Source organism: Pseudoalteromonas sp. S408, from assembly GCF_005886645.1.
GTDB lineage: Bacteria > Pseudomonadota > Gammaproteobacteria > Enterobacterales > Alteromonadaceae > Pseudoalteromonas.
Genome location: NZ_PNDY01000007.1, coordinates 57,672 through 115,342, shown reverse-complemented (window position 1 = coordinate 115,342; position 57,671 = coordinate 57,672). Strand labels below are relative to the sequence as shown.

Annotated in this window: 41 protein-coding genes (2 of these 41 cut by a window edge); 24 read left to right on the top strand and 17 right to left on the bottom strand. The window is 39.6% G+C overall.

Annotated features, from left to right (window positions below):
* From CWB62_RS06990 to udk, 3 genes are all read right to left on the bottom strand, one after another.
* Positions 1-641, bottom strand: partial view of a substrate-binding periplasmic protein gene (locus CWB62_RS06990; protein ID WP_058405432.1) — the 5' portion only. 70 nt of this gene lie to the left of the window's left edge; the window shows 641 of its 711 coding nt (coding positions 1-641); the start codon lies at positions 639-641; its stop codon lies beyond the left edge, outside the window.
* A 261-nt stretch (positions 642-902) separates the two neighbouring features.
* Positions 903-2,129 (bottom strand): NupC/NupG family nucleoside CNT transporter, encoded by a 1,227-nt coding sequence (locus tag CWB62_RS06985; protein ID WP_008132935.1) that lies wholly within the window; start codon positions 2,127-2,129, stop codon positions 903-905.
* Positions 2,130-2,146: 17 nt separating this feature from the next.
* Positions 2,147-2,779, bottom strand: a complete 633-nt coding sequence (gene udk / locus CWB62_RS06980; RefSeq protein WP_006794607.1) for a uridine kinase — start codon at positions 2,777-2,779, stop codon at positions 2,147-2,149.
* A gap of 192 nt (positions 2,780-2,971) precedes the next feature.
* Here udk and CWB62_RS06975 point away from each other — a divergent pair, with 192 nt between their 5' ends.
* From CWB62_RS06975 to CWB62_RS06960, 4 genes are all read left to right on the top strand, one after another.
* The gene (locus CWB62_RS06975) at positions 2,972-4,189 is read left to right on the top strand and encodes a phosphopentomutase (RefSeq protein WP_138528412.1); all 1,218 of its coding nucleotides are present in this window, start codon (positions 2,972-2,974) and stop codon (positions 4,187-4,189) included.
* A gap of 14 nt (positions 4,190-4,203) precedes the next feature.
* Positions 4,204-4,905 carry a purine-nucleoside phosphorylase gene (gene deoD, locus CWB62_RS06970; RefSeq protein WP_006794609.1) on the top strand — a complete coding sequence of 234 codons (702 nt, stop codon included), beginning with the start codon at positions 4,204-4,206 and terminating at the stop codon, positions 4,903-4,905.
* 1,238 nt (positions 4,906-6,143) lie between these two features.
* Positions 6,144-6,812 carry a nuclear transport factor 2 family protein gene (locus tag CWB62_RS06965; protein ID WP_138528414.1) on the top strand — a complete coding sequence of 223 codons (669 nt, stop codon included), beginning with the start codon at positions 6,144-6,146 and terminating at the stop codon, positions 6,810-6,812.
* A gap of 8 nt (positions 6,813-6,820) precedes the next feature.
* On the top strand, positions 6,821-7,141 hold the full coding sequence (locus CWB62_RS06960; RefSeq protein WP_058405219.1) for a hypothetical protein: 321 nt from the start codon (positions 6,821-6,823) through the stop codon (positions 7,139-7,141).
* Positions 7,142-8,095: 954 nt separating this feature from the next.
* Here the strand turns inward: CWB62_RS06960 and CWB62_RS06955 are convergent.
* On the bottom strand, positions 8,096-8,980 hold the full coding sequence (locus CWB62_RS06955; protein WP_138528416.1) for a tetratricopeptide repeat protein: 885 nt from the start codon (positions 8,978-8,980) through the stop codon (positions 8,096-8,098).
* 712 nt (positions 8,981-9,692) lie between these two features.
* Between CWB62_RS06955 and katG the strand changes: the two genes are divergently transcribed.
* Positions 9,693-11,870: a catalase/peroxidase HPI gene (katG, locus tag CWB62_RS06945; RefSeq protein WP_138528418.1), complete on the top strand. Its 2,178-nt coding sequence runs from the start codon at positions 9,693-9,695 to the stop codon at positions 11,868-11,870.
* A gap of 287 nt (positions 11,871-12,157) precedes the next feature.
* Here the strand turns inward: katG and CWB62_RS06940 are convergent, their stop codons facing one another.
* Positions 12,158-12,604: an REP-associated tyrosine transposase gene (locus tag CWB62_RS06940; protein WP_138528420.1), complete on the bottom strand. Its 447-nt coding sequence runs from the start codon at positions 12,602-12,604 to the stop codon at positions 12,158-12,160.
* Between the two features lie 599 nt (positions 12,605-13,203).
* Positions 13,204-14,802, bottom strand: coding sequence for an ABC-F family ATPase (locus CWB62_RS06935; RefSeq protein ID WP_138528422.1), 1,599 nt, complete (start codon positions 14,800-14,802; stop codon positions 13,204-13,206).
* Between the two features lie 241 nt (positions 14,803-15,043).
* Here CWB62_RS06935 and CWB62_RS06930 point away from each other — a divergent pair, with 241 nt between their 5' ends.
* Positions 15,044-15,661, top strand: a complete 618-nt coding sequence (locus CWB62_RS06930; RefSeq protein ID WP_249315590.1) for a hypothetical protein — start codon at positions 15,044-15,046, stop codon at positions 15,659-15,661.
* A 688-nt stretch (positions 15,662-16,349) separates the two neighbouring features.
* Here CWB62_RS06930 and CWB62_RS06925 read toward each other — a convergent pair.
* Together CWB62_RS06925 and CWB62_RS06920 are read right to left on the bottom strand one after the other, a co-directional pair.
* A complete protein-coding gene (locus CWB62_RS06925; RefSeq protein ID WP_138528424.1) occupies positions 16,350-17,084 on the bottom strand; it encodes a substrate-binding periplasmic protein in 735 nt (244 codons plus the stop codon).
* A 39-nt stretch (positions 17,085-17,123) separates the two neighbouring features.
* Positions 17,124-17,867, bottom strand: a complete 744-nt coding sequence (locus tag CWB62_RS06920) for a transporter substrate-binding domain-containing protein (RefSeq protein ID WP_138528426.1) — start codon at positions 17,865-17,867, stop codon at positions 17,124-17,126.
* 332 nt (positions 17,868-18,199) lie between these two features.
* Between CWB62_RS06920 and CWB62_RS06915 the strand changes: the two genes are divergently transcribed.
* The 4 genes from CWB62_RS06915 to CWB62_RS06900 all read left to right on the top strand — a co-directional run bounded on the left by CWB62_RS06915 (position 18,200) and on the right by CWB62_RS06900 (position 25,247).
* Positions 18,200-18,799, top strand: coding sequence for a class I SAM-dependent methyltransferase (locus CWB62_RS06915; protein ID WP_138528428.1), 600 nt, complete (start codon positions 18,200-18,202; stop codon positions 18,797-18,799).
* Positions 18,796-20,334 (top strand): HNH endonuclease signature motif containing protein, encoded by a 1,539-nt coding sequence (locus CWB62_RS06910; RefSeq protein WP_138528430.1) that lies wholly within the window; start codon positions 18,796-18,798, stop codon positions 20,332-20,334. Before CWB62_RS06915 ends, CWB62_RS06910 begins: the two co-directional genes overlap by 4 nt.
* 556 nt (positions 20,335-20,890) lie before the next feature.
* The gene (locus CWB62_RS06905; RefSeq protein WP_138528432.1) at positions 20,891-23,131 is read left to right on the top strand and encodes an AAA family ATPase; all 2,241 of its coding nucleotides are present in this window, start codon (positions 20,891-20,893) and stop codon (positions 23,129-23,131) included.
* Positions 23,118-25,247, top strand: coding sequence for a UvrD-helicase domain-containing protein (locus CWB62_RS06900; protein WP_138528434.1), 2,130 nt, complete (start codon positions 23,118-23,120; stop codon positions 25,245-25,247). The genes CWB62_RS06905 and CWB62_RS06900 overlap by 14 nt, the downstream gene beginning before the upstream one ends.
* A gap of 61 nt (positions 25,248-25,308) precedes the next feature.
* Here the strand turns inward: CWB62_RS06900 and CWB62_RS06895 are convergent, their stop codons facing one another.
* The 3 genes from CWB62_RS06895 to CWB62_RS06885 all read right to left on the bottom strand — a co-directional run bounded on the left by CWB62_RS06895 (position 25,309) and on the right by CWB62_RS06885 (position 31,148).
* Positions 25,309-28,461, bottom strand: a complete 3,153-nt coding sequence (locus CWB62_RS06895; RefSeq protein ID WP_138528436.1) for a DEAD/DEAH box helicase — start codon at positions 28,459-28,461, stop codon at positions 25,309-25,311.
* A 324-nt stretch (positions 28,462-28,785) separates the two neighbouring features.
* Positions 28,786-30,843: a DNA phosphorothioation-associated putative methyltransferase gene (locus CWB62_RS06890; RefSeq protein WP_138528438.1), complete on the bottom strand. Its 2,058-nt coding sequence runs from the start codon at positions 30,841-30,843 to the stop codon at positions 28,786-28,788.
* A 26-nt stretch (positions 30,844-30,869) separates the two neighbouring features.
* Complete coding sequence (locus CWB62_RS06885) at positions 30,870-31,148, bottom strand: helix-turn-helix domain-containing protein (RefSeq protein ID WP_171034600.1); 279 nt, start codon at positions 31,146-31,148, stop codon at positions 30,870-30,872.
* A 252-nt stretch (positions 31,149-31,400) separates the two neighbouring features.
* Between CWB62_RS06885 and CWB62_RS06880 the strand changes: the two genes are divergently transcribed.
* From CWB62_RS06880 to CWB62_RS06870, 3 genes are all read left to right on the top strand, one after another.
* Entirely contained in the window at positions 31,401-32,276 is an 876-nt protein-coding gene (locus tag CWB62_RS06880; protein WP_138528443.1) for a nuclease-related domain-containing protein, read from the top strand.
* Between the two features lie 157 nt (positions 32,277-32,433).
* Entirely contained in the window at positions 32,434-33,501 is a 1,068-nt protein-coding gene (locus CWB62_RS06875; RefSeq protein ID WP_138528446.1) for a DUF1570 domain-containing protein, read from the top strand.
* Between the two features lie 1,186 nt (positions 33,502-34,687).
* Positions 34,688-35,785, top strand: coding sequence for a Fic family protein (locus CWB62_RS06870; protein WP_138528450.1), 1,098 nt, complete (start codon positions 34,688-34,690; stop codon positions 35,783-35,785).
* A gap of 699 nt (positions 35,786-36,484) precedes the next feature.
* Here CWB62_RS06870 and CWB62_RS06865 read toward each other — a convergent pair.
* Positions 36,485-38,089: a cell surface protein gene (locus CWB62_RS06865; RefSeq protein ID WP_138529337.1), complete on the bottom strand. Its 1,605-nt coding sequence runs from the start codon at positions 38,087-38,089 to the stop codon at positions 36,485-36,487.
* Between the two features lie 170 nt (positions 38,090-38,259).
* Positions 38,260-39,726: a dGTPase gene (dgt, locus tag CWB62_RS06860; protein WP_058405269.1), complete on the bottom strand. Its 1,467-nt coding sequence runs from the start codon at positions 39,724-39,726 to the stop codon at positions 38,260-38,262.
* Positions 39,727-39,917: 191 nt separating this feature from the next.
* Here dgt and CWB62_RS06855 point away from each other — a divergent pair, with 191 nt between their 5' ends.
* Complete coding sequence (locus CWB62_RS06855) at positions 39,918-41,141, top strand: alkaline phosphatase family protein (protein WP_138529339.1); 1,224 nt, start codon at positions 39,918-39,920, stop codon at positions 41,139-41,141.
* 150 nt (positions 41,142-41,291) lie between these two features.
* Here CWB62_RS06855 and CWB62_RS06850 read toward each other — a convergent pair whose 3' ends face one another.
* Both CWB62_RS06850 and CWB62_RS06845 read right to left on the bottom strand, forming a co-directional pair.
* A complete protein-coding gene (locus tag CWB62_RS06850) occupies positions 41,292-42,035 on the bottom strand; it encodes a M12 family metallo-peptidase (protein ID WP_006793508.1) in 744 nt (247 codons plus the stop codon).
* A 159-nt stretch (positions 42,036-42,194) separates the two neighbouring features.
* Positions 42,195-42,893 (bottom strand): protease inhibitor BamI-like protein, encoded by a 699-nt coding sequence (locus tag CWB62_RS06845; RefSeq protein WP_138529341.1) that lies wholly within the window; start codon positions 42,891-42,893, stop codon positions 42,195-42,197.
* A gap of 354 nt (positions 42,894-43,247) precedes the next feature.
* Here CWB62_RS06845 and CWB62_RS06840 point away from each other — a divergent pair, with 354 nt between their 5' ends.
* The 3 genes from CWB62_RS06840 to CWB62_RS06830 all read left to right on the top strand — a co-directional run bounded on the left by CWB62_RS06840 (position 43,248) and on the right by CWB62_RS06830 (position 46,712).
* Entirely contained in the window at positions 43,248-44,405 is a 1,158-nt protein-coding gene (locus CWB62_RS06840) for a benzoate/H(+) symporter BenE family transporter (RefSeq protein WP_138529343.1), read from the top strand.
* 812 nt (positions 44,406-45,217) lie between these two features.
* A complete protein-coding gene (locus CWB62_RS06835) occupies positions 45,218-45,517 on the top strand; it encodes a helix-turn-helix domain-containing protein (protein WP_058405273.1) in 300 nt (99 codons plus the stop codon).
* On the top strand, positions 45,507-46,712 hold the full coding sequence (locus tag CWB62_RS06830) for a type II toxin-antitoxin system HipA family toxin (protein WP_138529446.1): 1,206 nt from the start codon (positions 45,507-45,509) through the stop codon (positions 46,710-46,712). Before CWB62_RS06835 ends, CWB62_RS06830 begins: the two co-directional genes overlap by 11 nt.
* Positions 46,713-47,619: 907 nt before the next feature.
* On the opposite strand, the gene hemH is transcribed toward CWB62_RS06830, so the two are convergent.
* Both hemH and nosR read right to left on the bottom strand, forming a co-directional pair.
* The gene (hemH, locus tag CWB62_RS06825) at positions 47,620-48,639 is read right to left on the bottom strand and encodes a ferrochelatase (protein ID WP_138529346.1); all 1,020 of its coding nucleotides are present in this window, start codon (positions 48,637-48,639) and stop codon (positions 47,620-47,622) included.
* A 74-nt stretch (positions 48,640-48,713) separates the two neighbouring features.
* Positions 48,714-50,048, bottom strand: coding sequence for a response regulator c-di-GMP phosphodiesterase, NosR family (gene nosR / locus CWB62_RS06820; RefSeq protein ID WP_058404534.1), 1,335 nt, complete (start codon positions 50,046-50,048; stop codon positions 48,714-48,716).
* 243 nt (positions 50,049-50,291) lie between these two features.
* Here nosR and CWB62_RS06815 point away from each other — a divergent pair, with 243 nt between their 5' ends.
* The 7 genes from CWB62_RS06815 to CWB62_RS06785 all read left to right on the top strand — a co-directional run.
* Complete coding sequence (locus CWB62_RS06815) at positions 50,292-50,657, top strand: response regulator (RefSeq protein WP_058404535.1); 366 nt, start codon at positions 50,292-50,294, stop codon at positions 50,655-50,657.
* Positions 50,654-51,229 (top strand): chemotaxis protein CheX, encoded by a 576-nt coding sequence (locus CWB62_RS06810; RefSeq protein WP_058404536.1) that lies wholly within the window; start codon positions 50,654-50,656, stop codon positions 51,227-51,229. Before CWB62_RS06815 ends, CWB62_RS06810 begins: the two co-directional genes overlap by 4 nt.
* Complete coding sequence (locus CWB62_RS06805) at positions 51,229-52,512, top strand: PAS domain-containing sensor histidine kinase (protein ID WP_138529348.1); 1,284 nt, start codon at positions 51,229-51,231, stop codon at positions 52,510-52,512. The genes CWB62_RS06810 and CWB62_RS06805 overlap by 1 nt, the downstream gene beginning before the upstream one ends.
* A 289-nt stretch (positions 52,513-52,801) precedes the next feature.
* Positions 52,802-54,811, top strand: a complete 2,010-nt coding sequence (locus CWB62_RS06800; RefSeq protein WP_138529350.1) for an EAL domain-containing response regulator — start codon at positions 52,802-52,804, stop codon at positions 54,809-54,811.
* A 5-nt stretch (positions 54,812-54,816) separates the two neighbouring features.
* Positions 54,817-55,935, top strand: a complete 1,119-nt coding sequence (locus tag CWB62_RS06795) for an HDOD domain-containing protein (RefSeq protein WP_249310755.1) — start codon at positions 54,817-54,819, stop codon at positions 55,933-55,935.
* Positions 55,936-56,041: 106 nt separating this feature from the next.
* Positions 56,042-56,953 (top strand): sensor histidine kinase, encoded by a 912-nt coding sequence (locus CWB62_RS06790; RefSeq protein ID WP_058404540.1) that lies wholly within the window; start codon positions 56,042-56,044, stop codon positions 56,951-56,953.
* Positions 56,954-57,201: 248 nt separating this feature from the next.
* On the top strand, positions 57,202-57,671 hold the 5' end (the start) of the coding sequence (locus tag CWB62_RS06785) for a TonB-dependent receptor plug domain-containing protein (protein WP_138529354.1). It continues 2,071 nt past the right edge of the window; 470 of the gene's 2,541 nt are visible here — the first part of the coding sequence; its start codon is at positions 57,202-57,204; the stop codon falls past the right edge of the window.

The following is a 57,671-nucleotide window of genomic DNA, read 5'->3' as shown; positions in this document are numbered from 1 at the left end:
ACTGTATCTGTATCTTTATTTGCAGCTAAATAAGCAACCGTTGTTAGTGCATCTATTTTAAAAATAAACTTTAAGTGGCCAGGTTTAAGTTTGAAGTAATCACTGTATTGGAGCATGTAATGCGGGTCATCTAATATTAGATCTACTTTTTTGGCTAGTAGTAACTGATAAGAATGTTGTATATCTGAAGTTATAACGCCCTCAACCCCCATTTTTGTGAGAGTTTGTGTTGAAAAGTCGTTATATTGCATCGCTATTTTATAATTTTTTGCTTGGTTAGTATTATTGATTACTATATCTGTTCTGTCTGATAGCCCAACAAACCCCATTTCAAAGCGACCAATTTCGCCTACCCACTGAAATTGATTTTCTCGTTCAGCTGTACGAGCAATACTGTATATAAACGTGTTTTTCTCCTCGCTTGCCATTTTATAAGCGCGAGCCCAAGGGTACATTTGTATGTCTGGCGTTAAACCGGCCTGTTTAAATATATCCCTTATGTATTGTGTCCCTTGACCTTGAACAGTGCCGTCTATTAAAACTTGATTAGGCGGTGCTAATTCTGTAACTACCAGTAACGGTTTTTCAGCTAAAGTAGAAAACGATAAAACAAGTATAAAAAGGGTCAGAATGTATTTCACAACAGCGAGTCATTATTGAATTAAAAACACTAACTTAAGTGTGGAACAAAATAGAATAATTACAAAAAAAAGTGATTAAAATAGAGCATTATAATGATTAAGTGGTAGTTAGGATAAGATAAAAAGGCATAAGGTAATTTACGCCTAAAACGATAAAAGGGCCTTGCGGCCCTTGGTGAAGTATCGTTCAAGTCAGATAGCACTTTAACCCCTTAAAGTACTAACTTCTTGTTTTGCAACACCGGTTCATCTCTTAAGTTTCTAAGCTAGCGAGAGGAAAAACCCAGCAATTGCTGCGCTCATAAGGTTAGCCATAGATCCTGCTAACACTGCTCTGAGCCCTAAGCGTGCGATATCCTTCCGCCTGCTAGGCGCCATACCGCCTAACCCACCTAGTAAAATGGCTATCGATGATAAGTTAGCGAATCCACACAGAGCAAACGTAACAATTGCTTGTGTGTGCGCACTTAACGTATCGCGATAATTTATAAAGTCTAAGTAAGCAACAAACTCGTTTACTACTATCTTTTGACCAATAAAGCTGCCGGCTATAATTGCCTCATCCCACGGTACACCGAGTAACCATGCAACAGGAGCAAATACATAACCTAAAATTTCTTGTAGCGTTAATGTTGGATGATCAAACCATCCGCCCACACCACCTAATAAACCGTTTAAAAGCGCAATCAGTGCAACAAAAGCCAGTAGCATTGCACCTACGTTTAGCGCCAAATGCATGCCATTTGCAGCGCCTGATGCTGCCGCATCAATTACATTTACCGGTTTATCGTCATCGTTTAAATCTAAATCAGCTAAGTTATCTTTAGGTGTTTCGGTTTCTGGCACAATCATTTTTGCCATTAAAAAACCACCCGGTGCCGCCATAAAGCTGGCTGCAATTAAGTACTTAAGCTCTACACCAATAATTACGTAACCCGCCATTACAGACCCAGCTACAGTGGCTAAGCCACCTACCATCACAGCAAACAACTCAGACTTGGTCATTGTTGCTATAAAAGGTTTAACAATTAACGGTGCTTCAGTTTGGCCAACAAAAATGTTTGCCGTTGCTGAAAGTGATTCTGTGCGCGAGGTTTTTAAAAGCTTTTGTAAACCACCGCCTAAAATCTTAATAATCCAATCCATAATGCCAATGTGATATAAAACAGCAACTAGCGCTGAGAAAAACACAATAACGGGCAAAACCTGAATTGCAAAAATAAAACCAAGTGTGTCTTGTGAAGCCAGAGGGCCAAACAAAAAGCCAATACCATCGTTGGCATAGCCAATAACCGATGAAACAGCGGCCGACATACTTGCTAATACGTTTTTTCCTGCGTCAAAAAACAGAACAAAGCCACCAATAACAACTTGCATTGCAAATGCTATAGCAACGGTTCTTAAATTAATTGCCTTGCGATTAGTTGACGCGGCAAAGGCAATGCCCAGCAGCACACACATGCCTACTAAGCTCATAAATGTTGTCATACAAATGTTTCCCGTTGTTATTCTTGTAGTAAATATTTAATTTTACTTTTTATAATATCAATCGCAACGCGGTTCATGCCGCCTCGAGTCACAACTAAATCTGCATTATGCTTAGAAGGCTCAATAAATTGATAAAACATCGGTCTTACAGTTGCTTGATACTGTTCAACAACAGATTGTAACGTTCTGCCTCGCTGCTCCATATCACGTTGCATACGACGCATTAAGCAGATATCTAAAGGGGTGTCTATAAACACCTTAATATCAAATTCTTTATTAAGCGCTTTATCGCTCAGTAATAAAATACCTTCCACAATCAAAATTTTTGCAGCAGCTACACGTCGCGTTTTATCGCTGCGAGTATGTTGTGCATAATCATATGTTGGTACTTCTACTGAGTTTCCACTACGAAGTTGAGTTAAATGTTCAAGCATTAACTCATGTTCAAATGCATCAGGATGGTCGTAGTTCGTTTGCGTACGATGAGCCATCGGCAAATGCGACTGATCCTTGTAGTAAGCATCTTCTTCAATAATGGCAATTGCGCCCGGTTCAAGCTCATTAACCAACTCATTGTATATAGTTTGGCTAAACAGAGATTTGCCCGACGCAGACGCGCCAGCAATAGCTATAATAGTTGTTCGTGTCACTAAAGTTCTCACCCACACAGAAGGATATATTGTTGGTAGATCACAATAGCAAAAAAGACACGATTAATCTCTTTTGCTTCGCTTAAGAACGCAAATTTATAATGTTTAGGTTTTATGAAACAGGACTTTTGTCCTGTACGGAAAAATCGTTCAGCAGATAAAGTAACCACCTAGAAACAAAGTGAGGTCAAAATGGCAAGAGCAATTATCTTAATGGCAGATAGCCTAGGAATCGGTGCAGCACCAGATGCAGATAAATTTGGTGATATTGGCGCCAATACATTCGCTCACTTATTAAAAGCATATTACGACGAAACAGGCAGTGCACTTTCGCTTCCTAATCTATCAAAATTAGGTTTAGTAGACGCCTGCGAAGCCGCCGGTGGAGAAACGTGTTTAGTTTCAGACCGCCAAGCACCACAAGGTGCGTGGGGTTACGCTAAAGAACTTTCTAGCGGAAAAGACACCCCATCAGGTCATTGGGAAATGGCCGGTGTACCTGTGTTATTTGATTGGGGTTACTTCCCAAAAACACAGCCAAGTTTCCCGCAAGAATTTGTAGACGAGTTTATAGCTCGTACAGGTATTCCAGGCATTTTAGGCAATTGCCATGCATCAGGAACCACCATTTTAGAACAGCTAGGTGAAGAGCACGTAAAAACAGGTAAACCAATCTGTTACACCTCAGCTGATAGCGTGTTTCAAATAGCCGCGCATGAAGAGTCATTCGGCCTAGAGAAGCTTTATCAAGTTTGCGAAATCGCACGGGCGCTGCTTGATGAAATGAACATAGGACGAGTGATTGCGCGGCCATTTTTGGGTTCAAATAGTCAAGATTTTGCACGAACAGGTAACCGTCGTGACTATTCAGTACTTCCGCCTGCACCTACCTTGTTAGATGTACTAGCAAAAGACGGCGGCGAAGTAATTAGTATTGGTAAAATTTCAGACATATACGCGCATCAAGGCATAACCCAAAAGCACAAAGCACCAGGGCTTATGAACTTGCTTGAAAAAACCAGTGAGGTAATTTCAACAGCACCTGATCGCAGTTTAATATTTACCAACTTAGTTGATTTTGATGAAAAATTTGGTCATCGCCGTAATCCTGTAGGTTACGCCAAAGCATTAAAAGAATTTGATGACTACTTACCAACTATACTAAACCAGTTAAATGCAGATGATGTATTAATGATCACTGCCGACCACGGATGTGACCCAACCTTTCCAGGTTCTGAGCACACACGTGAATACGTACCTGTGATAGCGTACAAGCCTGGTATGGATAATACACCGCTAGGTGAACGAAACAGTTTTGCAGATATTGGTCAAACACTAGCACAGTGGTTTAACTTGTCTGAGCTTGAATATGGCGACAGCTTTTTAACTCAATTAAACGCGCCAAAATAAAAAGGAAACAACGAATGAGTACTCCTCATATAAATGCAAATGTTGGTGATTTCGCCGAAACAGTTTTAATGCCAGGCGATCCGCTACGTGCGCAATATATTGCTGAAAACTTTTTAGATGATGCGGTACAAGTAACGGGTGTACGCAACATGTTTGGCTTTACAGGTACTTACAAAGGTAAGCCAGTAAGCATTATGGGTTCAGGCATGGGTATTCCATCAATGTCTATATACGCACGTGAGCTTATTGTTAGCTTTGGCGTAAAAAACATTATACGCATTGGTACATGTGGCGGTATTGGTACCGACATTAAAATCCGTGACGTAATTTTTGCACAAGGTGCAAGCACAGATTCAAACGTAAACCGTGCACGTGTTCGTGGCTACGATTTTTCTGCAATTGCAGACTTTGACCTACTGTTAAACGGCGTTAACGCAGCAAAAGAACTAGGTATTAAAGCAAAAGTAGGTAACGTATTTACAACCGACACTTTCTACCAAGCAGACGACACTTTCTATAAAGATTTAGACAAGTTAGGCGTACTCGCTGTTGATATGGAAACAGCCGGTTTATATGGCGTTGCAGCTGAATACGGCGCAAACGCAATGGCATTATTCACCGTAAGTGACCACGTGATCACGGGTGAAGCAACACCTGCCGATGAGCGTCAAAGCACGTTTAACGAAATGGTTAAAATTGCATTAGAGTCTATCTAATCGATAAAACAGTTCCTTGGTAACGTATTCACTAAGTTTTGGAGACACGCCCAAAGTGAAGTGAGACTAACCTCCAAAGCCGCATTTTATGCGGCTTTTTTTATGCCCTAATAATTATAAAATCAATATGTACCAAATTCTAAATACGCAGCGCTTTTTGAACTCTTTGTGAAAAAATGGGTTTTAAATCTAAATGCACAAAGAGAAGCGAATGAGAAAAAAATGAGCAGCCCTAAACTAATGTTTAGTTTATTTTTGTAGACGTAGAGCGTGCTCACGTTAGAAGCGTAGCTTCTTGTTACTTATAAAATTATCACCACAGAGCGCACCGAGGCGCTTCGCGCTACACAGAGTTAAAAAATATTGATTAGTCACTACTCCTGTTCTTCTCCTGTACTTCTCGGTGGTAAAACAGTCACTTTAATAACATAGTAAAACGTTGCTAGTAATCGAAAGCAAAGTACGTCTACAGGTTACATTCAGGCACTGTTTTGTGAATAATGGCTTTTAAATCTAAATCCACAAAGAGAAGCGAATGAGAAAAAATGAGCAGCCCTAAAGCAATGTTTAGTTTATTTTTGTAGACGTAGAGCTTGCTCACGTTAGAAGCGTAGCTTCTTGTTACTTATAAAATTATCACCACAGAGCGCACCGAGGCGCTTCGCGCTACACAGAGTTAAAAAATATTGATTAGTCACTACTCCTGGTCTTCTCCTTTACTTCTCGGTGGTGAAATAGTCACTTTTGCAGCATAAGTCATACGTTGCTATTGAACGATAGCAAAGCACGTCTACAGGCTATATTTAGCCACGGCATTGTAAATACGGGGCTTTTTTACTATCTCTAAAAGCGCAGCATCTCTTAGCTTCTTTGTGAAATTGGGCTTTAAAGCAGTATGCAAAAAAAGAACCAAATGAGGAGTAAATGAGAAGAAAAAAGCCAATTAGGTTAACTTATTTACCACAGAGCGCACCGAGGCATTTCGCGCTACACTGAGAAAACAGGAGTAACAATTAATCATGGCTCCTTGCCTTTTCTTTACTACTTGGTGGTGAAGCAATCATTTTTATACCCTCATTAAAAATTATGTGTTTAATAAAATTATTTTAAAAGCTGGGTTAAACTCAAGGTAAACTACGCAATGAAAGCCAAGGTTATTCATTTAATTGCTACCCGAAAACGTTAAAATTTGCTATGTTGCAATACAATACACGCTTAGTGTTTTTATTAGGAAAGTTATGAAATCGTTATCTATTTTTTTTGCTTTATTTACCCTAACGCTAGCTTTAAATAGTTATGCCACAGAGCCCACTAACGAACAGCAAAAAGCTGACGAAAAAGTAAACACACTTGAATATAAAGCCCCTGAGCTTAAAAAACCTGTTATTGACCCAGCAAAACCAGACGACACTAAAGTGTTAGGCGATGAAACACCAAAGCCCGTTGTTAAACTAAAAAATAAAATAGAAAAAGCTGCAGCCGTAGCCGAGGCAGAAAAAGCCGTAGCGCAAGCAAAAGAAGCCTTAACCGCTAAGCAGCAAGCTAAAGCTAAACAATCTCGCGAATCACTAGCCGTGGTTGAACAACTTATAAAAGCATACAACGCACGAAATATTGAAGAGTTCATTCGTGTTTACGATGAAGATGTAGAGTTTTATATTTTTCCCAATGAGCTATTATTTAAAGGAAAAGAAAAACTAATAGCACGTTATGGGTTAATGTTTAAAAAGCTAAAGTGTATTCACTCATCGCCTATTAAACGTATAGTCCATGGCGATATAGTAATAGATCATGAGCTATCAGAAACCTGTTCAACAGACGAAAACGTAATAGATAAACGCTCAGAGCTTGTATCGAGCTACCAAATTAAAAACGGAAAAATAATCCGCGTATTATTTTTTCGTTAAGGATTATTATGCAAATTACTGACGACAAAAAACTTCGCTTAATGTACCGAGTTGAACCTGGTTGTTTAGGCCCTGAAGGCGCAGAATATATTGAAGATTTTTGTCGTTATGCCAATAAGCATATTAAGTCACCGTACTATGCACAATTTGTCTTTTTACCGCGTTACGATAAACAAAAAGACGAACGCCAATACAGCGTAAACAGCCGTAACCTTTCACAATTACAGGTTAAAAAGTACTTTAGCTATTTTGAAATTGATATGGATGGCTTTGAAGAGCAACTCGACGAGTTACTCACCAAAGCAATCGACTTGTACTTTAAGCGTTAACACCTAAAACTTCGAACAAAAGTAAAGCGGCTAAGGTATACTGAGTACGTATGCTTTATACCAAAGCCTGCTCACGTAACCCTTTATCAAATCACTTAGCCTCTACTTCTAAAAGCGCGGCATATCCTAGCCTTGTTTTGTAGACGTAGAGCTTGCTCACGTTAGAAGCGTAGCTTCTTATTACTTAAAAATACATACCACCACAGAGCGCACCGAGGCGCTTTGCGCTACACAGAGTTAAAAATATTGGTTAGTCACTTCTCCAGGTCTTCTCCTTCACTTTTCGGTGGTGAAATAATCACTTTTATAGCATGAGTAAAACGTTGCTATTAAACGAAAGCACAGCGCGTCTTTAGGCTATATTTAGCCAAGGCATTGTAAATGCTGGGCTTTTTCACTAACTCTAAAAGCGCAGCGGCTCTTAAACTCTTTGTGAAATTGGGTTTGAAAGCAGTATGCACAAAGAGAACAAAATGAGGTGTAAATGAGTAGCGAAAGCAAGCTGGGTTAAATTAATTTGTAGACGTAGAGCTTGCTCACGTTAGAAGCGTAGCTTCTTGTTACTTATAAAATTACCACCACAGAGTACACCGAGGCGCTTCGCGCTACATAGAAAAAACTAAAATAAATGTGTTTGAAGCAATGTTGTAAGTTAATGCCGTTTAATCACTACTCCTGTTCTACTCCTTCACTTCTCGGTGGTGAGTTAATTACTTTATAACCCCTAAAACCATAACGCACAAAGAGAACAGAATAAGCTGAAAATGAACTGCCCAAAACCAGTGTGTGGATATTTTTGGTAGACGTAGAGCTTGCTCACGTTAGAAGCGCAGCTTCTTATTTCAGGTCAAATATTAAATTACTTAGTCCCTAACTCTAAAAGCACAGCACTTTATTACAGCCACAAAAAAAGAGCTTTCGCTCTTTTTTAAATACTATATAAACAGGCTAAACTTACTCGCCCGCCACAATAGTATTAAAGCTATTATTATCATGCAGGCTTGCAAATGCACTTTCGTGAAGTAACTCATTACGTAAGTTAGGCGAGTACTCAAGTGCCATTTTTATATCGGCCAATGCATCGGCGTGCTCGTGTATTAGCGCAAATGCACACGCACGTTGCCAATACGCATAACCATAATCGCTATCTATATCAATTGCTTGGTTACATAAATCAATCGCTTTGGCTGTTTGATTAATTTCAAGCAACGCATCAGCCTTATAGGCAATAGCTTCAACATCTTCAGGTTTACGTTTTAAAATTTCATCAAAAATTTCAATTTTGTTAGCGTAATCACTTTCTAAATTTGCGCGCATCCACAACGAGTGAACCTCGTTTGTAATAGAAATACGTTCTTGGTTACTGAGTATTTCTTCAGAACGTACACGCAGTTTTTCTTCTAGAATTTTTAATCGGTCTTCGTATTCGTCGGTAATAACACTCACGCGCGTATTTACAATATCTTCTACTTTGTTTTTAACATCACGAAGCGAATTCCACCCAACAAGCACCAAAATAGATGCCGTGGCGGTAATAATAAAAAACACATTATTTATCGTATCGGTGGTGTAAGTAAGGGCTCTGTCGGCCGTGTCTAATTGCGCGTGCGTAACTTGTTTAGTTACATCTTCACGTAGTTTTTGCTGATCTTGGCGAACCGCTTTTAGCTCATCTAAAATGTAGCGTTCCATAAGCGGTTTATACATAGGCTCTTTAAGTTGCTCGAGCGCTTGCTGTTCTTGTTGCTTTGAGGGGGCTTCTGTTTGTTGCTCAGCGGCATTAGCCGACGCTAAAAATAAAGTAAAAAAAATACATAGTAAAGAAAAGTAATAACGCATCAACATGCCCAAATAAAATAATTAATTGCAAAAATAATATTAACACGCACAACCTAAACTCACTAGGGCAGGTTTTGTTTTGAGGGCGAGTTTACTACGCATTATAAATTATTATTATGAAAACATTGTGTAGTGGTAAATTTCAGGCAAAAAAAACCAGCTCAGGGTGAGCTGGTTGAAACTGCTAAAACATCAAAGGTCGGGAAAACTTAACTACTGTTAGCTAATTATAATCAACTAACAAAAAACTGATAAACTGAGTTTATAAAGTAAAGGTGTATTGGGCTTAGTAATACACCTTTAGCATTATAACTACAATTTCATGGCGAAGGGGGGTATTCCTATGTGCGCTATGGTAAACCAAAGCCACTTTCAAACCCTTCACATACCATTACGCCGCTACTTTTTAATTCGATCATCGTTATTTAAAAAAAAGATCAAAATATTAAAACCCACTTGTTTGCAGCACTAACTCAAGCCTCAATTTACCAGAGCTTGTTTTTTAAGTTCCAACCAAAAATACAAATCAGACCAATCGTTTTAAATACGGTGTATTCATTGGCATAGCTCAAAAAATAAACCTATATTAGTAATTCAAAATAAGTATACTTATATAAGTAGTTGATTAAGCATCATTTGCATTAGTTAAAAATAGTATTACTTAAACAAATTAAATATCGCTTACGTATTTTTTTCACCAAGAGGATTGAAAATGAGCAACTCTAGCGCCGGCAAATGCCCGGTAATGCATGGCAGCAATACACAAACAGCTGGCCAAAACACAGATTGGTGGCCAAACGCACTTAATTTCGACATTCTACATCAACACGATACAAAAAGTTCTCCCTACGGCAGCGACTTTAACTACGCTGAAGCATTTAAAACCCTCGACCTAGAAGCCGTAAAAACCGACTTAAAAAACTTAATGACCCAAAGCCAAGATTGGTGGCCAGCCGACTGGGGCCACTACGGTGGTTTAATGATCCGCATGGCATGGCACTCAGCAGGATCGTACCGTTTATCTGACGGACGTGGCGGCGGTGGCACTGCAAATCAACGTTTTGCGCCTTTAAACTCGTGGCCCGACAACGCCAACCTCGACAAAGCGCGTCGCCTACTTTGGCCAATTAAAAAGAAATACGGTAACAAACTCTCGTGGGCCGATCTCATTATTTTAGCGGGCAACATGGCATACGAATCAATGGGCTTAAAAACCTTTGGGTTTGCCGGTGGCCGTGAAGACATTTGGCACCCAGAAAAAGACGTATACTGGGGCGCCGAAAAAGAATGGTTAGCACCAAGCGACGAACGCTACCAAAATGTAGATAAACCCGACACAATGGAAAACCCCTTAGCGTCTGTTCAAATGGGCCTAATTTACGTAAACCCAGAAGGGGTAAACGGTAAACCCGATCCGCTTAAAACCGCAGCACAAGTGCGCGAAACATTTGCCCGCATGGCAATGGACGACGAAGAAACCGCAGCCCTTACCGTTGGTGGCCACACTGTAGGTAAAACACACGGTAACGGAAAAGAGTCAAACCTTGGCCCAGAGCCAGAGGCGGCTGATATTTCAGAGCAAGGCATGGGGTGGAACAACCACAAAACACGGGGTATTGGTCGCGATACAATGACATCGGGCATTGAAGGTGCATGGACCACGCACCCAACAAAATGGGATAACGGCTACTGTGATCTTCTTTTAAACTACGAATGGGAACTGACAAAAAGCCCAGCAGGCGCTCACCAATGGGAACCTGTAAACATTAAAGAAGAGGACAAACCGGTTGATGTAGAAGACCCATCAATTCGTTTAAACCCAATAATGACCGACGCCGACATGGCCATGAAAATGGACCCAGCGTACCGTAAAATAATTGAGCGTTTTCATAACGATTTTGAGTACTTTTCAGACGTGTTTGCACGTGCATGGTTTAAACTCACGCACCGCGACCTAGGGCCAAAAGCACGTTACTTAGGTGCCGATGTACCAAGTGAAGATTTAATTTGGCAAGATCCAATTCCAAGCGTTGACTACACCTTAACAGATGCGCAAATCAGCGATTTAAAAGCAACATTACTTAATTGTGGTGTAAGTGCCAGCGATTTAATCAACACCGCATGGGACAGTGCACGTACCTACCGAGGGTCTGATCACCGAGGCGGTGCAAACGGGGCACGTATTCGTTTAGCACCACAAAAAGAGTGGCAGGGTAACGAGCCAGAGCGCTTAGCAAGCGTGTTATCAGCGCTTGAAAAAGTGCAAGCAGAGTTAAGCACACCGGTAAGCATGGCCGATTTAATTGTACTTGGCGGCACAGCCGCGGTTGAACAAGCCGCTAAAAATGCAGGGGTAGAGGTTAACGTTCCGTTTGCGCCAGGGCGCGGCGACGCAACCGACGACATGACCGACGCCGAATCGTTCGACGTACTTGAACCGATCCACGATGGCTTTAGAAATTGGCTGAAAAAAGATTACGTGGTATCTGCTGAAGAGTTATTACTTGAGCGTAGCCAACTAATGGGTTTAACCGCCCCTGAAATGTCGGTGCTTATTGGTGGTATGCGAATGCTGGGTACCAACCATGGCGGCACACAGCACGGTGTATTTACAAATAACGTAGGCGCGTTAAGCAATGACTTTTTTGTAAACCTAACTGACATGGAAAACCGCTGGGAACCAACCGGCAATGGCCTTTACAATATTGTAGACCGCGCAAGCGGCGCAACTAAATGGACCGCAACACGCGTAGATTTAGTATTTGGGTCAAACTCAATTTTACGCGCATTGGCAGAGTTTTATGCTCAAGACGATAATAAAAAACGTTTTGTTCACGACTTTGTAAATGCATGGGTAAAAGTAATGAACGCCGATAGGTTTGATATTTAATAAACCTGAGCAACAGTTAAAAAGGAGCAGCAATGCTCCTTTTTTGTTTTTAAAAACAAGGCTGAACAGATGCACAAAGAGAAGCCATAGTAAGCAGGATTAACTTATTTTGTAGACGTAGAGCTTGCTCACGTTAGAAGCGCAGCTTCTTAGCGGTTTAACAATATTTGTAAAAGCGTTGCTTTTAAACGCCAGCAAGCTGCGCGTCTACAAGTTAATTTAAACACTGCTTTGTAGACGAAGAGCTTGCTCACGTTATTAGCGTAGCTTCTAGCTTTATAAATCATTTAACTTAAATAAATACAATCCCAATATGGATATTGTCCGACATTTTTTGCAACGCCTGCTCTGAGTGGGTTAGCAACAATATAACGAGCTTGATTGATTAAATCTTTTTCAGAACGAAGCTGATGTTCAAAATAATTTTGCTGCCAAATTTTGCCTGTTGTTCCATTTAGCTTATTTATCTTTAAAGTCGTTACACTTTTAAAGATTTTTATTACGTTGGCTAGTGAGCACTCTTTAAGCTGAAATAACCAATGTAGATGATCAGGCATTAATACATAGCAAATTGTATTAACTTTATTTTGCATATCCACAATAGCCTTTGCTGCAATACATGCATTGCCAAATTCTTTAAATAGAGATGCTCTATTTATGCAGCATATAGTCACAGAGTAGAACTCATTATTATTTGAAAAACGATGTGCTAATAATTTTGAGGAGTCATGCATCGGAGAGTCATATATTTTGGCTTTGTATAAACATAGATAAGAATTGACCTAAAACAAGTTTTAAAACGCGTTGCTTTTTCACGCCAGCAAGCTGTGCGTCTACAGGTTAATTTAAACATTGCTTTGTAGACGTAGAGCTTGCTCACGTTAGAAGCGTAGCTTCTTGTTTTTTTAATAAGTTACCACCACAGAGCGCACCGAGGCGCTTCGCGCTACACAGAAAAAAACCGAGCAATAATTAGTCACTGCTCCTGCTTTTCTCCGTCACTTCTCGGTGGTAAAACAATCACTTTATAACCCTTAAAAGCGTATTACACAAAGAGAAGTGAATGAGGAGTAAATGAGTAGGAAAAGCAAAAGGGGTTAGTTTAGTTTGTTTTTGTAGACGTAGAGCTTGCTCACGTTAGAAGCGTAGCTTCATATTACTTATAAAATTATCACCACAGAGTACACCGAGGCGCTTCGCGCTACACACAAAAAACACGAGCAATAGTTAATTACCTCTTGGTGATGATCTAATTACTTGTTTACTAATGCATTTAACCACGCACAAAAAAGGCGCTAACTAAGCGCCTTTTAAAACTAAACACCCAGCGGGCTTATGCTTTTTTCTCTTCGCAGCTTGCAAGGTATTCATCAAACGTACCCTGAAAATCAATAACCTGCTTATCTTTAATATCAATAATGCGCGTAGCCAACGACGACACAAACTCACGGTCGTGGCTTACAAAAATAAGCGTCCCTTCAAAGTCTTTAAGCGCATTATTTAATGCCTCAATGGCTTCCATATCCATGTGGTTTGTTGGCTCGTCCATTACAAGTACGTTCACGTCTTGCATCATTAACTTACCAAATAACAAACGGTTTTTTTCACCACCTGAACAGTTACGCGCTTTTTTGTTTGAATCGTCTGCGGTAAACAACAAACGGCCCAACATACCACGAACCATTAAATCGTTATGCTTAGCTGTACGCCATTGCGACATCCAATCAAATAACGTCAAATCGTTATCAAAGTCTTTAGTGCTGTCTTGCGGGCAATAACCAAAGCTCGCATTTTCAGACCACTTAATTTCGCCTTCGTTACTTTTAAGCTCGTTAACTAAACAGCGTAAAAAAGTAGTTTTACCCACCCCGTTTTCGCCAATTACCGCAAGCTTTGCACCGGCTTCTAGTAAAAACTCACCGCCACTAAACAGTGTTTCACCATCAAACCCATGGCCAAGTTTGTTAACTTCAAGTGCTTGGCGGTACATTTTTTTGCCTTCGTCAAAGTTTAACGACGGGCTCATACGGCTCGATGCTTTAACTTCATCAAGCTTAATTTTATCCATTTTTTTAGCACGCGAACTAGCTTGTTTAGCTTTAGAGGCATTAGCACCAAAGCGGTTAACAAAGTCTTGTAGCTCGTCAATCTCAGCACTTTTTTTAGCGTTTTCAGCTAAAAGTTGCTCGCGTTGCAGGCCTGCCGCTTCTAAAAACTTTTCGTAGTTACCCGGGTAAATACGCAGCTCGCCGTAATCAATGTCGGCCATGTGTGTACAAACCGAGTTTAAAAAGTGACGGTCATGCGAAATAATAATCATCGTACATTTACGTTTGTTCAGCTCGTTTGCAAGCCACGTAATGGTATGAATATCCAAGTTATTGGTAGGCTCATCGAGTAGCAGTATGTCTGGGTTTGCAAACAACGCTTGCGCCAAAAGCACACGTAGTTTCCAGCCCGGTGCAACATTTGCCATTAACCCGTAATGAAACTCTTTATCTATACCCGCTTCTAGCAAAATTTCTTCAGCGCGGCTTTCGGCAGTGTACCCGTCCATTTCGGCAAATACACTTTCAAGGTCGGCCACTTTCATGCCGTCTTCTTCGCTCATTTCAGGTAACGAATAAATACGTTCGCGCTCTTGCTTAACTTTCCAAAGCTCAACGTCGCCCATAATTACCGCATCTACCACTGTGTATTGCTCAAATGCAAACTGGTCTTGGCTTAGGTTACCTACTTTTAAACCTGGCGTAATCGACACATTACCCGCACTAGGTACCAGTGCACCGCTTAAAATTTTCATGAAAGTCGACTTGCCGCAGCCGTTAGCGCCAATTAAACCGTAACGGTTACCGTTACCAAATTTAGCTGAAATGTTTTCAAACAACGGCTCTGCGCCAAACTGCATCGTAATATTTGCGGTGGAGATCAAAAAAGGTGTCCTAGAAAAATACTGACAGGGTTATGGGCGCAGCAGGTGCGAAAATAGACCAGGCAATAGGAGTAAATAAGGCGGCAAATTATACAGGCCAAGCATATTAAAGGCTAGCCTATTTAAACGTTAATTCACTTGATTGCTTTTGAACACGGCTTTATTGTATTAAAAATATCAAAAAAAGAGTGAGTTATGTCGCCAGCTAAAATTTGCAGCTGGTAAAATCATTGACGACGAAGTGATTGATCAGTTAATGGAAGCAATTCTTAGTAACTTTACCCCAAGCGCGTTTGAACCGATAGAAGCGTTACTTGAACTGTTCGAGGGTTTGATAACAGAGCAATTCATAGCACAAAACCAAGGCCATTTTTGGCTGATCCACGAAACACGGCCTTATATGATGTTACGGGCGCACCGCGCACAAATCAACGCGTTACAGGGCAATATACAACTTGCCATTGATGAGTTAGAAACGCTGTGGCAACTAAACCCTATGGATAATCAAGCGAATCGCCATTGGCTAATGAACTGCTATATAATTAAAGGTCAGTGGCAAAAGCTAGATGTATTTTTAGCCGACTTTGACAGCGAAGAGCTCCATGCCACAGCAAGCCGCGCCTTGAGTGAGTTTCATAAAAATGGTGATTCTAGACAAGCCAAGCAATATAAAAATCAACTTAAACAGCTTAATAAACATTTTATAAAAATACTCACCGGGCAAGAAAAACTAAAAATTAACCAAATTGAGTTTTATAGCCCAGGGAGTAAAGAAGAAGTAGGCGTGTACTTAGAGTCACTTGGCAAACAAGCGTGGATAGCCACCGAAGGCAGTTTGTTTTGGCTGAGAAAAAAGTAAATTAAAAAAAGTTAGAGATTGAAGGTTAAAGGTAAAAGTTCACGGGCTACGGTTTTTGGGCTTCCCAGCGCTTTTATATTGAGCCTTAGGCCTTCTATTTTCAGCACAGCGCATCATAACCTCTTTGTGATAATTGGCTTAACTTGTTTTTCACAACAGAGGGCATTGAGAAAACAATGGGTATTGGCGAATCACTTCTCCTTCACTTTTCGGTGGTGTCATAATCACTTTTTAAACGCGTCAACAGGGAATGAGCATTGCACGTAGCAGGAACTTACCTCGCGTTTGTATTAAATTTTTTCGCGGCATAAAGCCGCTGCTACTGACTAATTTCACCACAGAGGGGACAGAAGTGCTTCGCCTACACGGAGAAAACACAGGAATAAATAAGTCACTTCTTCTGCTCTTCTCCTTCACTTCTCGGTGGTGACATAATCACTTTTAAACAAAATCAGTGCGGGGTTACCACTAAATATCTAATTCTTATTTATGTGATCATTTATTAAATCACGTACTCTCTACCTCTAAAAGCGCAGCGTCTCTTAACCTCTTTGTGAATAATTGGCTTAACTTGTTTTTCACCACACAGGCGCTTCGCGCTACACAGAGAAAGAAAAGTCAATGAGCAGTGAAAGTTGTAGGCTTAGAGCTTGCTCGCGCGAAAACACTAAATGAGTAAAACCCCAGGTTAATAGGGTTTGTAAATGCGCTCTATGACCGCCTTATTATTTTTAATCAGGCGATTAATAACCGCTATATCGTCAGTGGTTACCGTTTTTTTACTCAGCATAAAATGCACATTATTTACATTTATAGGCTTAACCAACGCCGCAGGCATAATGTTTGAGTACTGTTTAGTAAAGTGCTGCGCCACTAACGAATCATCAAGTAAATAATTAATACGCTGCTTGTTAAGCATACCAAAACGTTTTTTAGACTCGCTCGTAAGTACAACCTGCTCAGCATACTGTAAGCGCAATTGCTCAAACGCCTCACCAAAAACACTTCCCCTGTTAACCCCCACCGTTAGCGACTGACTAAATAGCTGGTTAATACTGTGTACGTTGGGCGAGTCGGCATGTTTGTACAGCAGCATTTTTTCAACACGATAAGGCAACGTAAAGTGAGCATACTCTGCACGCTCAGTAGTTTTGCTAGCAGCAAAAATTAAATCAACACGGCCCTGTTTTAGCTCTTCAAATGCACGTAACGAGTTAGGCAGCACACTAAAATTTAAACAATAAGGTGAGCCTTCAAAAATAGCGTTAAGTACGTCTATTTCAGTACCACCCAGCGTATTGTTTTTTAATATTACGTAAGGCGGCCAGTAACTTTCGTTGGTAGCCACCGTTAACGTTTTAGTGCATCCCCAAGCATTAAATGCACTAAAAGTAAAAAGGGTTATAAACAGTAATATTTTCAAACTACAGCCTTTTGTGAGCGGTTTTTAGTGTATGTATAGTTATAATTTTTCAAACAGTTCTTCTAATTGTGCTTTTCTGCTTTGTATTAATTTATTAACTTCAACTACATCTTGCAAGGTAGACGTATTTTTACTCAGCATTAAATGAATAGAGCCTTTGTTAACATAGGTTGTGGTATTTACCCGCTTAATATTGTTCGACTGGCTTATAAAATACTCGCCCACTAATTGGTCTTCAATTATAAAATCGACCCGCTGTTTAGCTAATAAAGCAAAACGCCTTTTTGCCGCACCGGTAAAAATAATTTGTTTTGGGTAAATACTTTTTAAACGCTCAAATTGCTCGCCGTAATAACTACCCGCATGGGCGGCCACGGTGTAGCCTTGTGCAAACGCGTCTTGCAGGTTTTTAACGTTGTATTGTTTACTTTTATGCTGATACAGCCACATAACCTCGTTGCGGTAACTATCCGAAAAATAAACATGCTCTGCGCGTTTTTCAGTAAAGCTTGCAGCCCACCCTAAATCCATTCGGCCTTTAGTTTGTTCAACAAATGCGCGCTCTGTATTGGGTAAAAACTCAACCTGAACGCAATAAGGCGACCCTGCAAAAATAAGCCAAAGCGCCGTTACTTCTTTACCTTGTGCGTGGCCGTTAACATCAATAACGTAAGGCGGCCAATAGGTATCGTGCGACGCGACAAAAAACTTTTTTTCGCAAGCCCCACTCCCAAAAGAGAGGGCTACTAACAAATACAAACCGTATTTTTTTAATCTATGCATTATATCCCTCATGCTAGCGACGCAATACATACAGTATAAACCAGCCTTAAAATTTAGTCGTAAATTTTGTATAAGCATGTAAATAGCATCACTGGGTTTATAAAGTTATGTATTTATAATCAACGTGTTGGGAGGGCTAAGCTAACATGTTCGTTTTTGTAATCGTTAAACTTGCAATGTGCGCGGGCGATTAATAAAAAGGGCGTATTAATTTAAAATATTCTACTACTAAGTCTATATTTTATTTATGTGTTCCTGTAGATTAAACACCAATGAATTTAATATTAACAGCGGCTTAGCTGTTAAACGATTAGCCAAGGAGCGGGTGTATCGTGCCAAGTACCACACTCACTTACTACAATAACAACGCGCAAACCTTTAGCGACTCAACGCTTAATGTTGATATGTCGGCGCTTTACGCTGAGTTTTTACCGCTTATCCCTAAACACGGCCATATTTTAGATGCTGGTTGTGGCAGTGCCCGCGATGCTATGTATTTTAAACAGCAAGGTTTTACGGTTAGCGCGTTTGACGCAAGCTCAGCGATTGCAAAGTTAGCCAGTAATTACTTACAGCAACCTGTAGCGGTTAAAACCTTTCAACAGCTTGAATGTGTAAATAAATACGATGGCATTTGGTGCTGCGCTAGTTTATTGCACGTACCAAAAGTAGAGTTACCTCAAGTGTTTTTAAAACTACAAAATGCGCTAAAACTAAATGGTGTTTTGTATGTATCGTTTAAATATGGCACGCAGGAACGCGTGCATAATGGCCGTGAATTTACCGATTTAAATGAAGACGGCTTAACTGCGCTAATTAACCACCACACCGAGCTTAAAATACTAAAACAATGGCAAACGGTAGACCAACGACCAGAGCGCGAAAGCGAAGTGTGGCTCAATGCGTTAATTAAAGTTGTGCCTGTTTTATGATTGGCGCAATGCAGCAACAGCTCGACTTTATTGCATACATTCAACGTATGCTGGTTGAGGGCGATTTTAGCGCTACCTATAAGTTTGCGCTTTTACACGCCATTGCCGATGTATGCGTTGAGCAACCGTTGTTGTCAGAGCAAAGCCAATTAGTAATTGAGTTGCCAACTCTTGCCGATAAACTCATTACCTTATACTGGCATCATGCAATGCCGTTTTCATCAGACCACACCGGCGAAAGCGCCTTACTTAAGCAAAATACAGGTGCACAATCAAAAGTAATTAGCGTACTGTTTGAATGCCAGCAAAATAACATACGTAACTTTCGCCAGCTTAAGCAAAGCCCCTTTTATAAACCCACGTTTAACGCAGCCATGGCAACACTAAAAACAGGGCCGCTTTGGCGCTTACAAATACTCGCCAAACAAGAAGATTGCTTTTTATACCCACATACAAACAGCACTCAATTTATTACGTTAAATGCAGGTATCGCGAGCTGCTTTAGGCGCTTTTACGATTTAGTTGTGTACTTAGCTAAAAATGCATGGCTTCAAAAAATTCAGAGTATAAAGCACAACCAAGCGTTGATTGGCCCGCAAAGCCAACTGCAAGAGTTTTTATTTGGGGTAGACCGTAATGCACTCACTAAAGCAAAGCCCGTTTTAGTAGAGCTGCAATCAAACACGTGTTTTTATTGCCAAAAGCCAATGAAAAACGATGTGGAGATTGATCACTTTATACCGTTTGCCCGCTACGCTAACGACCTAGGTCATAACTTTGTGGCAGCGCACCGTGCATGTAATAACAACAAACGCGACTTTTTAGCGGCGCAACAACACCGCGAACGCTGGCAAAATCAAAACTTGGTTGTTAACAGCCAAATTATTAGTAACGAACTAAATGCGTATTTTCATTGCGATGCCGATAAATCTCTCGCTGTAAGTAATTGGGCGTATCAAGTGGCACAAGCCAATAACGCAAAGTTATGGCTTGCAAATAAAGACCATTTTGAAGAAGCAAAACTAACTGCCGACATAGTGGCTTTCCCGCAAGCAAAACAACCTGAGTTAAATCAAGTTGCTAAATCAGCCGTTAGTTTAAAATCGAGTGATAACGCATTAAAACTGCCGTACTTCCCTAATATTAAAATTGCCTGCGGGCATTTTAAAACAGGGGATGAAAGCGATATGGAATTAATGGACGCACCATTTGGCGCAGGCAAGCTTGATCCAAACGTGCACTTTTTAGCACACGCATCGGGTAACTCAATGAATGGCGGTAAACACCCAATACTTGATGGTGATTTACTGCTGCTTGAGCTTATAACTTCCGATAAAGCGGGTTCGCTTCGCGACCAAATAGTTGTTATAGAGCGAGACGATATAAGCGGAGACGGGCAGTATTTACTGCGTAAAGTTAATAAATTACCCAATGGGCAATATGAGCTAATCGCTCAAAACCCCAATTATGAGGTAATGATTGCAGATGAAAGCATGCGAACGTTCGCACGGTTTAAACAAGTGGTTGCAGAGTAGTCGCGCTTTAACTTGTAGGCGCAGAGCTTGCTCGTGTTTTGTAGACGCGCAGCTTGCTGGCGTGCAAAGCGAAGCTTTGAATGTGTTAATGGAATTATACAGCGCTTATAAATGATGCTTCTGTGTGCACTTTAAGGGGGTTAATAACCTCTATTCGAGGTTTTATCGCGTTGGCGATGGCAACCAAAGGGCGGCTGCCGCCGACCGCCCTTTGGAATCCCACGGCGCACCCGAGGATCACACTGTGTCCTCAAGTTAAAAATGGATGTGAACGTAAGCACCGTGTATTCGCCATCCATGGCGAAGCCACGACTTAACTTGCATCCTTGCAAGTGATTACTCATCAATTTATAACTTTCGGGTGTGATCACGGGGAGTTGGAGTGTATTGATAGATTGGTGGTTATGAATGTAGGCGGGAGTTTATCTCGTGTTTTATATTTTTTAATCATTTAATACTCATGCAAGTGGCAAATAAGATCGAAAAATGGCCGGTCAAAAATTATGATTTGGCCTATTAGTTATAAAAATAATAATTAGAGATAAGGAAATTCAATATGTATCTAGAAAGTTTTACAATTAAAAATTTTCGTAAATTTAGTAGTACTAATAATACAGTTTACTTTGTAGAACCTACTTCAATTCAAAGTGACGACAGTAGGACAAATAATGCCGTTATATCTCCTTCATCCACTTTGATAATTGGTAAAAATAATGCTGGAAAAACAACTATTGCAAACGCTTTGACACTTTTATGTGATAACGCTCAACCTAAAGCCGCTGATTTTAATATTACCTATTTAAGAAAGTTGTTTGAGCAATATGCTAAAGCTCATGAGGAAGGAAAAGATTTTGATACTTTGTCATCTCCTGAGCTTGAATTTACTATTAGAGTAACGGTTGATACTCTTCAAAATGACTTAATGGTTAATTTAAGCCCATTTATTGCCATAAGTGATGCATCAGCTGAGTCAGGTGACGATGAAGCTAATGTAAATATTATCGCTCGAGTTGAGGTAACTGAAGTTGCTGCGTTCAAAGAAGTTGTTAAATCTATCTTTACAACTGTCGGCGAACTAAAAGGAAAATTTATTAAATTTTATGAACTGTTAAATAATAAGCTAGAGGATATTGAGACAGAGAAAAGATTATTTAAAACTAATTACTACACAATATATGGAGCAGAGGTTAAAGGCTTTCTTCTTAAAAATATCATACAAATTAAAGAGATAAAAGCAAATAGGCACCTTAAGAAAAATGTATTATCAGAAGTGTACAATAAAATAGTAGCTTTTCAATTTGATAATGATAGCTCACAAAAACAAAAGCTTGAGACACAGATAAAAAAAATAAATACAGGACTTACAGATGTTATCGATGGAAAAAAGGAAGATATATGTAGCGTATTAACAGAAGTCGAAACCAATAATCAGGTGGATTTGGACTTAACTGGTAACGTAACTTATGACTCTATTTTAAAAAACTTAATTAAATATAGCTTTAATGATAATGGTAATTTTATTCCTGAAGATCAATTTGGTTTAGGGTATATAAACCTATTAAATATAATAGGTGAAATAATCCATTATGTAGATACTTATGAGAATAAAAGCCATAACAGCCATATAAATCTGTTATTTATTGAAGAACCAGAAGCATTTATGCACCCTCAGATGCAAGAGTTTTTCATTAACCGAATTGATGCTGCTGTCAGTAAAGCCTTAGAAGTTGCTAACCAGTCAACGAAAGAGGGAGAAGAGAAAAAAGTTTTAAACTGTCAAATTGCTATAACTACACACTCATCCCATATAGTGAATAGTAAAATTCATAGTAGCAACTCATTTAATAATATTAATTACCTAAATGATATAAATAAGCAAGCAACGGTTGTGAAGCTAACAGATCAAGTTGTAGTGGGTGTAGAAGCAAAACCTGAAACTCTTCAATTCATAAAAAAACATATTAAGTATAAAGTTTCGGAGCTTTTTTTCTCTGATGCAGTTTTATTTGTTGAAGGTGTCACAGAAGAATTATTACTTAAATTGTATATTGAGAATGATGTGATATTGAAAAATTACTACATATCAGTTTTTAATATCAATGGCGCTCATGGAAAACTATATCAGCCATTAACTAAAGCACTTAAAATCCCATGTCTAATTATTACAGACATTGATATTAAGCGAGAAAAATGCGAAAAAAATCAAAAGCACGAAGCTAGCGAAAATTGCGATCGCTGTGGCCAGAAAGCGAAAACAGATGAAAGTGAATTTGTATCTGGTAGTCATCCTGAATATAAGCAAATAACGGATTTAAAAAATAGAGAAACAACTAATCAAACACTGATTAGCTTAAACAAAGGCTCGAAAATTTTAGATGGTATTAAATATTTTTCAGAAGATAATCTTCATGTGGTTTTTCAAAAAGAATCTATCGAAGAACAATTTGCGACTAGCCTAGAAGAGGCTCTGATCTTAACTAACTATAGTAATAATATTATCAATAATGTTATTAAAGAATGCAAATCCAACATCTATACAGATCTTGTTGGTCAAGGGGAGGGACAAAATAATAAAAACCTAATAAGTAACTCTTTCAAACTTCAAAGGAAGCTTGCAAGCAATAAAAGTGAGTTTTCAAATAAACTAATCTTTGAATGTTTAGTCAGTGAAAAAGAGCACCGGCCTAAGTTACCAAAATATATTAATGATGGATTTGATTGGTTAAAAGAACAACTTCAATCAAAAAAGGAAAATATCACTTCAATTGTTCAAGGAGGAGAGCATGACTCCGAATGAAAAAAATGAATTTCTAGTACAGCAGCAAATTTACACCTGCATTGATAACTTTGATTGCTTTCGCTTTAATGCTGGAGCTGGTGCAGGCAAAACTTATGCTCTAATTGAATCTATTAGGTACATATTAAAAAATAACGCTAAATCTTTACAAAAAAGCAATCAAAAAATTACCTGTGTTACCTACACAAATGTAGCAGTTGAAGAAATTAAAAAGCGCCTAGGAAACTCAGAAATAGTAAATGTTTCAACTATACATGAAAGATTGTGGGAGCTGGTGAAGCCGTATCAAAAAGAGCTTGTGCAGTGCCACAAAGAGAAGATAGAGGTAGAGCTGAAAAGTATTATTGATGACTTAAAAAACAAGAGTGATGATAAGTTTAAAGTATTTGCAAACTTGTTCCAAGAGGAAAAAATAGCATTTATAAAATTCGCATTTGAAACTAAAGACGTGTTCTACAGAGTTCAAAATGCTAAATCTGGAGCATTTAAGAAAGCATATGCAGAAGTTGCTGATGAGATTAAACCATCTAGCTTAGATGCCATGATAAAAAACTTTTCTAACTTCAAGAGTACAATTCGATACATCTATAAAAAAGCTAGATATTCAGATTGCTTAGAAAAAATTAACAGCGGTACAAATAACTCCGTTGTTTACGATCATCGATTTAATAATGATCGTCTTGCTTCGATGATGTTCAGCCATGATACACTTCTGGAATACTGTTTAATGCTTGTTGAGCGTCATCCTATGTTATGCCGGATCATTATTGATCAAAGCCCATATTTTTTCATAGATGAGTACCAAGATGCAGATGAGAAAGTAATTAAGCTTGTTAAATGCCTCGATAATTATAAAGCAACCCAAGGTAAACGTTGGATGGTAGGTTACTTCGGAGATGTTGCTCAGAACATCTATGATAAAGGAATTGGTTCTAGAATATATACTATTCACCCTGAAATAACTAATATCAATAAAGAATATAACAGGCGTTCACATACACAAATAATTGACCTTATCAATTTGATTAGAAATGATAAAATTTTACAAAAACCGATATATGAAGATAGAGCTAGTGGTGATATCCAACTTCATCATTCGGGCATATATAATAGTACAGATGAAAAAGTTGAAGCTACTATTAAATTTTTAGAAGGTTTCAAAACAGACTTATCTGAAAAGACACAAATTCATTGCCTAGTATTGACTAACAAGCTAATGGCGCAGTTAAATGGGTTTGGTGATATTTATAATTGTTTTGCTAATGCCGATAGCATTTTCCATGAAGATCTGAAAACCCAATTATTATCAAACGAATTAGAAAAGCTAAACCCCGTTATCCTACAAGTTTATAAGTTTCTTGACCTTTACCAACTTATTAATAGCCCACGGACCACTTATGAAAACCTTTTTGGCTCACTCGCTAATGGTGTAACTTTCGCCGATGCAAAAAAAGTAGTTTGTGACCTAAAAGCCATAAATAGCGGCGATTTAAATGAATTTATAGGCAATATTTCTCAGTTACTTGAAAAGGAAAATAAAAATAAAGCGTTAGATTGTTGTATATCCCACACATTAAATATCGATCGTCGTTTACTTACGAATATTAATAATATTAACGCTCTCATAATTTTAAAACTTACAGAACTTATGTCACGTACTGGAGAGTTAACGGATGAAGAAGCTGATATTGCTCGGGGAAAAGTAGATACAGTTTTGAGTATACCTATAAACCAATGGATATCATGGAAAAAATTTATAGATGAAGTTCATGATAGTGATATTAGTTATCACACATATCATGGTACAAAAGGCGAGGAGTATCAAAATGTGGCTATTATTATGGAGCATAGCTTTGGCGGTACGTATAAAGGAAGAGATAAACTAAAAAATTTCTTTAACCATTTACAGCTTGAAGGCCAAGAAAAAAAACAAAAGCTAGAAGATAGTAAATATAAAGATGACTTTGAGAACACGAAAAACTTAATCTATGTAGCTTGTTCACGTGCTATTAAAAGCCTTAGGATTTTGTATTTAGATGATATTAGTTCTATTCAAAAAGGTATCGAGCAAATTTTTACAAACCCTATAGAGTTTAAAGTGGGTGATAAAAAATAACATATGAGCACCATTTTATTTAAACAAGTATAAAAAATAGACTCAATCAATCTATTAATTATTAACCAACCGCTAATTTCCCTGCCTCCTGCCACATTTCACTTGGCATGGGGTTGGTTAATTCCCACGTTATATTCATCGGCTGGCTGCCGTTGTGGCTTTGGTATTTAACCTCGCCGTAGTTTACAAACCCCATAGTTCGGCCGTTTTCGTCTTTGCCTTGTTCGCGCACAAATAACAGGATGGTTTTGCCTGTTTGTTGGTGCTGAATATAACTTAGGCCGCGGCCGTGTTCTGGGCGTGCGCTGTTTTGTGTTTGCCAGTGGAACAGGGTAGGGCTGATTGCGTAGTCGTGGTATAGCGTGGTGGGCGAGTAGGTTTTTTCGCACTTATTGAGCGTTACAAATAGCAGCTCTAGGTTTTGGTTTTTAAATTCTAAAACGCCTTCACGGGCGGTCGATTTTTTATCAAACGAGTGCGCCCCAAACGCAGCGAGTATTTGCTGGCGAGTATAGCGGCTGTGTAATTTTATTGCATGATTAGGTAGGCATGTTAAATCGCTTTCTTGTTGGTGAATGCGGTTTATTAATAGCGTAATTACTTGTGCAAGTTCGTGTTGTAGCTCTTTGTGTTTAAGTGCTTGTAAGCTTTGCTCAAGCGTTTTAAACCCTAAACTTGCGCCAGTGGTGTCCCAAAAGTTGTAATGCGCCATAAGCGCGTACTGTTGATTTTGCGCTGTTGGGGTAAAGCTAAAGTCGTTGTTACATAAATCACGTAAAAAGCATAGGTAACTGAGCGAGTCGCAGCCGAGTAATTGGGTGTTTATAGCGCGGTAATACGCGGCGTAAATATCGGCTTGGTCTGCGGGTATTTCATCACCTTTTAACCAGTGCCAGCCACCGAGTTTTTTATCTTTTGGTTTGTATATATCTTCAAGCGTGACTTGTGGGTTTATGCGTAAAAAATTACTGAGCGTAAGCGTATCATTGGTGTGTTGCGAGTAACTATTTATCAGCTGCTGTAAACGGCGTTTAGAATTTATAGCTTGCTGTATATTTTTTAATATTGTTTGTTGTGTGCGCTTTTGTAGCTCAATACGGCAACCCAGTGGTAAATGCGGGAAGTTGTTTTCGATCTCGGTTTTTATTGGTTGATTACTTTTTCCAATGAGTGCGCGAAACTTACTAGCAAAGTCGTATTCTGGGCGGGCGTTGCCTACAAAGTCGAGTACGGTACAGCACTGCTTTTGACTGTTGTCGGGCAAGCGAAGGCCACGGCCGAGTTGCTGTAAAAACAGCGTTAGGCTTTCGGTGGGGCGTAAAAATAAAAGAGTATCGACCTCTGGAATATCGACCCCTTCGTTAAAAATATCAACTACACACAGTATTTGTATTTCACCTTGGCGCAGCGCTTGTTGTTTGGCCGCGCGCTCATTAGTATTTTTGCTAGTAAGCACATCGGCGTTTATGCCTGCTAAGTTAAACTTAGATGCCATAAACTCTGCGTGTTTTTGACTTACGCAAAATGCCAGTGCTTTAATAGTTTGAACGTTAGTCACTATATCAACAAGGCTGGATATAATTTTGTTTGCGCGGCTGTTCTCCCCTGTATAAAGGTTACTTAGCTCGCTTATATCGTAACGCCCGCCTCGCCATGTTATTTGGCTTAGGTCGGTGTCGTCATCTAATCCAAAGTACTGAAATGGGCATAAATGGCGTTGGTTTATTGCCTCTGGCAAGCGTATTTCGGCGGCTATTACCCCACAAAAATCATCAAGTATATTTGCGCCATCTTGTCGCTCTGGTGTGGCGGTGAGGCCAAGTAATATTGTGGGCGTAAAGTGATTTAATATAGCGCGATAACTTGCAGCGCTTACGTGATGTACTTCGTCAATAACTATGTAGTCGTAGTAATCATGCGTTAATTTGAGCGATTCAATTTGACTGTTTAATGTTTGGATTGACGCAAATAATTGGTTATAGCGCTGCGGTTTGTAGTTACCCACCCACAGTTCACCAAAGTCGTTATTTTTAAGTACACCACGGTAAGCACTTTGCGCTTGTTTAAGTATTTCTTCGCGGTGGGCTACAAACAAAAAGTGTGCGTTTGGGTTTTTGTCGTAAACGGTTTTAAAGTCGAACGCCGATATAATGGTTTTACCCGTGCCCGTTGCGGCAACCACTAAATTTTTGAAGCGATCATGAACGCTACGTTCAACGCTTAGCTTTTCTAAAATAGCGAGTTGATGCGTTTTTGGCGTGATATCAAAATAAAACTGGCTGCTTGATTGCCCAACACCGCGTTGCTCGTTAAGTGAATTTATGAGCTTTTCTTTACATTCAGCTTTGCCTGTAAACAGTTCGAAATCTGGCGATTGCCAGTAAGTTTCAAAGGTACTTTTGGTTTTGGATATAATGTGCGGGATTTCTTGTGCGGTAATTTTTAAGTTCCATTCAAGGCCGCTGGTAAGCGCTGAATGCGATAAATTAGACGAACCAATATAACCGGTATGAAAACCTGTATTACGCATAAACAAGTATGACTTTGCGTGTAAGCGATCTTGCTGGTTGTTGTAACTAAGTTTTACTTCGGTATTTGGTAGGTTTGCCAAAAACTCAACCGCTTTAGCATCCGTTGCGCCCATGTACGAAGTGGTAATAACTTTGAGCTTATTACCGCTTTTAGTAAACGCTTCAAGTTCATTTTTAAAAATGCGCAGCCCTGTCCATTTTATAAATGAGACAAGCCAGTAAATAGTGTCGGACGATTTAATCTCGCGTTTTAGCTCGGTTTCGAGCGATATGCCCGCATTCGCACCGCTAAACAATTCGCTTTGAGTAAGCCCTGTTAGTGGAAAAATATCGTGAGAGTAATCTTTAAGGTTTGCCGCAATAGGGTTTTGGGTATTAAACAGCGCGGTAAGTATTCGGCCTTGGCTGTCGATAAGGTTTTCGTTGATTAGCTCGTCATCGCGAATATGATCTTTAAGCCAAAGCACAAGGCTGTTTGCGAGGTTTATTTGCTCTTGCAAACGCTCGTTCGAATTGGGAATAGCATTTATCGCATGTTCAACTAGCTTGCCCAAAAAGCGCGAAAGCCATGTTGCCGCTTCGGCTGTTTCAAGTTGTCGCTCGCCCACATAAAACTGATCACGATTTAAATTTTGCTCAATTACTTGCGTAATTAACTGCTCGTAAATACCAATTTGCTGCATTGAAACCACTCCCTGTTTGCGAGTAGTTAGTTTACTAAAAAATGTAATGCAAACAAGCATTAACTCATTATTGAATTAAAGACCAATGCTAAGACAATTCCCCCGTGATCACACCCGAAATTGAATTAATGATGAGTAATAGCAGCGCATGGATGCGCGTTAAGCGATGCTTACACACGGACATGTTTCATCGCGTTTACGTTCATATCATTAATTTAAATTGAGGAAATAGTGCGATCCTCGGGGCGCCGTGGGGTTCCAAGGGGCGGTCGGCGGCATCCGCCCTTTGGTTGCCGCCAGCAAACGGGCATTTTAAAAAGGCTTTTATTTCTTAAAAAATTTATCTCCCTTCAACTCAACAGCCCAATATTCAAACACCTTGAGTAAAATAGGCCAATTGGGCCACTCTGCTTTGGGTACGCCTTTGAGCATGTCAGCTAGTTTTTTATCAAAGCGTTGTTGGCTTTTGTATTCGCTACTGCCTTTTTGTAAATAATCTATTTTGTTATAAAAGGGCTGGTAGGGGTAAATATCGCCGTAGTAAAAATAGTCGATATCTTGCTCTAGCATTTTGACTTTTATTCGCTCAGTGAGCAGTGGTAGCTTTTTATTAAAGTCATCGTATTTTAAGAATGTCACTTTACCTGATCGCATATGTATTTTTACTAAATCTACGTCGTCAATATCGCCATACAATTGCACCGCACAGCCTATGTAAACACGTAGTATTGTGGGGAGCTGGTTTAAATAGCGAGTGGGTAAAATATACGAGTGATTGTCATGTAATTCACCCAGCTGAATTTCCTCGTATGCTTGATAACAAGCATTACCAATATTAGCAGGCTCTGCTATTGAGAATAGTAGTTGTTTTGCTTGCTCTAATGCTTGGTTGTAATCGCTAAAATGTACTTTTAAATCTCGCGTTAACCTTGCAGGCATGTGGCTTTTAGCTTGGCGTTTACCAAATAGGCTAAGTGCAAAGTAAACCAATAAATCGTGTTTTCGTTTTTTTTGCGCTTGCTCAAACGCATTTTGTTCATAGTAATTTTGCAGCAAGCTAAATGCTTTGTTGTGGCTGGCGAAATATTTACGCAATGTTGTACTTTGCTCAAACTCATCGTTTGCAGGTAATCGGCCAAAGTGCAGGCAGTGTTGCCAAAAATCATCAAGCAGGGTTTGGTGTTTTTCAAACAATGTTTTTTGCTGGGCTTTGGGTAAAGCTTTTGGCTGCGGCCTTTGCGTTATGTGTTGCCAATTATAATTTTGAAATTGCAGCTCTAAGTGATGAGCCTCTTCTAACTGAGCGCATTTAAATATAGCGATAATGCCTTGCCCAAACACCATGGTTTTAACGTTTAGGGTTTGCTCTATGTAGGCTCTTATTTGGGCTTGGCTATAGTATTTTTGAAAGGTATTCCATTTTGTAATTACACCGTCTTTGTATTGCTTAAAGTGTTCTTGTTTGGCTTCATTGGCGAGCATTACCGATACTAAAAGCAATTTTTTAGTGTGCTGGTAAGCAGCGGTTAAAGTGTCTTTTCGCTCTTGTTGCTCTTCAATTACATTAAGTACAAAGCCCAAATTAACAATATCACTGGTTTGTTTATTACCGTTTGGCCTGTGTACTGGGTCCCATGCGTTAATATTGAGGCCGTGGGCTTCTAGCTCAGTTGCGTCATCAGCTAAGCCGCAGCCGTAATCAAGTATTGAATAATCACCATTTAAATAACCGTACTTTGCCAGTTTTTGAAAAGGCGCTGAAAGCCTATCACGATTTATTGCGGTTAAATGGCGCTGTATTGTTTGTGGTTTATTTTCAATTATAGGTTCTGGTAGCTCAGCTATTTTGTTTAGCCTGCCTTTTTCATCTAGTTCGTAGCCTTTGCGTTTAATTAAGTTTTGCCATTGCTGTTTAAAACCAATACTTTTGGTGTTTTGGTACAGGCCTATTTGCTCGCCTTCTTTCGTAATAGCTTTAAATAATGCGTAATGAGGGTAATTAGGCAGTACAAAGGTTTCTTTACGATGCAATATTGGCGGGTTATTTGAGTTACTGTAGTTTGTTGTTTTTATTGTTTGCTCGTCACCATCAATTGTATAGCTGGTGTGTAGTGCGGGGTATGCGTATTCATCAAAGTGAGGGTAGTTAAGTAACGTAAATTTTAAGTCGCGTTTATAGAGTTTAATTAGGTTCCAAGCTTCATTTATGTTTAATTTGCTTATGGTGCTTTGAATAAAACTTAGTAACTCAGGCGGTAGCGCTTGATGTAATGAGCTTTTGTGCAAATAAATAGCTGTTGGTAGTGATTTACCATGTTTGAGCTTTTTTACTAGATCACGGTATTGAGTGAAGTTTAGCGTTGAAGGTAAGTTAGCAGCCATTTAAGTTACTCAAATTACGTATAAATTTAATCGATGTTTAATTTTTTTGCGGCGTATGCTTTTTTTTGAGCTTCTAAGTTGAAGAGTGTTTCTATATCAAAGTCATAATGCTGGCTCAATTTAGCCGCTAAGCTAATGCTTAAGTCAGAACCATTAAAAAAACGACTTAGCGTTGATTGATTAACACCAATTTTATTGGCGGCGGTGCTTGAGTTTATGCCTTGCTTTTCAAGTTTGCGTTTAACAAGCGAAGCGGCTCCTGTTGGTGCAGAAATTACGCCTATTAAATCTTTATTTATGTTCATGTAACGATGCCTTTCTAAAAATATCGGAAAATTAATCAGCTGGGGGCAACCCATGTCATTATTCTTTTTGCTACTAGATATAAATCATACTAAATAGAGAGGTGCAAACAAAAGCTCTTTTCGCGCAAGCAAGCTTTGCGCCTACAGGTGTTTAGGTGAAATTTGTAGCATTAATTGTACTTGAGTTTGAACAATACGACATGTACCTGTTTTTAACGTATAAAGTAAACATTGTTATTATAGGAACTCGTCATGGATGATTTATTAAACCAAGGCCTTAGCCTTTTAGTTATTATTGGTAGTGTTTATTTATTACTAGGTGTTTTGTTTGTTAAAATATGGCTTCATCAAAAAAATGCAAAACTACCTGTTGATCGCAAAAAGCTTAAACGTGTTGCTGCGCAAACATTAAATGAACAAGTAAATGACAAGGTTTTTGATGTAATAGGGCTTATCTTTTTATCTGCTTTAATAGTTACAATGCCTTTTGCTATTAAAGGCATTGCTGAAATGTTTGCCAGCGTTAAGGTTAATTACTTCCTAATTATTTTGATTATTTTAGGTTTAGCTTATGTAGCAAGAAAGCTTTGGGTTAAATCAAACCTTTTGATCAAGCTAAAACTTGGGCGTGATGCCGAACTTGCTGTTGCCTCGGAGCTTATAGAATTACAGTCGCATGGTTATCAGGTATTTCATGATGTGCAAGCAGATGGTTTTAATATTGATCATTTGGTTGTTGGGCCAAATGGTATTTTTGCCGTTGAAACCAAAGGTAGGCATAAGCGAATAAAAGACGACATAAATTACAAAGTTAAATTTGAAAATAATCATTTAGCATTTCCCTCTTGGTTTGAAAGTAAGCCGCTAGAACAAGCTCAAAATCAGGCTAATTGGGTGAATAAATGGCTACAAGAATCAACGGGTTTTAATACCCAGGTATTGCCAGTGCTGTGTTTTCCTGGTTGGTTTATAGAGCTTAAACAGCGCCCACTCTTTCCTATTGTTTCGCATAAACAAATAGTTAAAACGCTCCTTACTATGCGACAAGTAAGTTTAAGCCAAGAGCAGCAACGTGCTATTTGCTATCAAGTAGTTCAGCGTTCATCACATGAAAGTAAAGCAATTTAAACGCTGCGCTTTTCGCGCAAGCAATCCTTGCGTCCGCAAATTAATTATTATGTTTATAATCTAATAACCATGACACTTTAGTTATTTTTAGCGTTAGCTCTGGTGTGAGTTTTATTTTTTAAGTATTGTGGTTTAACTATTATGCCGGGCTAATTTAATGAAAATAAAAACACGTCATGTAGTGTTGTTAGCTGTAATACTGCTGATTTTACACTTTTTTTATAAACCTAATACTGCTGTGGTTGTAGTAAATAATGACACGCATAAAGCCCAAAGTGCTGAGAGTTATACGCATGTGTATACTACTGAAACTGTTAATAACAAGCGTGTTGGTAATGTAGCCAATAAAGCTAAAGCCCAGCCAAAAGCTGCTCCAGTGCAACAAAATAGTTGCGAGTTGGTGCACGATCCAGAAGAACTTGAATACGCGCAAAGTGAGTTGTCGCAATTAAACGATAATCTCGATTTCACTAGCGAAACGTTTGATATTGGGCCATATACGTCGGTTAAATTAATTACCCCTAATGTAAATAGCGATTACCATAAAACGCTGCGTATTCGTTTATTTGAAGCATACGAAAAGTATCAAAACTTATTTGGTTTATACCCCGACAAACCCATTTTAATGAACTTGGTTGTATTACCTAATCATTATTACGACGATTATGTGTCGCGCTTTGGGGCTTTACCAAGCAACAATGCGGGGATTTACTTTGGTAAAAATAATACGGCGTTGGTGAGGTTTGACCCAGCCGATCCGCAAGGTAGTTTGCGCGTAGCCATACACGAGGCAATGCATGTTATTAATTTTAATTTAATTGGCAGTACCCCTAGGTGGTTAAATGAGGGAATAGCTGAGGTTTTTGAAAATACGCTGATTTATAAAACCAAACGGGCTATTGCTATTCCTACTGACCGTGTGCGCCGAAGGTATATGGAGTTTAGGTCGTTAATTGATTCAGAGGCGTTGTGGGAGCAGCAGTCTTACCGTGGCGATTTATACGCAAATGCGAATAATTGGGTGGCGTTTTTTATTCAGCATAAGCATGGTAGAAGGCTGTTAAAGGCGATTGTGCAGGGTGAGGCTAAAAATCCGTGCAATACGCTTGAGAATGAGGTGATTTTAAATGCGCTTTCTACCTATTTTATAGATTACGAGCAGGCGTATTTGGTGTGGTTTAAGGCGTCGCAGCAGGTTAAGGGCGAGTTTATTCCTGTTTATTAAGTTGTGTTGTTGATTTAAAAGCGCGGGGCAAATTTTAATGCACAAAGAGAAGCGAATGAGAAGCCAGAGTGAATTTAGCTTGGTTTTGTAGACGTAGAGCTTGCTCACGTTAGAAGCGGCAGCTTCTTGTTATTATTTAAAATAAATATTACCACAGAGTACACCGAGGCGCTTTGCGCTACACAGAGTTAAAAAGATTGGTTTGGTCACTTTTACTGGTTTTCTCCTTCACTTCTCGGTGGTGAAACAATTACTTTATAACCCCGTAAAAGCGTTGCTTTTAAACGCCAGCAAGCTGCGCGTCTACAGGTAAATTCAGCCACGGCATTGTAAATGATGGGCTTTTCACTACCTCTAAAGCGCAGCGTCTCTTAACTTTTTGTGAATCATTTGCTTTAAGACCGTAATGCACAAAGAGAAGCGAATGAGGAGTAAACGAGCAGGGCAAAACTAATGTTCAATTTATGTTTATACACGCCGAGTTTGCGCACGCAGCCATTTATCAAATCGCTTAATCCCTACCTCTAAAGCGCAGCGTCTCTTAAACTCTTTGTGAGTCATTGGCTTTTAAAATCTTAATGCACAAATAGAACAAAATGAGGAGTAAATGAGCAGCCAACGTGACAGGGCTAAGTGATCTTTTTATTATCACAGAGTACACCGAGGCGCTTTGCGCTACACAGAGTTAAAAAATATTGGTTTGGTCACTTTTACTGGTTTTCTCCTTCACTTCTCGGTGGTGAAACAATTACTTTATAACCCCGTAAAAGCGTTGCTTTTAAACGCCAGCAAGCTGCACGTCTACCAGTAAATTTAACCCCTTTGTGAATCATTGGCTTTTAAAATCTTAATGCACAAAGAGAAGTGAATGAGGAGTAAATGGCAACTAAAGTGACAGGCGGTATTTTAGCTTGGTTTTGTAGACGTAGAGCTTGCTCACGTTAGAAGCGGCAGCTTCTTGTTAAAGGCGCGACTTCGCCATGGACGGCGAATACACGGCACTTACGGTTAAAAATCAAAGCGCGAAGTAAAATTGCATCTACAAATATTTAAATTACGGTTGCCTATAATTTAAAAAGTGGTGGTGCTTGCAAAACAATGAGGCAATTAATGTCATTAATCGCCTCATTGAATGAGGCGATTAAATCATATAGACTGAAGCTAACTAACTTAAGGGCTAACGACTATGTGGATATGGCAACAACAAAACTGGCCAAACTTTACGTGGGATGATGCGGCGCTTGCTCCCTTACTAAGGGAGCTTTCATATAATCATGGCTTATTAGTGGGCCGTATGGGCGTGCAAAGTGCCCATCAAAAGCAGCAAGCTCTTGATACTTTATTAGCAAATATTATTCACTCCAGTGCCATTGAGGGCGAAAAGCTTAATGCATTTTCGGTTCGCTCTTCGCTCGCTAAAAAGCTCAATATTAACGAGAAGCCTTATCCCACAACAGTGCAAAGCGACAATCTTGCAGAAATTATGCTTGATGCAATAACTAACACAGATTCAGTGCTTGGTTTAGAAAGGGTGCTTAACTGGCATCGTTTACTATTTGCTGATGAGCAAAGCTTATTTACTAAGATTGAGGGCGGGCAGTTGCGAGGTGACGAGCCAATGCAGGTGGTATCAGGGCGTTTAGATAAACCGGTATTACATTTTACAGCGCCACCTAAAAAGTTAATAAACAAAGAGCTGTCGCTATTTTTTGATTGGTTCAACAACACGCAAAGCGATCCACAAATAGACCCTTTTATTCGTGCTGCTATCGCACACTTATGGTTTGTAACAATACACCCGCTTGAAGATGGTAACGGGCGAATAACACGGCTCATAACAGATCTGGCTTTAGCACAAAAGTATGCTCAGTCTATCCGGTTATATGCTATGTCGGTGGCTATTTTAGGCGATAGAAAAAGCTACTACGAGGTGTTAGAAGCCACACAGCGGGGGGGGCTTTGTATAACACAGTGGATTAAATGGTTTTTAAATACGCTTAATAATGCGATACACCATACGCTTAAAAACATTGAGCAAACAGTTTTTAAAACCAATTACTGGGCAAGTAAAGAGCAAACAAAACTAAGTGAGCAACAAGTAAAAGTAATTAATAAATTACTCGATGGCCAATTTGAGCACGGAATTAGTGCCAGTCAGTATCAAAAGGTAGCGAAAGTCAGTCGTGCGACTGCAACACGGCATTTAGCCGATTTACAAACATTAGGTTTCATAACAAAAACAGCTGCCGGTGGGCGCAGTACACGTTATAAAGTTGCTCAATGAGGCAATTAAATGGCTATTTGACTCATTGGTTGAGGCAAATAGGGGTATTTAAGTTAAACAAGTAGTGCTGAATGCTTTAACTAAAGCGTAAGGTAAACTTTGTTTCATAATTAAAAGCTTCGCTTTTCGCGCAAGCAAGCTTTGCGCCTACGGTGTTTATTGAAAGCGCTGGTATTTAATTACAGATCTTGAGCTTGCTGATGTTAGAAGTAAAGTTTCCCGTTTTCAAGCACAAACACAATCACTTTATTAACCACCGTAAAAGCGTTGCTTTTAAACCCCAGCAAGCTGCGCGTCTACCAGTAAATTTAACCTCTTTGTGAATCATTGGCTTTAAAACCGTAATGCACAAATAGAGTGAATGAAGAGTAAATGAGAAGCCAAAGTGACAGGGTTAAGTGATTTTTATGTCACCACAGGGCACACCGAGGCGCTTTGCGCTACACAGAGTTAAAAAGATTGGTTTGGTCACTTCTCCGGATCTTTTTTTTTAATTTTTTGGTGGCAACACAATCACTTTATTAACCACCGTAAAAGCGTTGCTTTTAAACGCCAGCAAGCTGCGCGTCTACAGGTGAGTTCAGCCACGGCATTTTAAATGATGGGCTTTTCACTAACTCTAAATCGCAGCGGCTCTTAAACTCTTTGTGGATCATTGGCTTTTAAACCGTGATGTACAAAGGGAAGTGAGTGAGGTTGCTACTCTTTTGTTTGTAACTTTTTGGCGCGTTCTTCTGCGTCTATTAATGCTTGTGATTTAGGGGCGCGTTGTTTTTCTTCTATTTTAGGTTTTTCGGCTGAGTTTGGATCCCAGCTTGCATCAAGCGATAGGTTGGCAAACGGGTTGCTGTTGTCTGCTTTTTTAGGCTCAGGTGCCGCCTCTGTAAGGTCGGGTTTTGTTTCAGGTGTTTTTTCTGGCGCTGGTGGCTTGGGCATTGTTTGTGCCGGCTCTATATTGCGTGGTTTTTTCTTTTTACCGGGTAGTGGTGCATTAGGGTCGAACGTACGTACTTCGGGCTCTTTAAAGTCGTGTTCGGTTTTAATTGCAGGCGCATCTGATTCGGGTTTATCTAAAGTAGTAGGTTTACTTGTTGGCAGTGGCTCAGGTGTTTGCTCTGCTGGTTTTTCTGTGTGTGTTATGGGCTCTTTATTGTTTTCGACCGGCGTTACTGGTGCCGGCTCTGGTTTTACAGGCTCTGGTTTCACTGGGCTGTGCTTGCGTTGTTTTTTGACAGGTTTAGCATCTGGATCAAAGTCGCGCACTTGGGGTTCGTTAAAGCTGCTGGCGTTTTTAATACGCGCTAATGTGGTTTTGGCTGCGGCTTCAAACTCGGCGGTATTAGGTTGTGGTTTTTCTTCGCTTGGTGTTTCATTTTTAATTGGGTCATTAACGGGCGCTGTTGGTTCGGCTGTTTCGGTTTCGGTGGCTAATTGCTCTGTAGGTGCCGGTGTATTATGTGTGGTTTTTGGTTGCTGTAGCGCTGGTGTTACTTCGGTTGGTTGTTTTTCAACGGTTTGTGTATTTTGCATTTGCGTATTTGCTGTTGTAACGGCGGCGTTAGCATTGCTTTGCTTTGCGCGGCGCAAACGAATAATCACCATTGCGCCAATAAGCACAACCAGTACTAATACAAAACTTGGTAATAATAACGAACTAGGTTGCTCGCGCGCTGGTTGCGGGGCAATCACTGGCGCAGGCTTTATCACCGGCGCGACTGTTGGTTCTGGGTTTTGTATAACGGGTGCAGCTTGCTCTGTTGTTTTAATTGGCGCTGCTTCTTGTGTTTTTTTTGATGCTTGTTCAGGTTTTAGCGTGGCAACTGGCTCTGCAAGCGTTTGGTCGTTAGCTGTGTTTTTAGGCTCGTTTGCTTCAACGGGGGTTGTTTGTGTAGGCTCTATATCAATGGTTACTTCGCTTGCATTAGCATCAATCATGTCGCTAATTTGCTGCTTTTGTTCATCAGTTAAGTTAAGCGTTTTTTCGTCTATTAGCCCATCGGTTGTTTGACTTTCAGGTTCAATAACCGGAGCGGGTTGCACACTGTTTGGTTGTGGCTGACTTACTATTACACTGGGTTCTGGCTCTTTTACTATAGGTTTAGCTTGAGTAAGTACTTGCTTAGGTTTGTTGCAATTTTTTTTGTAATCACGCGCCGCTTTACGGTATTTTTCGCTTGTTTTGTTATTACTGTATTGCTGTACTTCTTGCTTTATAAGTATGCACATTGCTTCGTTATAAGCAGCGCTGTTAACACTATAAAATAAGGCAAAACAAAGCGTCAGGCGTGTGAGTAAAGTGGTCATAAGGGTGGTTAGCGTTTAATCATTAATAAGTTGATTTTAAGCGTAAAATTAAAAATTATCTAGGGGAGCCTTACGCTTAATAGCGAGCCAATAAGGCAAAGCTCAATTCGTTTTAATGTTATCGCTTAAACAGCGGTTGTTAAGTGGCGCTAAGTAGGCGCCATTTTGTATTAGCTTATTACCATAAGGCTGCGGTATTCGTCGTAAGCAAATTGGTCGGTCATACCGCTAATATAATCTTGAATTAGCCGGCATCGGTAATAAAACTCGTAGGCTGCAAAGTGGTCGGGCTCTTCTTGCATGGCGTCTATGGCATGTTGATAGCTATTTAAATGCTTTTTAGAGAGCTTTTTAACGAGTCTTGATTCTATGAGTAGGCGTTTGTCGCCATTCAGGGCGCGTTTAAAGTCGTCGCTTGTTAGTTGCAGTAGCGGTTTGTAGCTGTCGAGTAGGCCGTTAATGATTCTGTAGCCTTGTAGCTCAAGTTTTTCTACTTCTTTATCTGAAAACACATGCGCCAGGGCAACTTGTTTAAGCGTTTGTGTTACGGCGTGCAAGTGGCTTCGGTCTTCTAGTAGGGCGTGGTTAAAGTCGCCGTGATAAATGGGTTCTATGTTTTCTATAAACCGTTTGGCTGCATGGTTAACTAACGGGTGCAGTAGGGCAACACGCAGGTATATAAAAAATTCACTATTAAAGTTATACGGTTGTGCTTTGCCACGCTCGAGTGCGTAGTCTACTGCTTTGCTAACAAAGTCTTGGTGGTCTGTGTCGTCAATGGTTAGATTTATAAGTACTTTTTGATAGTGATTTTTAAGTACAGTGCACAGTAGCTCAATGGTTATTATGCCTTTTTCTACGGCGTCTTCTATGTCGGCTAGGCAGTACGATATATCGTCAGCGGCTTCCATTATGTAACTGGCCGGATGGCGGCAGTATGGCTCTATGGTTAATTCGTTTTGTAATGCTTCTATAAAGGCTTTTTCGCTGTAGTAGTAGCCTACTTTTTTCATTAAGTAGTTTTTATTTTGGGGTATGTCTTTTATATCAAGCCCTGCTGGGCGGGTGTATTTTAAAATACCAGCACTTTGGCTGTAAGTTAGGTTTAGGGTTTGCAATGAATGAATAATACGAATGCCTTGGGCATTGCCTTCAAAGTTGCAAATGTCTTGCGCTAAGTGCTTAAAAATAACACCAATGCCGGTATTTGGCTCGCGGCATCGCTCGGGGGTAACACTGGCTAAATTAGTATTAAACCAGTGGTTTATTGCGGCTTCGCCAAAGTGCCCAAAAGGTGGATTGCCAATGTCGTGCATTAGGCAGGCCATTTCTACTAGGCTTTCGAGCGGGCGCTCTAGGTCGGTTAAACCAAAGTCTGTTTGTTGTTGGTAGCTTAAGTTGGCAAAAATACGCTGTACAATAAAGCGGCCAACTTGTTGAACTTCAAGCGAGTGAGTTAGCCTTGAACGCACTGCGGCATTTCGCTCTAGCGGAAATACTTGTGTTTTTTGTTGTAAGCGACGAATAGCGGCGCTGTTCATTATGCGACCACGGTCGCTTTCAAGCGCCATTTGTAAATTAGAGGTGGTTCGGTACATGCGCGCGGGGGTTATTTTTTTACTAAAGTCGATAGTCATCGGTGTCCTTATTTGGTGTTGACGACTGGCAAAGTAAGTGCGCGGTGTCATTCTTTTTTAATACTTACTTGTTAATATATACACCTAGACGAGTTAGGTACAGGTGCTTGTATCATTTAAGGCCTTGCAATTGTATTATAAAGCTATATTTTTCAGTATTTAACGCATTTTAATGTAGGCGAGTATTTATAATGAAGTATGTGTTTTTAAAGGTAATGATATTGGCATCTTTGGTGCTTACTAGTCATTTAGCGTTTGCGGCAAAAGAGCAAACCGTAGTGCTTGTGTCGATTGACGGTTTTAGATGGGATTACATTGAAAAACACGGGGCACCTAATTTAAAAGCCATGGCAGAAAAAGGCGTAAGGGCACAAAAGTTAATACCGGTTTACCCCACTAAAACGTTTCCTAATCATATTTCTATTGTGACTGGGTTATTGCCCGTAAATCACGGCATTGTTGATAACAAATTTTGCGACAAAGCGCGTAATAACGAATGTTACAGTATGGGCAAAGCATTAGGCGACAGCACGTGGGTAAAGGGTATTCCGTTATGGAATTTAGCTAAAATGCAGGGGCTTAAGTCGGCGGCGTATTTTTGGCCTGAGTCGGATGCACGTTTTAATGGTATGACCCCCGACTATTTTTATCATTATTCTAAACACAGTGAATACCAAGGCCGTGTTGATCAAATTATTCAGTGGTTAAGCTTACCCAAAGCGCAGCGCCCTCGCTTTGTTGCGAGTTATTTTTCGTTAGTAGATAGCATGGGGCACGAATTTGGCCCCGACGCACCGCAAACACGCGATGCAGTTAAACAGCTCGATACGTTAATGGGGCAGTTGCAAGCGCGTTTAAATAAATTAGAACAAGATGTGAATTTAGTGATTGTGTCGGACCATGGTATGGCGGTTGTTGACCCTAATAAAAGCATTTTACTAAACACGTTACCTAGCGATGACGGTTTTATAGTTAAAAACACGGGGCCTCGCTTACTTATATATGCAAAGCCTGAAACCAGTGCAGCCGACATAGCCAATTATAAAGCGCGTTTGCGCGATGCGGCTAATGGCCGCTATACAGTGTTAACCGATGAGCAGTTGGCTGGGTATCATTATAATAAAGGGAGCCGTGTGGGCGATATTATTGCACAAACTAACGCGCCGGCTGTGTTTACAAGTAAGGGTAAATCGACGTATGTTGGCACACATGGTTATGCTTACACAGACGACATGGCGGCCACGTTTATTGCCACTGGGCCTGCGTTTAAACAAGGTGTTAGCCTTGAAAAAGTAAATAACCTCGACATTTACCCGGTGCTTGCAAAAGTGATGGGCTTAAAGCTATTAAATAAAGTAGATGGCGATGGTAAAACGTTAATGCCGGCTATTAGGCAAAAGGTGGTTGTGCATTAAAAAGAGCGCATAACGCGCTCCAAAGGGACTAATACCAATCCGCAATAATACTTGATTATTTTTAGGGGCTAAAATAGATCACTTAATTAAACGGATTGGAATAACAAAATAACGTAAGCGGGCTAATAAATCGGTCCGCTTTTTACTAACTTACTTAAAGTTAGCAATACTTGTTTTTGTTGCCGTTACAGTACGAATTGCGTATGCCTGGTTTGTAATACCGTAAGGAATACCGTTTACGCTCCAATTTGGGTTAGAGAAGTAATCGTACTGAGTTGCACTACCAAATACTTGTGGGTACGCCATGATACTTGCAAATTCATTTTGTACACCGTGGCCCATGCCGTCTGTGTAAACACCACCCGACGTATCACCTTGCTTACGTGAATGCGCTAAACCTTGGTTATGGCCTAGCTCGTGTACAAATGTGCTTGCGCCACAGTCAATCGCCGTGATTGAGTACATACGATCGCTCATTGAGCTGTAAAGGTTGCCGTTTGTACCTTGTCCAACCCATGCTAAACCACATGAAATTAAGCCAGCCCCTGCACTTTGACCCATACCCAGTACTGCAACCATATCGGCTTTCCAGCCTGTACGTAGGTTATCTACGTAGCTGCTGTTTGTTACTGCATTAAGCCAATCTTCAGACGGTGTAATTGCGTAGTCGCCTAAGTTTTGCGAACCTACTAAACGTAATGTGATATCTACACCATTTTGGCTGTAAACTTGATTACTAAACGCAATAAGCTGGTTAATTTTTGTATTAATATTGCTGGTTGCTGCAGCCGATTGGTCGGTATATAAAATACCAATATCGATTGTTTCTGCTTGTGCTGTGCTTGCAGCGCACAATGCAGCGGCTACTGCCGTTTTAATGATTACATTCTTCATTGTTGTATTTCCTTACTCTTGTAGTGGTTAATATAGTTATTATTAAATTTTGCTTAAGCATAACGAGCACACTTAAGCAGCCATTTAATGGGGCTTAATATAAAAAATTAGGTACTAGTAATCCGCGATAGCTCTTAATTAAGCGGGCGGAATAGGTGGTTAGCCGTCGGTTTTAGGGGCAAACATATCGGCAGCGCTATCGGTTTTTGGTTGTGGGGCACTCACGTTGTGCTCAATATGACTTTTATATAAATCGCGTTTAGCTGCTATCCAGCCGTACTGGCCTTTGCTTTCAAATACGTAGTTACCAGAAGGCGCGGTAAATTGGCCGTAAATAGCGTCTTTTCCAACAGTAAGTACCGTGTTGTGCATACGTCCGTCAGCGCCAAGTACTTTTCCAAAAATGCTTTTGTCGCCATTGGCCGACTCAATAACGTTAGTGACTTCGGCGGTGTAAGTTTCGGTTGTTTGTGGAATAGCTAGGTCAAAATTTTCGCCTGTTTTAAGTGCTTGTAAACTGGCTAGATCAAACTCTATGTAGGCTTCGTTATTAAGATCGGTAGGCAGCACCTTGGCATCGGTAAGTACTGCTTTTGCACGATCAGACAAGCGGTTCACCGCGTCAAAGCTTTCAAAAGGGGCTGTTTGCTCTATTTTTGGCGTTGCTTTTATCGGATCTTTGCTCATATCAATAGGCGCTGGTGCTTTGGTTGTGCGTGTTTTTTGCAGATCAATAGGTACAAAATCGATTGCGATTGGGGCAATAGGCTCCTCGGCTTTATTGGTCTCAATTACTACTTTGTAAATGGCGAATGCGAGTACCGCAGTAGCAACGGCAGCAATGATTAAACGCTTCATTTGTTTCTCTTTTGGTGTTTTTGGTTAACTATTTGTTACTTTTTATACTAAGTGAGTGATTAGATCAAGTTTGCTTGTGTAGTATTAATGTATTGGTTTTTTGTTTTTTAAGTTATTGTTAAGTAATGCTTAGGTTGTTTTTAGTACATTTTAGGTATTGCTTTTTGTAGGTTTTATGGGGCCTGTGGCGCTTTTATAGGTACTTGTTTGTTTTTTAAAGTGCAATAATTTGAAGGTGTAAAATTTTTTAAAATAAAAATGAAAATAATTCACGATTCTTACACTAATAGCCAATTGCAATGTGAAATTGAGCAACGTATGTTGTTTGCATAAAAATAAATGCAAGAGGGACTTATGACGTTTTCAGATCAATTACTTAACCGAGTAACAGCTGGATTAGTGGCAGTGATTATTGGTTTTGCAAGTTCTATTGCATTAATTTATCAGGTTGTGATCACCCTTGGCGGAACGCCCGATTTAGTAGCGAGCTGGATTTTAATGCTAGGTTTAGTAATGGGAACAACCTCAATTGGATTATCGTACTATTACAAAGTTCCTGTTTTAATTGCATGGTCGACCACCGGAGCCGCATTACTTATATCAAGCGCACAGGGGTATAACTTGAATGAAGCCATTGGGGCATTTATGTTTGCCGCGTTGTTGGTTTTTTTGTCGGGGATTACGGGTTGGTTTGAAAAAATAATGAACCGAATACCCAGTGAGCTTGCCTGTGCTATGTTGGCCGGTGTGCTGGTTACTTTTGGTATAGATGTATTTAATTTTATGAACGATATGCCCTTAGTTATAGGGCTAATGGTGTTGGTTTATTTTGTGGGTAAGCGCTTTTTTGCGCGCTTTGCGATGTTAAGTGTATTAATTGTTGGTGTGTTATTAGCGTGGCAATTTGGCTACATAGATACCAGCGTGTTACAGTGGAAAATGAGCCACTTTACCTATATTGCCCCTTCGTTTAATGTACAAGCCTGTATAAGCATTGGTTTACCTTTATATATTGTGACCATGACGTCTCAAAATTTGCCTGGTATTGCGGTATTAAAGGCACACAATTATGAGGCGCCTATTTCGTCATCGCTTAATGTTACGGGGCTGGTGAATGTGCTTTGTGCGCCGTTTGGGGCGTATTCAATTAATTTAGCCGCGATTACGGCGGCTATTTGTATGAGTGATGAGGCCGATATAAACCCGGATAAACGCTATTGGGCAAGTATTGCGGGCGGTGTGTTTTATATTTTAATGGCGTTGTGTGCTGCAACTTTAGTGGGGTTGGTGGCAAGTTTACCGCAAGCACTTATTTTAGCTTTGGCGGGCATAGCTTTGTTTGGCACTATTGCTAATAGTTTGCAGCAGGCGTTAACGGGTTCGCAATATACTGAGGCTGCAATAGTGACGTTTTTGGTGACGGCGTCTGATTTAACGCTGTTTTCAGTAGGTTCTGCTTTTTGGGGAATTATTGCAGGAGTGTGTACCGTGATGATCACTCGTAAGGGTTAATGATGTTGGGGTTTAGGTAAAATAGCAGCGCCTCTAATCTTTTTTTGAGTAATGGGCTTTTAAGACCGTAATGCACAAAGAGAAGTGAATGAGGAGTAAATGAGCAGCCAAAGTGACAGGGTAAGTGATCTTTTATCACCACAGAGCACACCGAGGCGCTTCGCGCTACACAGAGTTAAAAAATATTGGTTTGGTCACTTCTCGGTGGTAAGTTAGTTACTTTTATAACCCTTAAAGGCATTGCTTTTAAACGAAAGCAAAGCACTTCTACAGGTAAATTTAGCCTATTTGTGATTAATTCGCTTTAAGACCGTAATGCACAAAGAGAAGCGAATGAGGAGTAAATGAGCAACCAAAGTGACAGGATTAAGTGATCTTTTATTACCACAGAGCACACCGAGGCGCTTCGCGCTACACAGAGTTAAAAAGATTGGTTTGGTCACTTCTCCTGGTCTTCTCCTTCACTTCTTGGTGGTGAAACAATCACTTTTATACCCCTTAAAAGCGTTGCTTTTAAACGCAAGCAAGCTGCGTGTCTACCAGTAAATTTAACCTCTTTGTGAGTCATTGGCTTTTAAAATCTTAATGCACAAATAGAACAAAATGAGGAGTAAATGAGTAACAAAAGTAAGTGGGCTTAAGTTATTTGCTTTCGCGTTAGTAAGTTTAAGGTCTGGCCAATGAAAGGTACGAGGCTGTTTCGTTGAGCGTTGTTTTAAACCTGCTTTGAATCAATTTAAAGCATCTTGCAAACAATTTAAATACTGCTAAAGTAATCATTATCATGTTAATGACTGACTAAGTGTGCATATATGAGATCTGAGCAAGCGTTAAAATTGGCGAATCGATTGGGTGATTTAATTCGTCAGCACCGCACTTTGCATTATACCCAAAGTACGTTTGCTAAAATGATAGGTGTATCTCGCTCAACGGTGCAAAAACTTGAGCAAGGTGAGGTGGTAAAAAGCGATATATTGTTTGAGGCTTTAGTTGCGCTTCAGTTACAAGGTTCGTTGTTAGACGAGGTTAATGAGTTAGTTGCAGATGCGGGTGGTTATAATGCAAGGCAACGCAAAGGCCGTAAAACTCAGGAGGTTAATGATGACTTCTGAGGCTTATGTTTTTATTGATGGTTTGGAAGACCCCCCTATTATTTGTGGTTTTTTTAAGCTAAATACACAAACAGGTCGAGGTGAGTTTAATTACGGTAAAAGTTACCTTGCACGGCCAGATGCGTTTGCTCTTGATCCGGTGCACTTACCGTTAAAGCCTGGCATTGTTAGTTATTCGGCGAATAAAGGTATATTTGGCGTCTTAAGTGACGCCGGCGCGGACTCTTGGGGCCGTAAGCTTATATTATCATTACATAATACTAGGCCAAAAAATGAGCTTGAGTTTTTACTAGCTGGGTCTGGGTATGGTGTGGGCGCTTTGGTTTTTAGTTTGTCGCGCAGTGCATCAAAGCATAAAACTAATAAAAATACGTTAGCCGATTTAGCGTTTTTAGATCAAGCTAAAGACGATTTACTCGCTGATAAGGCTATCTCACTCGAGGCAAAAAAAGCCTTTGAGTTTGGTCAAAGTATGGGTGGTGCAAGGCCTAAAACATCAGTAAAAATTGGTGATAAACTTTACTTGGCAAAATTTAATCGTCAAGATGATTTGTTCAATTTAGTTAGGGCTGAGCATGGGGCTATGTGTATGGCTAATGAATTGGGTATTCGTACTGCAAATACCTGTATTCATGAAACAGAAAATGGTGACGTGTTGTTAGTTGAACGTTTTGATGTAAGTGATGGCTTGCAAACTCATCATTTTTTGAGCGCTAATAGCTTGCTACAAACACCTAAAGTCGCGTTAAGCGATTTAGCAACTTACTATAGTTACGCTGAATTGGCTGAGTTTATTCGCCACCACACAGGTGAATTTGCTGATGATGCTACTGAGCTGTTTAGGCGAATGGTATTTAACGTATTTATAGGTAATGCAGATGACCACAGCCGTAACCATGCATTTTTGTATAATTTTCTTGAGCAAGCGTGGCGCATGAGCCCTGCTTACGATATTACTCCAATTAATAACTCAAAGCAGCATGGCTTAGGGCTTGGTGATGATGGCCGCTATGCGAGTATCGATAATATTCTGTCGCAAGCTAAACGCTTTGGTTTAAATAATGCTCAGGCAAAAAAGATTATTACTGAGATTGAGTGTTATGTTCGCCAATGGCCGGCTCATTTCAAGCGCTTCGCTAATATTAGTGAGGCTGATATAAAGCGCTTAGAAAGTGTAATACCTTCTATAACCTAATAAGGAATGATTGAAAGAGCGAAGCTAGTGTTTAGTTTTTCATGTGCGTTGAGCTTGCTGATGTTAGAAGTAAAGTTTTCCGTTATTAAACACAATCACTTCTCTAAAAGCGCAGCGGCTCTTGACCTCTTTGTGATTAATTCGCTTTAAGACCGTAATGCACAAAGAGAAGCGAATGAGGAGTAAATAGCAACTAAAGTAACAGGCGGTATTTTAGTTTGTTTTTGTAGACGTAGAGCTTGCTCACGTTAGAAGCGGCAGCTTCTTGTTATTTAAAATAAATATCACCACAGAGTACACCGAGGCGCTTTGCGCTACACAGAGTTAAAAAATATTGGTTAGTCACTTCTCCTGGTTTTCTTCTTCACTTTTCGGTGGTGAAACAATTACTTTATAACCCCTTAAAAGCGTTGCTTTTAAACGCCAGCAAGCTGCGCGTCTACCAGTAAATTTAACCCCTTTGTGAATCATTGGCTTTTAAAATCTTAATGCACAAAGAGAAGCGAATGAGGAGTAAATGAGCAGCTAAAGTGACAGGCGTATTTTAGTTTATTTTTGTAGACGTAGAGCTTGCTCACGTTAGAAGCGGCAGCTTCTTGTTATTTAAAATAAATATCACCACAGAGTACACCGAGGCGCTTTGCGCTACACAGAGTTAAAAAGATTGGTTTTGTTGCTTCTCCTGGTTTTCTCCTTCACCTCTCGGTGGTAAGTTAGTTACTTTTATAACCCTTAAAGGCATTTTTAAACAAAAGCAAAGCACGTCTATAGGTAAATTCAGCCATGGCATTGTAAATGATGGGCTTTTTCACTAACTCCAAAAGCGCAGCGTCTCTTAACCTCTTGGTGAAGAGTGGGCATAAAAAAAGGCGTTAATATTAACGCCTTGTTTATTATATTGAGCTGATTACAACATCGGTTTTAACACATCAAATATGGCTTCAATGTGGTCGTCTCTGTCGTTTAAAGCAGGGATGTATCGGTATTTTTCGCCGCCGGCTTCTTCAAAAATCTCACGGTTTTCACCTTCTAACTCTTCAAGAGTTTCGAGGCAATCGGCGCTGAACGCTGGGCTTATAATTGCAACGTCTTTAATTCCCTCAGCTGGCAGGCTTTCAAGCGTAGCATCGGTGTAAGGCTTTAACCATTCAGCTTTACCAAATCGGCTTTGGAAAGTGCTAATAACGTTATCTTTATCAAGGCCAAGTTTTTCAACAACAAGTCGTGTTGTTTGTAAACACAGGCAATGGTACGGATCGCCATTGTCTAAAAATAGCTTTGGCATACCATGGTATGAAAACACTATTTTTTGCGGCATGCCATTGGCTGCTAGGTCTTCACTTATGCTGTTAGCCAATGACTCAATATACGTGGTGTTTTTATGATAGCCATTTATAAAATGAAGCTCAGGAACCCAGCGCCATTTGCGTAGTACGCTTGATACGGCGTCAAATGTAGAACCCGTTGTTGGACTTGAATATTGTGGGTACATTGGCATGATAACAATGCGCGTAAGGCCTTTGTCTCTTAGCTCCTCAAGGCCTGCTTCTATTGAAGGATTGCCATAACGCATAGCCATAACAACTTCGGTGTTTGTGTAGCCTTTTTGCTTTAATAATGTGTTGAGCTTTTCGCTTTGTTGACGCGTAATGTGTGTGAGGGGCGACCCGTTTTCTGTCCAAATGCTTTTGTATAGCTTTGCTGAACGTTTTGGGCGTACTCGTAAAATGATGCCATGTAGTATGATCATCCATACAAGGCGCGGTATTTCGACTATACGTGGGTCAGACAAAAACTCGCGTAAGTAAATACGAAGTGCCGCGGCCGTTGGAGCATCTGGGCTCCCTAAATTAGTAAGTAGTATTCCCGTTTTTTGATTAAAACGCCCGTCGTGGGGATTGTCGGTTACGGCAGAAAATCGCGACACGTTGTGCTCCTTCAAGCAAAGTTATATTGATATTTTAGGCTTATTGTAACGAAAAAAAGCCTGCTTTAGATCAATCATTTAGCGCTTTTAATCATAATTCTAAAGGGGGTTGGTTTTTTAGCTTCAAGTTGTTGTAATTTTTCAATTGATTTACGGCTAAATACATGGCCTTTTGGTAGTAACATAATGCCGGTATGGCTCTGAAGCGTATTGCCCAGTACCATGTTCTCTTTGAGCTCTTGTGCGTTGCAAATATTAACTGAGCCTGCTGTGCTTTTCTTTTCTTTCATCTTATTGTGGCTGGCTTCAAGTGCTCGCACAATTTTAGGGTGATAAAATGTACCGCTGTATAGCTTTATAGTGTCGAGCGCGTGCTGGTGGTGCTCAGCTTCGTTATCGCCCACACTTTGCTCATATGCGTCCCAGTAATCACGTGCAACACTAAGTACCATGGCGCCAATGGGTATTTCGTTACCCGAAAGCCCTTTGGGTAACCCGTTGCCGTTATAGCGTTCAAATTGATAGTAAATAGCGTCAGACACGTCGTGTAAATGCAGTGCAGGCATAAGCATTAGTTGCGCGGTGCTGGGGTGAGTGTAAAAGGCTTTGCGTTGTGCTTCGGTAAGTTTGTTCACTGGCTTTTTATAAAGATCGGGGTCCATTGCAAGTAGCCCAATTTGCGCTAGATAACCAGCCGTTGGAGCAAGCTCTATACTTTTTTGTGATGCATTTAAATACAAGGCTATATGAGTACAGGTATTGGCAATGTTTTGCGCTTTATTACCGTCGAGATAGGGGTTAGCGTTAATAAAATTATAGAGTAGCTCTACGGTAGACTTATGCTCGTTTTTTTCTCGCTCATTGGCTTTTTCAAGCTGCCTGAGAACTTGTTTTATTTGTTTTGTGCGTTTTTCTACTCTGAGTTCTAACGACTGATTCAGTTCGGTTAACTGCGCATTTTGTTTTTTGACATGGGCTTGCAGTAACTCGTTGTGTTTTTTTAAACGAAACTTTTCTACGGCTGATTTTATAACGCTGATTAAGTGATCGTTTTGCCAAGGCTTTTGAATATAGGCGTTGATCCCCCCATCATTGACAGCACTGACCGTTGACTCTAAATCAGAGAAACCCGTTAATAAAATACGTTGAGTATCAGGAGCTAGCTTTTTTGCCTTTGCTAAAAATTCTGCGCCACTCATTTTTGGCATACGCATATCACTTATAACCACGTCAAACTGTGTGGCTGACATTTTTTGAAGCGCGTCGTGCCCGTCTGTCGATACAACCACATTAAATTTGTTCATGCGCAACAATCGTACAAGTGACTTTAAAACACTTGCTTCGTCATCTAGGCATAAAATATGCGCAGGTCGATTGTTAAATTCTTCTAGTTCAGAGGTTTTTTGCATTAAATAAGGCCAGCCAATTCTGATATATAGTTAAATTTAGTCTAACCTGGGCGTATAAACAACTGAATTGATAGATTTTAATAATTATGATGTATTTTACTAATGCGTGAATTTAAGGCCTTTGAAAAATAACAAAAACTCAGCATGAAAGGCTAATTTGTAGGATAATTTTTTGCAGAAATCACTAATTACTTCTACTCTAAAACAGAGGGTTACGTACTAATATTGTATAGTGAGGACTGTATGCCAATACCGGTTACGATAGCTGATGACTCAGCACTTTCAAGAAAAACAATTAAACGCGCACTCCCTGAAGATTGGGATATAACTATTCATGAAGCTAAAAATGGCGTAGAGGCATTAGAAGCTGTGCATACTGGGTTAGCAGAGGTACTTTTTTTAGACTTACAAATGCCACAAATGGATGGTTTTGAAGTATTAAAAGAGCTACAGCAGGAACACCAAAAAACCATAGTGATAGTAATTAGTGCTGATATTCAACCAGCAGCACAGGCGCTTGTTAGCTCAATGGGCGCTTTTAGGTTTTTACAAAAGCCTTTAAAGGCTGATCAATTACGCGAAACCTTGCTGGATGTTGGTTTGTTATGATTGAAATAAATGAAGATGAGCGCGATGCGCTTCAAGAAATAATGAACATTTCTATGGGGCAGGCGGCCGATGCACTTGCACGCCTTATTCAAACTAAGGTGTCGTTGTCTATTCCTGCTATTCAAGCAATGTCTCCTGAAGACTTTCAGGGGATGATTAATAGCCTCTCTGATAATTGGTTTGCACGGCAGTCTTTCACGGGCACCATTCGTGGCGAAGTGATAATGAGCATGCATAAAGATGGCTGTAATGCGTTAGCAGAGGTTATGGACTTTGATTTACCACTTGATGATGCCGCTACAGAAGAGCTTGTTTTAGAAGTTACCAATATTTTATCTGCTGCTTGCTTGCAGGGATTTACAAGCCAGCTTGAGTTATCGACGCAATTGAATATGCCTGCGTTTTATTACCCATTACAATCGGTGCATAGCAACGAGTGGTCGTCTATTTTAATTATAGAAGTAGAGTTTTTTATAGAGCAAATGCAATTTGATGCGCGCATACTCATTGGCTTAAGCGAAGGCTCAATTGAACAACTGTTAATACCCATAAAAGCTTTATTGGAGGATTAATGGAGAAAAGTGAGTTTGAGCGGGTCATTGAACAGCTTCCTATTGGTGCATGCATTATAAACCAAGATATGACCATCACATTCGCTAACCCTACATTTTTAGGTGGTTTAACTATTCGCCAGCCCGACCTAGTTGGTCAGCACTTATTAAGCGTATTTGAAGAGCAAGCACGTTTTTTAAAACGTAAAATTGACAGTGTACTTATTTTAAAAAATCCTAGCTTTAGTTATTGGCAACAACGCCCCCATGTATTCCCTATGCGCAGTAGTCGCCCTATTACAGGAGACGAGTCGCAAATGTACCAAAATGTGCAGTTTATGCCGCTTTCGAACGATAATGCCGAGGTTACGCATGTCAGCATTTTTGTGACCGATGTGACTGCAGAAGCCAGTTATTTTATTCAGCAATCTGACTTAAAAAATGTACTTGAAGAAGAGCATCAACAATTAAAAGCACTGCATCAAGAGTTAAAAGTAGCGCAAAAGCAAATGCTCCAGTCAGAAAAAATGGCGTCTATAGGTCAATTAGCTGCAGGGGTTGCACACGAAATAAATAACCCAATAGGGTTTGTAAGCTCAAACCTAGAAACGCTAAAGGATTATGCGTTAAAGCTGATAAAAACAACGCAGACACAAAAAAAAATCATTGTAAAACAAGCAGAAGAAAGATTTATAAAATTACTCGAGGATGTATACGAACGTCACGGTGTTGACTTTATTGTAGAAGATTTACCAGAGTTACTTGATGAGTCGCTAAATGGTGCTGAGCGAGTTAAAAAAATTGTGAATAGTTTACGAGATTTTGCACTAAACGATGAAGAAGGCTGGGCAGAAGTAGACCTATGCGCCGAAATTGAATCTACGTTAGTTGTGCTTAAAAATGAGCTTAATTATAAAGTGCAGGTTGAAAAAGACTTACCCCAGGAGCCGGTATTTATAGATGGTAAAGCTGGAAAAATAAGGCAGCTTTTATTTAATGTGATTTTAAATTCGCTGCAGGCAATGAGCTCTGGAGGAACGCTTACCATTGACTGCAAGAAAAATGGCGACAAAATAACATTAATAATTAAAGATACTGGTGCCGGTATTGCTGAGTCTGACTTGGAACGCATTTTTGATCCGTTTTTTACAACTAAAGAAATTGGACAAGGAACGGGGTTAGGTTTGTCTGAGGTGTATACAATTATTGAAGAGCATGAGGCTGGTATAGACGTGTTGAGCAAAGAGGGGGAAGGCACTTGCTTTACGTTTGTATTTAACACTTTTAAAGCGCCTTTAAATTAATCTATTTAATGGCAATTTTAGCCGTGTACATTAAGACCCTATACGTATTGTAGTTATTAATATAAGTTAGTCTATTCCTAGTTGTATTGTATTGCTTTTTGTTGCGCTGTGTGGTTTTTTAGGATTGTTTTTTGAGTAATAAATAGCAGGCGCTATTTTTACAATGGGGCTATGAACTAAAACATGTTAACTATAGCCATATCAGTTTAAATGACGATAGGTGCATTATGCGCTGTCGTATTAGCCGTTTTAATCTTTATTTAGGATTAAATAACAATGGGAGCCAATAGTGGAACCTAGTATCCTTTTGGTTGATGATGAAGAAAATGTATTACGGTCTTTAAAGCGCGTGCTAAAGCGTGCCGGCTTTAAAAAAGTAGCGTTAGCGGCTAGTGGCCCAGAAGCATTGGCTTACTTAAAAGTGCATGATGTATCGGTGATTCTTACCGATTACAGAATGCCTAATATGACAGGGGCCGACTTACTCAGAGAAACCAAAAAACATTGGCCAGATATAATAAACATAGTGCTTAGTGGTCATGCCGATTTTAATTCGGTTGTTGAGCTTCTTAATCAAGGGCTTGCGATTAAGTTTTTACAAAAGCCATGGGACGAAAACGAGCTGGTTGACACAATTAAACAAGCACAAAAGCTTTATTGCAGACGCATTGCACAGCACGAGCGTGATCAACTACTCCTTGGGAGCGTAACGGCACTTATTGAAATAAATGACCAAGGTAAAATAACTCGCTTTAATGCCCCCGCCCAGACTATTTTCCCTGGGTTATACAGCTATGTTGATGATTACATAACCAGTATAGATTCACAGCAAAACAAAACTGACTTAACGGCTTTTTTAAATAACAAAACCGACATGCTATTTATTGCTCGTAAATGTCCCGATAGCGACAAAGAATACGAGTTTATTTTGGAGCGATATTGGTCTGATGATTTTTGTCAGTTACTGAAGCTGTCGGTTAACCCGAGTAAATCGAGTAACAAAATTTTAATAGAAAGCTTTGGCGAGTTTCTTATTAAAGAGCCCGCTTTTTATCAACAGCTAAATGATTATGAAAGTGAAAATACCAGTTACACGGTTATTTTTATCGGTATTGCTAAATTTGAACTTATAGCTGATTTATTAGATTACCAAAGCGCTTACGAATTTACACATTTGCTTGCAAAAGTACTGCACAATACCCTTGGTGAAAAGGTAAGAATGTGTCAAAAGCACTCTAACCAGTTTATGTTATCTGTGCCTCACGCAAGTAACGATGCCACATTACTTGCCGCACTTAATAAAACAATGACCTTATTTACCGATGCTATCCCCCAACGTTACAAAGGAATGAGTTTAGAGCTTTATGGCGTGTATGGCATTTTTCCTGACGATGTTTTAACGGGCAAAGAGTTAGTTAACCACCTTAGTTTGAATATGAACTACTTGGCTAAAAAACAGCAACGATTTTTTACCCGCTTTGATGCAGAGCTTGTGAATGACTACCGAAAAAACTTTGAGTTAAGCCGGTTATTATTTAAAGCGATTGATAATGAAGAATTTAGTTTGTGTTTTCAGCCTAAAATAGATTTAAAAACAAATAAAGTAAGTGGCGCCGAAGTGCTTATTCGTTGGTACGAACCAACAAAGTATGGGTGGGTGTCTCCTGGTTTATTTATACCTATTTCAGAATGCGATGGCCAAATTATTGCTATTAGCCGATTTGTCATTTCTCAAAGTTTTAATCAGCTTAAAACTTGGCAAGAGCAAAAAATAGAGGTTGGGAAATTAGCTATTAATTTATCAGCTCGGCAAATAAAAGAAGATCCGCAGTGGATTGATTTTATGCTAGCGCGCCTAAAAGAAAATGGCCTGAGTGCATCGAGTATTCAGTTTGAACTTACAGAGACGTATTTAATGGATGATTTACACGAATGTCAGCTACAAATAACAAGGCTCCGCGACTTGGGTTTTGAAGTGCAAATTGACGATTTTGGCATTGGTTATTCATCGCTTGCGTATCTTTCTAAGTTATCTATTGATGCGATTAAATTAGATAAAGAGCTTATTAGTGGTTTGGACTCATCACTTGAAATGCAAAGCATGATCAGAAACATTGTGCGCATGTCGCATGATTTAAACCTTAAAGTCATTGCAGAAGGTGTTGAAACTGTGCACGAGTGTAAGTTAGTTGGAAAGCTGGGCTGTGATTATATACAAGGCTTTTACTTTTCTAAACCTTTGCATGCTGATGAGTTTTGTCGCTATTTAACGATTAAAAATAAGTGCGATACTCAATGAACACAATGACCATCGTTTTATTTGACGACGAGCGTTTTATTTTAAAGGCTCTACAAAGAACAATTAATCGAATTTACCCTGTTGCAGACGTAATTACGGTTACTGAATTAAATGAGTTTTGGTCGATCCTTAATAAAAATAAAACCATTGATTTAGTCATAAGCGATTATTTAATGCCGCATATTAATGGGCTTGATGTGTTAGAGCGCTGCTTGACTGAAAACCCTTACCCGGTTAGGGCGCTGCTGACAGGCGATTCATCGTTAACTTCAAAAATGCGGCAAAGTAACGTTGTGCATATGTACCTTGCAAAACCATTTAGTAAAGATAATTTAATCTTGTTATTTGAAAATGTTGCCGATTTAAAGGCGTTGCCATTTTCAGATACGATGAGACGCAAGTTAGGCTCAATGCCTAGCTTTCCTGTTTACCCTTTACTACTTAAAGAGCTTAACAACCTAATAAACAGTTGCGATTACGACTTGGCTAACGTTGCTGAAGTGGTAGCTAAAGAGCCAATTATTGTGGCTAAATTACTACAACTTGCTAACTCGGCTTATTTAGGGTTTACGAGTGAAACGAGTTCAATTGAAGAAGCGGTGTCTCGCCTTGGAACAACTATATTATTATCAATTAGTGCATCGTTATTAATAGCTCAAAACAGCCAATCATGTTTATCTGCTAGTGAGCATGAACAACATTTATCTCAAGCTACACATTACGCGAGCTGTGTTAAAAAATTTGCACAACATATAAAAATGAGCCAAAAAGAACAGGCGCTGCTTTTTTCTGTTGCACTGTTAAGTTTTGTTGGCAAATTAATAAAGCTTGAAGGGGAAGAGAAAAGTGATTTAAGTGCAGAAGAACCGTTACCTGAACACTGCATTTCTTATTTACACATTTCTGCTTATGTGATGAAACTTTGGGGTTATAGCTCTCAAGTGTGTTCATTAATTATAAACTCTAGCGAGCTACAAGCGTCTGATAACAAGTTAGGTAATGTATTGTTTATTGTTCAGCAAAAGCTTTTTTATAAAGAGTCGAACGAAGCTTTAATTACTTTTTGCCAACAGCATGAGGTTGACTCATCAATTTATGAAGCAATTGGCACTTTTGATTGGTGATAAATCAAAGCGGTCATTACTTTTGTTTTCATTAATAAAGCTACTTAGGTTGCGTGTTTAGAATTTGCGAACTAAATATTAAAGCAATAGCTATAGGGATTCTGGCATGAATGAAGTAGAAAGTAATTTAGAGAGTGCACTTATAGACGAGCAAGCAAAACGTAAACAGCTCGAAAAGCAAATCAACGAAAAAGAAGCCGAACTAGCGCGTTATAAAAAAATGTTAGTGCAGAGTACTAAAATGGCGACTTTAGGTACTTTGAGCGTTGATGCAGCTTCAGAAATAAACACGCCTTTACTGAAAGCTATTGGTACTGTTGATAGCTTTAATTATTCGAGCCAAATTATCACCTCAGTATTAAATATAAGTGAGCAATACTTAAACGGTGAGTTAAAAGAAAGCCAGTTTAAACACGAGCTTGATTTGCTTAATTTACAACACCCATTTGCTTGGATCAGTAATGATTTGTCACCAAGAATAAAAGAAAGTGCCAGCACCCTAAAGCAGGTTAATTATTGTGTTCAAAACTTGCTAAACTTTATGGACTCTAATGAGCACCACGCAATGCAACTTGTTAACATGGCTGATGTTGCTAACAACATACTGCGTTTACTCGAAAGCCAGCTTAAATTATGTGCAGTTAATACTCACTTTGAAAATACCCCCCCGATATATTGCAATTTAGCATCAACTAATCAGCTATTTGTTAATCTACTCCTTAATGCCAGAGATGCATGCGAGCATAACGACACTAAAGGGTGCATTGTTGATGTGAGTATTTTTGAAAAAGATAATTATATTTGTGTTGAAATAAAAGATAATGGCTGTGGTATGTCAAACCAGGTTCAAGAGCAGATGTTTGACCCTTTTTTCACAACTAAAGAGGTGGGTAAAAATACTGGTATGGGGCTCACGCTTGTGCAATCAATTATGCAAGAACACGCAGGAAAGGTGCACGTTAATAGTATTTTAGAGACAGGTACATCCATTTCATGCTTATTTCCCTTAAAAGCATAACTTTGCATATAAATACCCTTTGTAAATAAGGTGTTAATTACTTGTTTTATAATTTCAATTCTTTATTTGCTTTAATTTTAATCGTTCTGAGGTTATTTTTTCTTTAGTTGAATTTAATTTGCATACTTAGGTCATAAATTTAAATTTTTTCATTTCTTTTTGCTTGTATATGTTGCTAGGATGTTCCTCATTGGCGATACACAATCGCTATATAAATTATAAGAACACACATAAACAGGGTCGTCACTATGTCAACATATCGTTTAAATACACTTGCAGTGTCAGTTGCGTTTGCAGTATGCGCACCAGGCGTTGTAAATGCACAAGAAGCTCCCGTTCAAGCTGTCAAAAATATTGAGCAAATATCTGTTTTAGGCTCACGAGTCTCAAATCGCACATCAACCGAGTCATCTTCGCCAATAGATTTAATAGACTCGGATGATTTAAATAAAGGCGGTTATACTGAGCTTGGCCAAAGCTTACAAGCAACAGCCCCTTCATTTAATTTTTCGCGTACGCAGGTCTCTGATGGTTCTGATTTATTTAGACCCGCGACCTTGCGTGGTTTACAGCCCGATCAAACACTTGTACTGGTTAATGGCAAGCGCCGTCATAATCAATCTATTTTTGGCCTGAATGGTACTGTGGGGGCAGGTGCTGCGGGTACCGATATGAACGCAATTCCGTTAACTGCGCTTAAAGGTGTTGAAGTACTTCG

Bases quoted from the DNA above. Each gene is read 5' to 3' on its own strand.
- CWB62_RS06975 (WP_138528412.1), top strand. From the start codon at position 2,972: ATGGCAAGAGCAATTATCTTAATGGCAGATAGCCTAGGAATCGGTGCA.
- CWB62_RS06865 (WP_138529337.1), bottom strand. From the start codon at position 38,089: ATGACCACTTTACTCACACGCCTGACGCTTTGTTTTGCCTTATTTTAT.
- CWB62_RS06795 (WP_249310755.1), top strand. From the start codon at position 54,817: ATGACCATCGTTTTATTTGACGACGAGCGTTTTATTTTAAAGGCTCTA.
- CWB62_RS06910 (WP_138528430.1), top strand. From the start codon at position 18,796: ATGATTGGCGCAATGCAGCAACAGCTCGACTTTATTGCATACATTCAA.
- CWB62_RS06870 (WP_138528450.1), top strand. From the start codon at position 34,688: ATGTGGATATGGCAACAACAAAACTGGCCAAACTTTACGTGGGATGAT.
- CWB62_RS06900 (WP_138528434.1), top strand. From the start codon at position 23,118: ATGACTCCGAATGAAAAAAATGAATTTCTAGTACAGCAGCAAATTTAC.
- CWB62_RS06875 (WP_138528446.1), top strand. From the start codon at position 32,434: ATGAAAATAAAAACACGTCATGTAGTGTTGTTAGCTGTAATACTGCTG.
- CWB62_RS06830 (WP_138529446.1), top strand. From the start codon at position 45,507: ATGACTTCTGAGGCTTATGTTTTTATTGATGGTTTGGAAGACCCCCCT.
- CWB62_RS06810 (WP_058404536.1), top strand. From the start codon at position 50,654: ATGATTGAAATAAATGAAGATGAGCGCGATGCGCTTCAAGAAATAATG.
- CWB62_RS06805 (WP_138529348.1), top strand. From the start codon at position 51,229: ATGGAGAAAAGTGAGTTTGAGCGGGTCATTGAACAGCTTCCTATTGGT.
- CWB62_RS06855 (WP_138529339.1), top strand. From the start codon at position 39,918: ATGAAGTATGTGTTTTTAAAGGTAATGATATTGGCATCTTTGGTGCTT.
- CWB62_RS06835 (WP_058405273.1), top strand. From the start codon at position 45,218: ATGAGATCTGAGCAAGCGTTAAAATTGGCGAATCGATTGGGTGATTTA.
- katG (WP_138528418.1), top strand. From the start codon at position 9,693: ATGAGCAACTCTAGCGCCGGCAAATGCCCGGTAATGCATGGCAGCAAT.
- CWB62_RS06905 (WP_138528432.1), top strand. From the start codon at position 20,891: ATGTATCTAGAAAGTTTTACAATTAAAAATTTTCGTAAATTTAGTAGT.
- CWB62_RS06845 (WP_138529341.1), bottom strand. From the start codon at position 42,893: ATGAAGCGTTTAATCATTGCTGCCGTTGCTACTGCGGTACTCGCATTC.
- CWB62_RS06840 (WP_138529343.1), top strand. From the start codon at position 43,248: ATGACGTTTTCAGATCAATTACTTAACCGAGTAACAGCTGGATTAGTG.
- CWB62_RS06850 (WP_006793508.1), bottom strand. From the start codon at position 42,035: ATGAAGAATGTAATCATTAAAACGGCAGTAGCCGCTGCATTGTGCGCT.
- CWB62_RS06895 (WP_138528436.1), bottom strand. From the start codon at position 28,461: ATGCAGCAAATTGGTATTTACGAGCAGTTAATTACGCAAGTAATTGAG.
- CWB62_RS06920 (WP_138528426.1), bottom strand. From the start codon at position 17,867: ATGCATAGATTAAAAAAATACGGTTTGTATTTGTTAGTAGCCCTCTCT.
- CWB62_RS06815 (WP_058404535.1), top strand. From the start codon at position 50,292: ATGCCAATACCGGTTACGATAGCTGATGACTCAGCACTTTCAAGAAAA.
- CWB62_RS06960 (WP_058405219.1), top strand. From the start codon at position 6,821: ATGCAAATTACTGACGACAAAAAACTTCGCTTAATGTACCGAGTTGAA.
- deoD (WP_006794609.1), top strand. From the start codon at position 4,204: ATGAGTACTCCTCATATAAATGCAAATGTTGGTGATTTCGCCGAAACA.
- dgt (WP_058405269.1), bottom strand. From the start codon at position 39,726: ATGACTATCGACTTTAGTAAAAAAATAACCCCCGCGCGCATGTACCGA.
- CWB62_RS06955 (WP_138528416.1), bottom strand. From the start codon at position 8,980: ATGCGTTATTACTTTTCTTTACTATGTATTTTTTTTACTTTATTTTTA.
- CWB62_RS06965 (WP_138528414.1), top strand. From the start codon at position 6,144: ATGAAATCGTTATCTATTTTTTTTGCTTTATTTACCCTAACGCTAGCT.
- CWB62_RS06885 (WP_171034600.1), bottom strand. From the start codon at position 31,148: ATGAACATAAATAAAGATTTAATAGGCGTAATTTCTGCACCAACAGGA.
- CWB62_RS06940 (WP_138528420.1), bottom strand. From the start codon at position 12,604: ATGCATGACTCCTCAAAATTATTAGCACATCGTTTTTCAAATAATAAT.
- nosR (WP_058404534.1), bottom strand. From the start codon at position 50,048: ATGCAAAAAACCTCTGAACTAGAAGAATTTAACAATCGACCTGCGCAT.
- CWB62_RS06890 (WP_138528438.1), bottom strand. From the start codon at position 30,843: ATGGCTGCTAACTTACCTTCAACGCTAAACTTCACTCAATACCGTGAT.
- CWB62_RS06985 (WP_008132935.1), bottom strand. From the start codon at position 2,129: ATGACAACATTTATGAGCTTAGTAGGCATGTGTGTGCTGCTGGGCATT.
- CWB62_RS06880 (WP_138528443.1), top strand. From the start codon at position 31,401: ATGGATGATTTATTAAACCAAGGCCTTAGCCTTTTAGTTATTATTGGT.
- CWB62_RS06790 (WP_058404540.1), top strand. From the start codon at position 56,042: ATGAATGAAGTAGAAAGTAATTTAGAGAGTGCACTTATAGACGAGCAA.